Annotated in this window: 55 protein-coding genes and 6 pseudogenes (1 of these 61 running past the window's edge); 15 read left to right on the forward strand and 46 right to left on the reverse strand. The window is 68.8% G+C overall.

Annotated elements, in window-relative coordinates:
* Positions 1-91 precede the first annotated feature (91 nt).
* Positions 92-190, reverse strand: a pseudogene (locus AB0J97_RS00005) (peptide-methionine (S)-S-oxide reductase); the annotation flags it as partial.
* A gap of 312 nt (positions 191-502) precedes the next feature.
* On the opposite strand from AB0J97_RS00005, the gene AB0J97_RS00010 reads away from it, so the two are divergent.
* A complete protein-coding gene (locus tag AB0J97_RS00010; RefSeq protein WP_364082524.1) occupies positions 503-1,675 on the forward strand; it encodes a Fic family protein in 1,173 nt (390 codons plus the stop codon).
* Positions 1,676-1,750: 75 nt separating this feature from the next.
* On the opposite strand, the pseudogene AB0J97_RS00015 reads toward AB0J97_RS00010, so the two are convergent.
* From AB0J97_RS00015 to AB0J97_RS00035, 5 genes and pseudogenes are all read right to left on the reverse strand, one after another.
* A pseudogene (locus AB0J97_RS00015) lies at positions 1,751-1,858 on the reverse strand (peptide-methionine (S)-S-oxide reductase); the annotation flags it as partial.
* Between the two features lie 21 nt (positions 1,859-1,879).
* A complete protein-coding gene (locus AB0J97_RS00020; RefSeq protein WP_364082527.1) occupies positions 1,880-2,398 on the reverse strand; it encodes a type II toxin-antitoxin system RelE/ParE family toxin in 519 nt (172 codons plus the stop codon).
* 3 nt (positions 2,399-2,401) lie between these two features.
* The gene (locus tag AB0J97_RS00025) at positions 2,402-2,710 is read right to left on the reverse strand and encodes a type II toxin-antitoxin system prevent-host-death family antitoxin (RefSeq protein ID WP_364082530.1); all 309 of its coding nucleotides are present in this window, start codon (positions 2,708-2,710) and stop codon (positions 2,402-2,404) included.
* 56 nt (positions 2,711-2,766) lie between these two features.
* Positions 2,767-2,873 (reverse strand): annotated as a pseudogene (locus AB0J97_RS00030) (peptide-methionine (S)-S-oxide reductase); the annotation flags it as partial.
* A gap of 16 nt (positions 2,874-2,889) precedes the next feature.
* Positions 2,890-3,822 (reverse strand): GNAT family N-acetyltransferase, encoded by a 933-nt coding sequence (locus AB0J97_RS00035; RefSeq protein ID WP_364082533.1) that lies wholly within the window; start codon positions 3,820-3,822, stop codon positions 2,890-2,892.
* 107 nt (positions 3,823-3,929) lie between these two features.
* Here AB0J97_RS00035 and AB0J97_RS00040 point away from each other — a divergent pair.
* Both AB0J97_RS00040 and AB0J97_RS00045 read left to right on the forward strand, forming a co-directional pair.
* Positions 3,930-4,597 (forward strand): annotated as a pseudogene (locus tag AB0J97_RS00040) (replication initiator).
* Positions 4,585-5,067 (forward strand): annotated as a pseudogene (locus tag AB0J97_RS00045) (replication initiator). Before AB0J97_RS00040 ends, AB0J97_RS00045 begins: the two co-directional pseudogenes overlap by 13 nt.
* Before the next feature lie 66 nt (positions 5,068-5,133).
* On the opposite strand, the gene AB0J97_RS00050 reads toward AB0J97_RS00045, so the two are convergent.
* On the reverse strand, positions 5,134-5,610 hold the full coding sequence (locus AB0J97_RS00050) for a hypothetical protein (RefSeq protein ID WP_364082535.1): 477 nt from the start codon (positions 5,608-5,610) through the stop codon (positions 5,134-5,136).
* A gap of 7 nt (positions 5,611-5,617) precedes the next feature.
* Positions 5,618-6,859, reverse strand: coding sequence for a helix-turn-helix transcriptional regulator (locus AB0J97_RS00055; RefSeq protein ID WP_364082538.1), 1,242 nt, complete (start codon positions 6,857-6,859; stop codon positions 5,618-5,620).
* 114 nt (positions 6,860-6,973) lie between these two features.
* On the opposite strand from AB0J97_RS00055, the gene AB0J97_RS00060 reads away from it, so the two are divergent.
* On the forward strand, positions 6,974-7,294 hold the full coding sequence (locus AB0J97_RS00060; RefSeq protein WP_364082541.1) for a hypothetical protein: 321 nt from the start codon (positions 6,974-6,976) through the stop codon (positions 7,292-7,294).
* Entirely contained in the window at positions 7,285-7,509 is a 225-nt protein-coding gene (locus tag AB0J97_RS00065) for a hypothetical protein (protein ID WP_364082544.1), read from the forward strand. Before AB0J97_RS00060 ends, AB0J97_RS00065 begins: the two co-directional genes overlap by 10 nt.
* Before the next feature lie 2,227 nt (positions 7,510-9,736).
* Here AB0J97_RS00065 and msrA read toward each other — a convergent pair.
* Positions 9,737-10,399 carry a peptide-methionine (S)-S-oxide reductase MsrA gene (gene msrA / locus AB0J97_RS00070; protein ID WP_364082547.1) on the reverse strand — a complete coding sequence of 221 codons (663 nt, stop codon included), beginning with the start codon at positions 10,397-10,399 and terminating at the stop codon, positions 9,737-9,739.
* Between the two features lie 170 nt (positions 10,400-10,569).
* On the opposite strand from msrA, the gene rarD reads away from it, so the two are divergent.
* Entirely contained in the window at positions 10,570-11,499 is a 930-nt protein-coding gene (rarD, locus tag AB0J97_RS00075) for an EamA family transporter RarD (RefSeq protein WP_357692380.1), read from the forward strand.
* On the opposite strand, the gene AB0J97_RS00080 is transcribed toward rarD, so the two are convergent.
* The 18 genes and pseudogenes from AB0J97_RS00080 to AB0J97_RS00165 form a co-directional block, all read right to left on the reverse strand.
* A complete protein-coding gene (locus AB0J97_RS00080) occupies positions 11,461-12,450 on the reverse strand; it encodes a polyprenyl synthetase family protein (RefSeq protein ID WP_357692382.1) in 990 nt (329 codons plus the stop codon). The genes rarD and AB0J97_RS00080 overlap by 39 nt on opposite strands.
* A 13-nt stretch (positions 12,451-12,463) precedes the next feature.
* Positions 12,464-14,053, reverse strand: coding sequence for an NADH-quinone oxidoreductase subunit NuoN (gene nuoN, locus AB0J97_RS00085; protein ID WP_364082552.1), 1,590 nt, complete (start codon positions 14,051-14,053; stop codon positions 12,464-12,466).
* Positions 14,050-15,609 carry an NADH-quinone oxidoreductase subunit M gene (locus tag AB0J97_RS00090; RefSeq protein ID WP_364082555.1) on the reverse strand — a complete coding sequence of 520 codons (1,560 nt, stop codon included), beginning with the start codon at positions 15,607-15,609 and terminating at the stop codon, positions 14,050-14,052. The genes nuoN and AB0J97_RS00090 overlap by 4 nt, the downstream gene beginning before the upstream one ends.
* The gene (nuoL, locus tag AB0J97_RS00095; RefSeq protein WP_364082558.1) at positions 15,609-17,522 is read right to left on the reverse strand and encodes an NADH-quinone oxidoreductase subunit L; all 1,914 of its coding nucleotides are present in this window, start codon (positions 17,520-17,522) and stop codon (positions 15,609-15,611) included. The genes AB0J97_RS00090 and nuoL overlap by 1 nt, the downstream gene beginning before the upstream one ends.
* 12 nt (positions 17,523-17,534) lie before the next feature.
* A complete protein-coding gene (nuoK, locus tag AB0J97_RS00100; protein ID WP_125643825.1) occupies positions 17,535-17,831 on the reverse strand; it encodes an NADH-quinone oxidoreductase subunit NuoK in 297 nt (98 codons plus the stop codon).
* The gene (locus AB0J97_RS00105; RefSeq protein ID WP_357692390.1) at positions 17,828-18,610 is read right to left on the reverse strand and encodes an NADH-quinone oxidoreductase subunit J; all 783 of its coding nucleotides are present in this window, start codon (positions 18,608-18,610) and stop codon (positions 17,828-17,830) included. The genes nuoK and AB0J97_RS00105 overlap by 4 nt, the downstream gene beginning before the upstream one ends.
* Positions 18,603-19,118: an NADH-quinone oxidoreductase subunit NuoI gene (gene nuoI / locus AB0J97_RS00110; RefSeq protein WP_189646988.1), complete on the reverse strand. Its 516-nt coding sequence runs from the start codon at positions 19,116-19,118 to the stop codon at positions 18,603-18,605. Before nuoI ends, AB0J97_RS00105 begins: the two co-directional genes overlap by 8 nt.
* The gene (nuoH, locus tag AB0J97_RS00115) at positions 19,105-20,409 is read right to left on the reverse strand and encodes an NADH-quinone oxidoreductase subunit NuoH (RefSeq protein ID WP_352322507.1); all 1,305 of its coding nucleotides are present in this window, start codon (positions 20,407-20,409) and stop codon (positions 19,105-19,107) included. The genes nuoI and nuoH overlap by 14 nt, the downstream gene beginning before the upstream one ends.
* Positions 20,406-22,793 (reverse strand): NADH-quinone oxidoreductase subunit G, encoded by a 2,388-nt coding sequence (locus AB0J97_RS00120; protein WP_364082563.1) that lies wholly within the window; start codon positions 22,791-22,793, stop codon positions 20,406-20,408. Before AB0J97_RS00120 ends, nuoH begins: the two co-directional genes overlap by 4 nt.
* The gene (nuoF, locus tag AB0J97_RS00125) at positions 22,790-24,082 is read right to left on the reverse strand and encodes an NADH-quinone oxidoreductase subunit NuoF (RefSeq protein WP_357692395.1); all 1,293 of its coding nucleotides are present in this window, start codon (positions 24,080-24,082) and stop codon (positions 22,790-22,792) included. Before nuoF ends, AB0J97_RS00120 begins: the two co-directional genes overlap by 4 nt.
* On the reverse strand, positions 24,079-24,813 hold the full coding sequence (nuoE, locus tag AB0J97_RS00130) for an NADH-quinone oxidoreductase subunit NuoE (RefSeq protein ID WP_364082567.1): 735 nt from the start codon (positions 24,811-24,813) through the stop codon (positions 24,079-24,081). Before nuoE ends, nuoF begins: the two co-directional genes overlap by 4 nt.
* Positions 24,800-26,125, reverse strand: coding sequence for an NADH-quinone oxidoreductase subunit D (locus tag AB0J97_RS00135; protein ID WP_357966348.1), 1,326 nt, complete (start codon positions 26,123-26,125; stop codon positions 24,800-24,802). Before AB0J97_RS00135 ends, nuoE begins: the two co-directional genes overlap by 14 nt.
* Entirely contained in the window at positions 26,122-26,727 is a 606-nt protein-coding gene (locus tag AB0J97_RS00140) for an NADH-quinone oxidoreductase subunit C (protein WP_357693532.1), read from the reverse strand. Before AB0J97_RS00140 ends, AB0J97_RS00135 begins: the two co-directional genes overlap by 4 nt.
* Positions 26,728-26,825: 98 nt before the next feature.
* A complete protein-coding gene (locus AB0J97_RS00145) occupies positions 26,826-27,377 on the reverse strand; it encodes an NADH-quinone oxidoreductase subunit B family protein (RefSeq protein ID WP_352322512.1) in 552 nt (183 codons plus the stop codon).
* Positions 27,378-27,379: 2 nt separating this feature from the next.
* A complete protein-coding gene (locus tag AB0J97_RS00150; protein WP_364082570.1) occupies positions 27,380-27,775 on the reverse strand; it encodes an NADH-quinone oxidoreductase subunit A in 396 nt (131 codons plus the stop codon).
* 64 nt (positions 27,776-27,839) lie between these two features.
* Positions 27,840-29,093 (reverse strand): geranylgeranyl reductase family protein, encoded by a 1,254-nt coding sequence (locus AB0J97_RS00155; protein WP_357692404.1) that lies wholly within the window; start codon positions 29,091-29,093, stop codon positions 27,840-27,842.
* Between the two features lie 183 nt (positions 29,094-29,276).
* A pseudogene (locus AB0J97_RS00160) lies at positions 29,277-29,396 on the reverse strand (DUF397 domain-containing protein); the annotation flags it as partial.
* A gap of 567 nt (positions 29,397-29,963) precedes the next feature.
* Entirely contained in the window at positions 29,964-30,680 is a 717-nt protein-coding gene (locus AB0J97_RS00165) for a demethylmenaquinone methyltransferase (RefSeq protein ID WP_364082573.1), read from the reverse strand.
* Positions 30,681-30,887: 207 nt separating this feature from the next.
* Between AB0J97_RS00165 and AB0J97_RS00170 the strand changes: the two genes are divergently transcribed.
* Entirely contained in the window at positions 30,888-32,048 is a 1,161-nt protein-coding gene (locus AB0J97_RS00170) for a hypothetical protein (RefSeq protein ID WP_364082576.1), read from the forward strand.
* Here AB0J97_RS00170 and AB0J97_RS00175 read toward each other — a convergent pair.
* The gene (locus AB0J97_RS00175) at positions 32,045-32,263 is read right to left on the reverse strand and encodes a DUF4229 domain-containing protein (RefSeq protein ID WP_357692410.1); all 219 of its coding nucleotides are present in this window, start codon (positions 32,261-32,263) and stop codon (positions 32,045-32,047) included. The two genes, AB0J97_RS00170 and AB0J97_RS00175, sit on opposite strands and share 4 nt — an antisense overlap.
* 257 nt (positions 32,264-32,520) lie before the next feature.
* On the opposite strand from AB0J97_RS00175, the gene AB0J97_RS00180 reads away from it, so the two are divergent.
* On the forward strand, positions 32,521-32,742 hold the full coding sequence (locus tag AB0J97_RS00180) for a BldC family transcriptional regulator (protein ID WP_026214226.1): 222 nt from the start codon (positions 32,521-32,523) through the stop codon (positions 32,740-32,742).
* Between the two features lie 165 nt (positions 32,743-32,907).
* Here the strand turns inward: AB0J97_RS00180 and AB0J97_RS00185 are convergent, their stop codons facing one another.
* Together AB0J97_RS00185 and AB0J97_RS00190 are read right to left on the reverse strand one after the other, a co-directional pair.
* A complete protein-coding gene (locus AB0J97_RS00185; protein ID WP_357692412.1) occupies positions 32,908-33,150 on the reverse strand; it encodes a hypothetical protein in 243 nt (80 codons plus the stop codon).
* A 10-nt stretch (positions 33,151-33,160) separates the two neighbouring features.
* Positions 33,161-34,138: a hypothetical protein gene (locus AB0J97_RS00190; protein WP_364082581.1), complete on the reverse strand. Its 978-nt coding sequence runs from the start codon at positions 34,136-34,138 to the stop codon at positions 33,161-33,163.
* 123 nt (positions 34,139-34,261) lie between these two features.
* Here AB0J97_RS00190 and AB0J97_RS00195 point away from each other — a divergent pair, with 123 nt between their 5' ends.
* Positions 34,262-34,549, forward strand: coding sequence for a PLD nuclease N-terminal domain-containing protein (locus AB0J97_RS00195; RefSeq protein ID WP_364082584.1), 288 nt, complete (start codon positions 34,262-34,264; stop codon positions 34,547-34,549).
* Here AB0J97_RS00195 and ccsA read toward each other — a convergent pair.
* The 5 genes from ccsA to AB0J97_RS00220 all read right to left on the reverse strand — a co-directional run bounded on the left by ccsA (position 34,546) and on the right by AB0J97_RS00220 (position 39,054).
* Entirely contained in the window at positions 34,546-35,505 is a 960-nt protein-coding gene (gene ccsA, locus AB0J97_RS00200; protein ID WP_357692419.1) for a cytochrome c biogenesis protein CcsA, read from the reverse strand. The genes AB0J97_RS00195 and ccsA overlap by 4 nt on opposite strands.
* On the reverse strand, positions 35,495-37,057 hold the full coding sequence (locus tag AB0J97_RS00205; protein WP_364082587.1) for a cytochrome c biogenesis protein ResB: 1,563 nt from the start codon (positions 37,055-37,057) through the stop codon (positions 35,495-35,497). The genes ccsA and AB0J97_RS00205 overlap by 11 nt, the downstream gene beginning before the upstream one ends.
* Entirely contained in the window at positions 37,057-37,779 is a 723-nt protein-coding gene (locus AB0J97_RS00210) for a cytochrome c biogenesis protein CcdA (protein ID WP_364082590.1), read from the reverse strand. The genes AB0J97_RS00205 and AB0J97_RS00210 overlap by 1 nt, the downstream gene beginning before the upstream one ends.
* On the reverse strand, positions 37,772-38,344 hold the full coding sequence (locus AB0J97_RS00215; protein WP_357692425.1) for a TlpA disulfide reductase family protein: 573 nt from the start codon (positions 38,342-38,344) through the stop codon (positions 37,772-37,774). The genes AB0J97_RS00210 and AB0J97_RS00215 overlap by 8 nt, the downstream gene beginning before the upstream one ends.
* 71 nt (positions 38,345-38,415) lie before the next feature.
* Entirely contained in the window at positions 38,416-39,054 is a 639-nt protein-coding gene (locus AB0J97_RS00220) for a histidine phosphatase family protein (RefSeq protein WP_364082593.1), read from the reverse strand.
* Positions 39,055-39,300: 246 nt separating this feature from the next.
* Here AB0J97_RS00220 and AB0J97_RS00225 point away from each other — a divergent pair, with 246 nt between their 5' ends.
* Positions 39,301-40,161: a DMT family transporter gene (locus AB0J97_RS00225; protein WP_364082596.1), complete on the forward strand. Its 861-nt coding sequence runs from the start codon at positions 39,301-39,303 to the stop codon at positions 40,159-40,161.
* A 39-nt stretch (positions 40,162-40,200) separates the two neighbouring features.
* Here AB0J97_RS00225 and AB0J97_RS00230 read toward each other — a convergent pair whose 3' ends face one another.
* Complete coding sequence (locus AB0J97_RS00230) at positions 40,201-41,121, reverse strand: LysR family transcriptional regulator (protein WP_357692431.1); 921 nt, start codon at positions 41,119-41,121, stop codon at positions 40,201-40,203.
* A gap of 183 nt (positions 41,122-41,304) precedes the next feature.
* Here AB0J97_RS00230 and AB0J97_RS00235 point away from each other — a divergent pair, with 183 nt between their 5' ends.
* Complete coding sequence (locus AB0J97_RS00235) at positions 41,305-42,204, forward strand: EamA family transporter (RefSeq protein ID WP_364082599.1); 900 nt, start codon at positions 41,305-41,307, stop codon at positions 42,202-42,204.
* On the opposite strand, the gene hemL is transcribed toward AB0J97_RS00235, so the two are convergent.
* From hemL to AB0J97_RS00270, 7 genes are all read right to left on the reverse strand, one after another.
* Positions 42,146-43,435 carry a glutamate-1-semialdehyde 2,1-aminomutase gene (gene hemL / locus AB0J97_RS00240; RefSeq protein WP_364082602.1) on the reverse strand — a complete coding sequence of 430 codons (1,290 nt, stop codon included), beginning with the start codon at positions 43,433-43,435 and terminating at the stop codon, positions 42,146-42,148. The two genes, AB0J97_RS00235 and hemL, sit on opposite strands and share 59 nt — an antisense overlap.
* A gap of 48 nt (positions 43,436-43,483) precedes the next feature.
* On the reverse strand, positions 43,484-44,113 hold the full coding sequence (locus tag AB0J97_RS00245; RefSeq protein WP_357692437.1) for a bifunctional DNA primase/polymerase: 630 nt from the start codon (positions 44,111-44,113) through the stop codon (positions 43,484-43,486).
* A 130-nt stretch (positions 44,114-44,243) separates the two neighbouring features.
* Complete coding sequence (gene hemB / locus AB0J97_RS00250; RefSeq protein WP_357692439.1) at positions 44,244-45,227, reverse strand: porphobilinogen synthase; 984 nt, start codon at positions 45,225-45,227, stop codon at positions 44,244-44,246.
* Positions 45,224-46,729, reverse strand: coding sequence for a bifunctional uroporphyrinogen-III C-methyltransferase/uroporphyrinogen-III synthase (locus AB0J97_RS00255; RefSeq protein ID WP_357692441.1), 1,506 nt, complete (start codon positions 46,727-46,729; stop codon positions 45,224-45,226). The genes hemB and AB0J97_RS00255 overlap by 4 nt, the downstream gene beginning before the upstream one ends.
* Positions 46,730-46,764: 35 nt before the next feature.
* Complete coding sequence (gene hemC / locus AB0J97_RS00260; protein WP_364082607.1) at positions 46,765-47,670, reverse strand: hydroxymethylbilane synthase; 906 nt, start codon at positions 47,668-47,670, stop codon at positions 46,765-46,767.
* Complete coding sequence (locus AB0J97_RS00265; RefSeq protein WP_364082610.1) at positions 47,667-48,923, reverse strand: glutamyl-tRNA reductase; 1,257 nt, start codon at positions 48,921-48,923, stop codon at positions 47,667-47,669. Before AB0J97_RS00265 ends, hemC begins: the two co-directional genes overlap by 4 nt.
* Positions 48,920-49,597 (reverse strand): redox-sensing transcriptional repressor Rex, encoded by a 678-nt coding sequence (locus tag AB0J97_RS00270; protein ID WP_364082613.1) that lies wholly within the window; start codon positions 49,595-49,597, stop codon positions 48,920-48,922. The genes AB0J97_RS00265 and AB0J97_RS00270 overlap by 4 nt, the downstream gene beginning before the upstream one ends.
* A 114-nt stretch (positions 49,598-49,711) precedes the next feature.
* Between AB0J97_RS00270 and AB0J97_RS00275 the strand changes: the two genes are divergently transcribed.
* Positions 49,712-49,945, forward strand: coding sequence for a glutaredoxin family protein (locus AB0J97_RS00275; protein WP_357692449.1), 234 nt, complete (start codon positions 49,712-49,714; stop codon positions 49,943-49,945).
* Here AB0J97_RS00275 and AB0J97_RS00280 read toward each other — a convergent pair.
* Complete coding sequence (locus AB0J97_RS00280; RefSeq protein WP_357692451.1) at positions 49,942-51,345, reverse strand: antibiotic biosynthesis monooxygenase; 1,404 nt, start codon at positions 51,343-51,345, stop codon at positions 49,942-49,944. The genes AB0J97_RS00275 and AB0J97_RS00280 overlap by 4 nt on opposite strands.
* A 288-nt stretch (positions 51,346-51,633) precedes the next feature.
* On the opposite strand from AB0J97_RS00280, the gene AB0J97_RS00285 reads away from it, so the two are divergent.
* From AB0J97_RS00285 to AB0J97_RS00295, 3 genes are read left to right on the forward strand one after another with little or no spacing between them, the layout of a single operon-like run.
* Entirely contained in the window at positions 51,634-52,209 is a 576-nt protein-coding gene (locus AB0J97_RS00285; protein ID WP_364082617.1) for a sigma-70 family RNA polymerase sigma factor, read from the forward strand.
* A 60-nt stretch (positions 52,210-52,269) separates the two neighbouring features.
* Positions 52,270-52,917, forward strand: coding sequence for a DUF5667 domain-containing protein (locus AB0J97_RS00290; RefSeq protein ID WP_364082620.1), 648 nt, complete (start codon positions 52,270-52,272; stop codon positions 52,915-52,917).
* Between the two features lie 22 nt (positions 52,918-52,939).
* A complete protein-coding gene (locus AB0J97_RS00295; RefSeq protein ID WP_357692457.1) occupies positions 52,940-53,809 on the forward strand; it encodes an HAD-IB family hydrolase in 870 nt (289 codons plus the stop codon).
* 5 nt (positions 53,810-53,814) lie between these two features.
* On the opposite strand, the gene AB0J97_RS00300 is transcribed toward AB0J97_RS00295, so the two are convergent.
* Positions 53,815-54,828: an LCP family protein gene (locus tag AB0J97_RS00300; protein WP_364082623.1), complete on the reverse strand. Its 1,014-nt coding sequence runs from the start codon at positions 54,826-54,828 to the stop codon at positions 53,815-53,817.
* Between the two features lie 2 nt (positions 54,829-54,830).
* Positions 54,831-55,169 carry the 3' portion of an RNA polymerase sigma factor gene (locus AB0J97_RS00305; RefSeq protein ID WP_364082626.1) on the reverse strand. The gene runs 243 nt beyond the window's last position, so only the last 339 of its 582 coding nucleotides appear in the window; its start codon lies beyond the right edge, outside the window; it ends in the stop codon at positions 54,831-54,833.

Genomic DNA, 55,169 nt, shown 5'->3' on the forward strand with positions numbered 1-55,169 from the left:
CATTGTGGACCGCGTCCTCCACGACCTGATGGACGGGCTCAGGTGTCCCCGAACGCGGGCCGCCCTGGCCACACGGCCCGCGCCCGGCAGGTCAAGCTTCGCCGGAGGCCAGACCGACGGGGCCGGTCCCGCCGATCCCGCAGTACCCGTTGGGCACTTTAAAGAGATATTGCTGGTGGTAGCGCTTTGCTTCAGGTCATAGATGTGCTGCTCAGTTGGCCTTCGACCGGCACTCAGCCCACATGTCGACGGCCTCGTGGAGGTCAAGCATGGACTTCGAACGGAGGCAGACGAGCACCACGGCGTTCGCTCTTTCGATGGCACGCGGCTCGCCATGACCAATGCCGAGATCGAGGCGAGGGAACTCGCCGCAACGTTCCACCGCCCTGAGTCAGCCCGACCGACCGCCTCCGTCGTTGTCCGCGAACCACCGCCTGTCTCCAGCCACGTGGCCGCTGACAATGTTTAGTTCAAGTGCTCAAGTAGCGGGTACCATGACTAGATGAAGGCATCATCGCGACATCTCGCGATCTACGTCACCCCGACGTTGACCACAGAGGACCGCGGCGTCCTGGGCGAGATTCACCAGATGCGCAAGCAACTTCGGCATGTCCTGAAAACGCCCAAACGCTGGCAAGGCGGGCTGCGTCGGTCGGCCTTGGCTCGGGCCATCCGCGGGTCCAACAGCATTGAAGGCTATCAAGTCGCCGAGGATGACGCCGTGGCCGCGCTGGACGGCGAAGAGCCGATCGGTGCCGATGAGCGGACCTTCCTGGAGATTCAGGGTTACCGTCAGGCGCTGGGTTATGTTCTCGCGATGGGCGAAGACGATTATTCGACTTTCGACTCCACCGAGATTCGCGCGATGCACTACATGATGCTGCAACATGAGCCGTCGAAGTCCCCCGGCCGTTACCGCAAGGGCCCGGTCTTCGTACACGATGATCGCAAGGATCAAGTGGTCTATGAGGGCCCAGATGCTGGCGATGTTCCAGCGCTCATGGACGCGCTGGTCGAGAGCCTCCATGCGGAACCAGAGATCGATCCCGTGGTGCGCTCAGCCATGGCACATCTGAACCTCGTCATGATCCACCCATTTCGCGACGGCAATGGCCGTATGGCCCGCGCTCTTGCGACTTCTGTACTGACGAGATCAGACATCGGAGAGCCGGAGTTCTCCAGTATCGAAGAGTGGTTGGGGGCGAACACCGAGGATTACTACGCCGCCTTGGCCCTCACCGGCCACGGTTCGTGGCAGCCGCGTGACGATGCCCACCTCTGGATCTCATTCAATCTACGCGCCCACCACATGCAGGCCCAGACTGTGGCTCAGCGAGTACGGGAGGCGGGAACCACCTGGGCCGAACTCGATACTCTCATCGCAGAAAACTCACTGCCCGAGCGCGCACTTGACGCCATGTTCGAGGCTGTTTTGGGCTACCGGATACGGCGCGCCGGCTACCTGAAGCGAACCGGCGTCGAGGATCAGACCGCCACGCGCGACCTGGCAGCCCTTGCCAACGCTGGACTCCTTGTCCCTCATGGCAACGGGAGGGGACGCTTCTACACCGCCGGAGAGTCGCTGCAGCGGATTCAGCAGAACCGTCGGGCAAGACGCACGCCGCTCACTGATCCGTATCCGTGGATGCGCCCGCGTCTTGCCACAGCTCCTTGATGTCCCAGCTCGGGCGACAGAGCGTCCAAACCGGGCATCGACTCGATCCGGTGCCGCTCTCCTCGGCGCGTTACCTCAGGCCTCGCCAGAGGTCAGGCCGACCGGACAAGCCACCCCGGTGCCACCGATGCCGCAGTACCCATTGGGTGCTTTGTGCAAATATTGCTGGTGGTAGCGCTTTGCTTCAGGCGATAGATGCGCGACCTAACGAAGCTTGGACCGGTACTCAGCCCACGTGTCGACCGCCTCTTCAAGGTCAAGAGCGGCAACATCCTCACGCGCCATCCCGACCGTGTAGATCAAGCGGTCTGCGAGCCAGTCCGGAACGGGTTCCCTGGGAGGTGATTTCTCCACCCGAATGTGATCGGCCAGTGCGCCGAGGCGTTCGATCACCTGGCCGAGCTGGATGATCTCGGGACGGCCTGCACCCGCCTCCCGGACCCTCTCCGTCGCCTCCTCGTACACTTCGGCGTCGGCACGTTCACCGACAGCCCACACCTCGCAGATCTCCACCGACTTGTCCTCGGTGATGCGGTAGACGACACGCCAGGTGTTGCGACCGACCACCAGCTTCCGGAAACCGGTCAGTTCCCCGCCAAGGGGATAACCAGCTTCAGGGTTGTCCAGCAGGAGAAGGATCTTCTTGAGCATCTTGGGTACCGCGTCTGGGCCGATCCGCCGAAGGTCGTCGACCGCCGGCGCCGTGAAGGCGACGTCGGACACGATTCACTCATCGTCCGGGATGGCGGACAGCGACTCGCGAGTATGCCCGAAAGCGGCAAGCACCTCATCGAGTGAGACCCGCTCCCCCGTGTCCGTAACTGACCGGGCGAGCACAAGCGCCAGATCACGCAGATCAGCCGCCGCCTCCTCCAGCTCATTGAGCCGGCGGATACTCACCACGGCCGCCACTGGCTGACGCCGACGGGTGACCACCAGATCGGTCCCCTGCTCCGCATCAGCCACCAGGCGGGCAACGCCTCGCTGGGCCGCCTCTGTGACGGTCAGCTCAGTAGGGTCGTGCAGAACGGCCATACATCAACTGTACATCTTTCTGTATAGAACCGCAGCTCCCCTGCCCAAGCATCGCCTCACGCGTCACCGGACGTCAGACCCACTGGACACGCGACTCCGGTCCCGCCGATGCCGCAGTACCCGTTGGGGACTTAAAAAGATATTGCTGGTGGTAGTGCTCCGCTCCCGGCAACAGATCGTTAAGACTGGAGGTCGTTGGAGAGGTTGATCCGGATCTCTGTGTTGCGGTACCCGGCGCGCAGGAACGCGGCCGCCATCGGCGCGTTGCCCACGTCGGTGGTGGCTGTGATGCGCGACTCTCCGTTGGCCGCATGCATGCGGGTGATCTCGGCGAGTACCTCGTCCACGTATCCGCGCCCCCGGAACTCCGGGACCACCCCGAGGTATCCGACGTTCATGCTGTACGGCGTCGCCGAGGGGATCGCCATGCCTGCCACCTCGCCCTCGTACGTGTAGGCGATCCGCCACCACTCCCGCTTGCCCGGCGCGCCGAGATAGAAGTCCATCTCTTCGCGCGCGGTCGCGTCCACGCCTTTGGCCGCCACGTTCGTCCGGGTCTGAAAGTCCAGACTGCCCTGGGCGATTCTCCTGAACACCGCCAGGAACTCCTCATCGGACGCCTCGGCGAACCGCAGCGCCCCCGCCGCTGGAGGCACCCCGTCAGCCGGCGCCCACTCGAACTGCAGCCGCTCGACCTCCCGGCTGAGGCCGGCCGCGTGTGCTGCCGTTCGCCGCCATTCCACGGCCGCCGAGGTGACCGGATCGTCACGCCAGCCGCCGGACGCCTTGATCGCGTACTGCACCGGCTGCGGGAACACTGCCAGTGCGGCCCTGATCAGTTCGGTGGCGACGACGATGCGCTCACCCACTGCGGGATCCACGTCGAGGCAGTCGAGCGCGACCGGATACGCGCTGCCCCTCGGCCCCCACCACAGCGCACGTCCCACGACCCGGTCACCGACCTCGGCGATCCACGTCCACTCCGACCGGTACATGTTCTCGGCCAGTTCTGCGAGGTAACGGTCGGCGGAGATCCAACCGACGGGCTCCGTCACGACCCACGAGGTCACCCGGTCCAGCTCCGCAGGGACGATCGCACGGCAGGAAATCACCGGAAGAGCCTAGTGGACCTTTTGTCCACCCGTGGGCGACTCGGCATGGGGCAGGTCACGCTGATCACGCGGACGCGTGTTTCCGGCTGCACGGTGAGAGGTACACGCTGGACAGCCGGACGGGCGAAGTCCTCGACGTGTACCGGACCGCCGACGAGCCGACCGGCCTCCTGCTCACAGCCTGCGGCAACCGGCGCGCGTCCAGGCGCCCGGCCTGCTCGGCGGTCTACAAGGACGACACGTACCACCTGATCATTACTGGCCTGCGCGGCGGCAAGGGCGTGCCGGAGGAGGTCAGCCAGCATCCCCGCGCGTTCGTCACCTTCACCGCCCCATCGTTCGGTGCGGTCCACGCCCACCGCGAGCAGTCCGGACGGACGCTCCCATGTCGTCCGCGCCGGGGCCGTCCCTGTGGAACGCCCACGCAGGCATGCTCTGGCAGAAGTTCACCAAGACCGTGCCGAGCGTCCTGGCCCGCCTGCTCGGCACCACCCGAACGGAGCTGCGCCGGGCGGTCCGCCTCTTGTACGCCAAGGTCGCCGAGTACCAAGCGCGCGGCCTGGTCCACTTCCATGCCGTCGTCAGACTCGACGGACCGGACGGACCCGCTGACCGCCCTTCGGACCGCATCACGATCGACCTGCTCGACCGGGCCATACGCCGAACCGCCGGTCAGGTCGCGGTCCGAATGGAGGACGGACCCCTTCGCCTGTCCGGTGGGGCGATCAGCTCGACGTACGACCGGTCTACGTCTCAGCCGAGCTGGACGAACTGAGCGATCAGCGAGTCGCCGCGTACGTGGCCAAGTACGCCACCAAGGGAGCCGAGTCCGCAGGGACCGTAGACCGTCCGATCCGGACAGATCGCCAGTCTGGAGATCACCGAGACGCCCGCCGCATGATCTAACCTGTTTCAGCCTCGCCGAGCTCCAGCCCTACCGAACCCTGCTCCTGCGACAATGGGCGCACATGCTGGGCTACCGGGGGACACTTCTCCACCAAGTCCCGCCACTACTCGATCAGACTCGGGAACCTTCGACAGGCCCGCGCCGACTTCCGCGCCGAGCAAGCCCGGCTGATCACGGGCACGCCGCCTCCCGATCCGGAGAAGATTACGACGGTTGGCGAATGGCACTATGCCGGAAGCGGCCACCGCCACGGAGAGGCTTTCTGGGCCGAGGTAGCTCGCCAGCGGATCGCCACCGCTCGCAAAATCGCACGACAGCAACCAGGCGAGAACCGATAGAACCCTGCGCCTCTAGACCTAGAGCCCCATTAGCCGCCTGACCAGGCAGCTAGCGTCTAGAGGCTCCTAATCTCGCCGGGCTCCATCAGGCCAGATCACCCGCACGGGCACCTCCCGCCGCCGTGCCTCGGCCACCACGTCAGCAGTGCCGCCATAGCCTCGGGCCGGCTGCCCGTCCCAGACGGCGAACAACACCTCGGCGTCGTCCAGCATCCGCGCGCTGGCAGTCATGTGCGACTCCGCGGTGGACTCCACAAAGTCCAGCCTGTGAGTTCGGACCGCCCGGCCCAGCAAATCGTCGTACGCAGCCTGGCACTCACCCGGCAACCCATCCCGATACTCCTCGGCAGGGATCACGGCTTCCAGCACGCCGCCGAGGTCGAGTACCGCGCGAGCGAAGATCTGATCAGCCCCGTCCGCCAAACAGGACAACCCGGCGACTTCAGGACCGTACTCCGCGAGCGCCTGGCGTACCGCCCCGTCGATCAGTACGGCGGTCTCCTCCGGCAAGCCCCGATGGCCGGACACAGCGATGCGAACCATGATTCCCCTAGATCAGAGTGGCGTGAAGACGCTCGTCGAACGAGCGCAAAGCGCTGGACGACGGCCCGGCATACGATCGCCGGAAGTTCTTGACCCGGTGCAGGACACGCTCGGAGCCATACGTCGTCGCCACCGTAAGCGCATTGGACGCCAGATACAGCGCCTCGTCATAGCGCCCCGACATGGCCTCAGCCGTCGCCACCTCCGTCATGAGCACACCCCGCTGCTTCGCACCGGGCTGGGCCGACGCAAGCGACTCGTTGAACGCGGCAACGGCTTCAACCGGCCGTTTCAGCCGTACCATCACCAGAGCCCGATACCCCGCCAGCTTGGCGTGATCGAACGGGAACACCCACGGCCAAGGCGGCGCCGCGGCCCGCTCACCAGCCCGTACCGCCGCCTCAGCCACACTCAACGCCTGAAGCGCCGCCGCCTCGTCCCGCGCGGTCGCATGGCCGAGCGCTTCGAGACTCGACAGCCACGCACGAGCGATGGCCGGTGGCCGCTCACCGATCTCCCGTCGCGCCCGCGCCAAGAGATTCAGTCCGATCAGCGGGTCGTCGGCGTCGATCTCGAACGCGGCCAGACTGCCGATCATGTACGCCGCCAGCAGCGCATGGTTGGCCTGTCGTGCACTGTCGACGGCGCGTCGATAGTAGAGCCGCGCCGAACCGGTGTCCTGCATATCGGCATGCACCCAAGCCGCGAAGCCCGCCGCCTCCCTCAGACCGGCCCGGATCTCATCAGCATGGGGAGACCGCGACGCGCGGCCGAGAACGCGGCTCACGAGATCGACCTGCGCCACAGCCGGCCAGGCGAGTTCCCGCGCAGGCGTGACGGACTCCAACCGACGCTGGGCGCCGGTGATGCTGGTCAGCGTGGCAGCCGTCGTCTCATCCACATCGGGACGCTTGGGCAGGGCCACCCCCGCCAGCGCGGTCAACGCCAGCGCCTTGCCGAAATCTCTGCGCTTCGTCGGATCGTCATCCCCTCGGGCTCCGAATCGGAGCAAATGAAGCGGCACCCCGATCTGGATGGATATCTCCCGGACCTGGTCCACAGTGAGCGGCTGACGACCACGCAACACCTTGGACACCCAACTCTGGGAGTAGCCGACCTCCTCAGCGAGCTGGCCCTGCGTCCAACCGTGCGCCCGCCGCACCTCTTCGAGGATGGTTGGTAGATCGCACTCGGCGAGAGCGGCGGCCACAACTGGCCCGGACCAGAACTGCGGCGGTATCTGGGTCACAACGCTAGGTTAAGCCGCCGACCTCGGCTGTACCGATATTCGTGACGGGAATACCAGTACCACCGGCAGCATTAGGCCGTTCACCTGCGGTTCCGAAACGGTAACGCTCGGTGCATGAACGAACTACCGCCTCAACCTCTGGCCACCGCACAACAACTGGCCTTCGCCCTTGCGGAAGAGGGAATCACTGCCGACGTCCATCACGACTACGGCACGCCCATGGTGTCGGTCTGGGTCGGCCTGATCGTTTGGTGCGCGGACGGCACCTATTGGTGGCGCACCGGTTGGAACCCACGCAGACACCGACCGATCTACGCAGGCCACCCCTTCACCCAGCCGGCCCGCGCCGCCCACCGCGTCGCCCTTCGCTACACGCAACTGCGCATGTCGCATCCGCTCTCATGGCTGATCACCGGAGCACAGCCATGCCCCTGACCGTGCACCAAGTGCTCAACAGATTCCCCGGCTGGCAGATCACCGACATGTCCGGAGGCTGGGTCGCCATGCGAGTCAACTTCATGCCCAAGAACAGCGGCCTCTCCAACATACGTTGCGGAGAGACATTGGAGGAACTGGCCGGAAATCTACACGCTGAAATCAGGCAGCAGAAGTCGCGGGCATCGGTAGCAGACAACTCGATGGCAAGCTGACCAGGAGTGAGGATCTCTATCCTCTGGACGGATACATTGCGGCAATCCGACTTTCCGCCTTTCGGGCGTGCCGATTATCGCGATCTCCGACTCGACCGGCAGATTAGCGAGTCGTCAGCAGCGCTTTTCACGTGAGCGATTCGACGTTGCCGCACCTGTTCGACAAGCACCCGACAGATCAAGGACTCAGAGGGTACGCCACAGGCTTACTTGATTGAGTCCCCCCTTAACTCGTGCGGGCGATCGGCGGTGACGAAACTGTAGTCACCACCAAAATCCATGCACATCACATCGCAAGGCGCACTGCCTCCAACCAATAGGCAAGAAGGCTTCACTAAGGCGAGTATGAATCATCACTGAGTGCAAGATTGTGGCGAAGCACGATCTGCCCAACCCGACCACGTTGCGCCGATCGGAGCTTCATCCAATTATCACCCTCAGAAGTAGCCGCGAGCTGCATGCCGCATTCTTCATCCAGCAAATAGTCCCGTATACGCAATATCGTCGGGCCGTTAGGCCATTCCACTTGCAGATTGACGCCTTCCGCGAGATGTCCATCCCAAATGTCGACCCAATTCGGGAGAGGCGTCCCCGATGTACGGAATATATTTAACCGCCTCAAGATTCCGCTACACATCCATGAACTCTTTGATCGGTTGGCCGCAAAATACCGCATTCCCGACCGTTCGGACGCCGTGCGCCTCCTGGGTGACTCGTGCCAGAAATGATAAGCGCCATCCAGAGTGATCCGAAACCTCTCAAGCAGCTCCTTCCAGTCATATGCGCGCATTGCATAGTCGATTACTCGAATATAGACGATTCCATCATCCTCTGGTCGACTCAAGAGGAGTCGGTCCCCTCTCCTGTCGATGTTCACCCGGAGCCCGCACACGCCCATAACATTGTCATCCTCAGGACCTTCCGAGTATGGAAGGATTGCCGGAATCAGTGCTGCCAGCTGAGGTCGTTGCACATCCAGGAGTACTGAGCGTTCAGCTGGATGAACTCTAGAAATGAGCATCATATTTCCCGGTCTTTCCACCTCATCCATTGAGCTGCTCTTATCCTCTAGCAGATAGCCGGCATTATTCAATGCTAGAAGAATGTCCGTCTCAAGCAAGGCTTGCCGACTTGACGCTGGCGGAATTAGTACTGGGCCGTTAAACTTACGAACAGCTTGAAGGGCTGCGCTGTACTTTTCGCCGGTGTACTCTGCTCGCTTGCAAGCAGAGCGCGCGAGATCTCCAGTCATCGCCTAACCTTTACGGCTGCGCAACGGTCGAGGATGTCACGACTCCACCCCTGCAGGAGCTCTATGAGGGCTCGACACTCGTGACTTCTGCTTCGGATCAGCGGAAGAATAACCAGCGTAGGAGCAACCAGAATCACAACCAACACCAGGGGAATGTGCGCTGCCACTATGAACGCGACACGCCCCGCTGTGGAGTTAAGAATGCCCGGAAGAGACAACTGCGGGGCCGGGGAAGCCATTGCACTCCGATCAGGACTACCCGGTCTTAGTCGCAGTCGATGAGTGAACGAAAACTTCCCGAAAAACTCGATTCGGTATTTGTCCGCCTGCCAGAAGATTGACCGGGCTACCTGGCGCAGACTGCCGACCGATGACGCCATCTCGGAAGATACCACACGCGGACCAACGTGACAGCGTCCCGTTCTGATGACCTTGTGCGCCGTCAATCCACCGCGGAGCGGTAGCGGGCCGGGGCGCAGCGTCAAGCCCGGCTACGCATATGCGTGGGCTGGTCACCGTTCCTCGGCAGGTGTTGTCCTGCGGTCACAGCCGGGCTTAATGCGGAGGAGCGGTCTGCTGGGCGTGCCTGGGTCGATGGCGTGCGAAGTGATCAGGTACACCTCGACCACTCCAAGAGGTCAAACGAACGAAATGGTCACCTCGGAAGCGGAGAGCTGCGCCGGAGGCGTGATCTAAGTTGCGGACTGGGCCAGTACCCTGGCCGCTGAGCCGCGCTTTGTGATGAGCGTCTACCGGCTCTTCCGTTGCTGTGGTGGTTGCGCGCGCGGGTGGCGCTGGCCGCGACCGGCTCCCAGGCCGCAGCGCGGCCAGCGACCGCCCGACGCGCGGCGGGCCGCCGCAGGCGGCACGCCCTTGAACCTGTAAGGAAGGTTGTCGCCGAAGACGGCTCTGGCCCATGATCGACGCCAGACGGACCGGGCGACCATAGGCCAGGAACTAGCTATCTCCGCAGGTCTACGCCTCGCCGGAGGTCAGGCCGACCGGACAGGCCACACCGGTCCCGCCGATTCCGCAGTACCCGTTGGGCACTTTGTACAAGTACTGCTGGTGATAATCCTCGGCGTAGTAGAAAGGCTTGGCTTGGGCTAGTTCGGTGGTTATGGGGCCGTAGCCGGCCTGGGTGAGGACCTGCTGGTAGGCCGCCTTGGACGCCTCCGCCGCCTTCTCCTGCTCCGGCGAGTGGTAGTAGATCGCCGACCGGTACTGGGTGCCGGCGTCGTTGCCCTGGCGCATGCCCTGGGTCGGGTCGTGGGCCTCCCAGAAGACCTTCAGGAGCTCCTCGTACGACACCTGGGCCGGGTCGAACACCACCCGGACGGCCTCGGTGTGCCCGGTGAGGCCGCTGCAGACCTCTTCGTACGTCGGGTTGGGGGTGTAGCCGCCCTGGTAGCCGACGGCCGTCGTCACCACGCCGGGCGTCTGCCAGAACTTGCGCTCGGCTCCCCAGAAGCAGCCCAGGCCGAAGTCGGCCACCTCCAGGCCCGAGGGGTACGGCGGGGCGAGCGGAGCGTCCAGGACCGCGTGCCGCGCGGGCACGGGCATCGCCTCCGAGCGGCCCGGCAGGGCGTCCTCGGGACGGACCATCGATGTCTTGTTGCCGCCGAACAGCCAGCCCATCGTGCCACCTCCATCAGGTGTCTCCACCCTACGCAAGCGCCGCGGGCGGCGGCGTGGCGAGGGTGGCGGGATTGCGCCTACACAACGCCCGAACAGTTAAGGATGCCTAAACATTCCCGTATAGTGACACACATTTGTATTTAAGCTGGTAAGGCCCGAAAATGGGTTACATGCCTGACCTTCGGCGCGGTGTACTGTTCGGGATCGCCGCCTACACCATGTGGGGGCTGTTCCCCCTGTACTGGCCGCTGCTCAAACCGTCCGGAGCCGTGGAGATCCTGGCCCATCGGATGGTCTGGTCGCTGGTCGCCGTCGTCGCGGTGCTCGCCGTACGCCGGCACTGGAGCTGGTTCCGCGAGCTGGCCCGGCAACCGCGCAAGCTCGTCCTGCTCGCCATCGGCGCCGTGGTCATCACCGTCAACTGGGGCACCTACATCTACGCGGTCAACACCGGCCACGTGGTCGAGAGCGCCCTCGGGTACTTCATCAACCCGCTGGTCAGCGTGCTGTTCGGGGTGCTGGTGCTGCGCGAGCGGCTGCGTCCGCTGCAGTGGACGGCGGTGGGGTTCGCGGCCCTCGCGGTGGTCGTTCTGACCGTGGACTACGGCCGGCTGCCGTGGATCGCGCTCACGCTCGCGGTCAGCTTCGGCGTGTACGGGCTGGTCAAGAAGCAGGCGAACGTGGCCGCCACCGAGAGCCTGGCCGTCGAGACGCTGGTGCTGCTGCTGCCGGCGCTCGGGTACCTGATCTATCTGGAGTTCGCGGGCGGGGCCACGTTCGGGCAGGAGGGCGCCGGGCACGCGCTGCTGTTGGTGGGGGCCGGGATCATCACGGCGGTGCCGCTGATCTTCTTCGGCGCGGCGGCGATCCGGGTGCCGCTGAGCACCGTCGGGGTGCTGCAGTACATCGCGCCGATCCTGCAGTTCGTGGTGGGGGTGACGATCGCCGGCGAGGTCATGCCGCCCAGCCGGTGGATCGGGTTCTCGATCGTGTGGCTGGCCCTGGCCATCTTCACGTACGACAGCTTCCGGGCGGCACGGACGGCCGCCCGGGTCAGGCGATCAGCCCGAACGCTCGACCACGTAGTCGCAGAGCGCTAGGAACGCCGCCCTGGCCGGGATGTCGGGCAGGGCGGAGAGGTCGACGCGGGCCCGGTCGACCCACGCGACCAGCTCGGCGCGGGCCCGCTCCATGGCCGGGTGGGCCCGCAGCAGGGTGAGCGCCTCCTCCACGTCCTCCTCGGCCACCGGGCCCGACAGCAGCTCGGTCATGCGCGACTGCTCGCCGCTGGTGAGCGCGTAGAGGACCGGCAGGGTCCTGACGCCCTCGCGCAGGTCGGTGCCGGGGGTCTTGCCCGACTGGGCGCCCGAGGAGGCCACGTCGAGCAGGTCGTCGCCGAGCTGCCAGGCCACGCCGACGGCCTCGCAGGCGCGGCTCAGCCGCTCCTCGACGTCGGCGGGGGCGCCGGACAGCAGCGCGCCGAACCGGCCGGAGGCGGCGATCAGGGAGCCGGTCTTGTCGGACAGGACGCTCAGGTAGTGGCCCACCGGGTCCTCGTCCGCGCGCGGGCCGACCGTCTCGCGGATCTGCCCCTGGACGAGCCGGGAGAACGTCTGGGCCTGGATGCGGATCAACTCGGGGCCGAGGTCGGCCAGGAGGTCCGAGGCCTGGGCGAACAGGTAGTCGCCGGTGAGGATCGCCACGGTGTTGTCCCACCGGGCGTTGGCCGAGGGCGAACCCCGGCGCACCGGGGCCTCGTCCATGACGTCGTCGTGGTAGAGCGAGCCCAGGTGGGTCAGCTCGATGACCACCGCGCCGGGCACGACACCCGGCGCGGACGGGTCGCCGAACTGGGCCGCGAGCAGCACCATCAGCGTACGGAACCGCTTGCCGCCCGCCTCGATGAGGTGCTTGGACGCCTCCGTGACGAAGGCGTCCTCGCTCTCCACCGACGAGCGAAGGAGCTTCTCGACCGCGGCCAATCCGGTGGCCACGTCCTGCGCCAACCGTTCGTCCTCAATGGGAAGGTCAACCACGGGCGGCGCAGACATACGAGATCCCCTTTTATCTAATGAACAGAGCCGAAGCGGCGTCGTTGGCGACACCGAGGAGGGACTCCGGGTAGAGCCCCACTCCTACGGTAACCAGCAGGGAAACGGCGATGACGGCCACGGTCCCCATACTGGGCACCGCGATCGCCGGGCCGTCGGCCGCGGGCTCGCTGAAGAACATCAGCACGATGACGCGGACGTAGAAGAACGCGGCGATGGCCGAGGCCACCACGCCCACCACGACCAGACCGGCCATCCAGCCGCCCATGGAGTCGCCGGGCTGCGTGCCGCTGTTGAGGGCGGCCGCGAACACGGCGTACTTGCCGAAGAAGCCGCTGGTCAGCGGGATTCCGGCGAAGGCGAGCAGGAAGAAGGCGAACACCCCGGCGAGCATCGGCGAACGCTTGCCGAGCCCGGCCCAGCGCGACAGGTGGTTCGCCTCGCCGCCGGGATCGCGCACCAGCGTGACCACCGCGAACGCGCCGACCGTGGTGATGCCGTAGACGGCCAGGTAGAACAGGATCGACTTGAGCGACTGGGCGTTCTGCCCGGCCGAGCCGAACGTCGCCATCACGCCGACGAGCAGGAAGCCCGCGTGCGCGATGGAGGAGTAGGCCAGCATGCGCTTGATGTCGGTCTGCGTGATCGCCAGGATCGAGCCGACGATCATCGTCAGGGCCGCGACGGCCCAGATGACCGGCCGCCAGTTCCAGTCGAGGTTGCCCAGACCGACCCAGAACACCCGCAGCAGTGCGCCGACGGCCGCGACGAGCGTGCCGGACGCCATGAGCGCGGTGATGGGGGTCGGGGCGCCCTGGTAGACGTCGGGCTTCCATGCCTGGAAGGGCGCGGCGCCGATCTTGAACAGCAGGCCGACGCCGAGCAGCGCGAGCCCGGCCATGAGCAGCGGGTCGAGCAGCGCGCCCTTGGACAGGGCGGCGTTGATCCCGGGCAGCGAGACGGTGCCCGCGTAGCCGTAGATCATGGCGGTGCCGTACAGGAAGAACGCCGACGAGAACGCGCCGAGCAGGAAGTACTTCATCGACGCCTCCTGCGACAGCAGGCGGCGCCGGCGGGCCAGGCCGCACAGCAGGTACAGCGGGAGCGACATGACCTCAAGGGCCACGAACATCGTCAGCAGGTCGTGCGAGGCGGGGAAGAGCAGCATGCCGCCGACCGCGAACAGCACCAGCGGGTAGACCTCGGTCTGCCCGGCGCCGTTGTCGGCCGCCTCGGCCTCCTCCTCGTCCACGCTGCCCGGCACGGCCGCCGCCGAGGCCACGAAGTGGCCCTCGTCGTTGATCAGCAGCACCGACACGAACGACAGGACGATGATCACGCCCCAGATGAACAGCGCGGGCCCGTCCACCGCGACCGCGCCCATGGCGGCGGCCTGCGTCGGCACGCCGCGCATGACCTGCAGGATGACCAGGGCGAACGCGCCGATCAGGCTGAGCAGCGTGAGCGGGACGTGGATGGACTTGCGCAGGTAGCGCGGCGCGAACGCCTCGACGAGGACGCCGATGCAGGCCGCACCGAAGATGATCAGCAACGGCGCCAGCGTGCCGTACTCGATCGTCGGCGCTTGGATGACGTCGTTCACTGACCTGTCCCCTTCTCAGCGATGGTGGCAGTGGGTACGTGCACGTTGGTCAGCGTCTGCTGGACCGACGGGTTGATCACGTCGAGCAGCGGCTTGGGGAAGAAGCCGAACCCGATGATCAGCGCGACCAGCGGCGCCAGCACCCAGATCTCGCGGGCGTTGAGGTCCTTGAACGCCTTGACCGGCTCGGCGGTCGGGCCGTTCAGCGTCCGCTGGACCATCCACAGGATGTAGACGGCGGCCAGGATGACGGCCACCGCGGAGATGATCGCGGCCACCGTCAGCGCGCCGGAGCCGTGCGCCTCGCTGGAGTACGTGCCGATCATCACCATGAACTCGCTGACGAAGGACGACAGTCCGGGCAGCGAGAGACCGGCCAGACCGGCGACCAGGAAGAAGCCCGCGAGCACCGGGGCGACCTTCTGGACGCCGCCGTAGTCGGCGATGAACGGCGAGCCGCGCCGGGCGATGAGGAACCCGGCCGCCAGGAACAGCGCGCCCGTGGCGAAGCCGTGGTTGACCATGTAGAGGGCCGCGCCGGACTGGGCGACCGACGACATGGCGAACACGCCGAGCACGATGAAGCCGAAGTGCGAGATCGACGTGTAGGCGATGAGCCGCTTCATGTCGGTCTGGCCGATGGCCACGATCGCGCCGTAGATGATGCTGATGACCGCCAGGACGACGATCGGCATCGTGAACGCCTTGGCCGCGTCGGGGAACAGCTCCAGGCAGAAGCGGAGCATGCCGAACGTGCCGACCTTGTCGAGCACGCCCACGAGCAGCACGGCCGCGCCGGCCGGGGCCTGGGCGGCCGCGTCGGGCAGCCAGGTGTGCACCGGCCACAGCGGCGCCTTGATGGCGAAGGCGATGAAGAAGCCGCCGAACAGCCACTTCTGCGTCGTCGGGTCCTTGATGGCGCCGACGAGCGGCTCGAACATGAACGTGCCCTTGTTCGCCAGCACGTACAGGCCGATGACCGCGACCAGCATGAGCAGGCCGCCGAACAGCGAGTACAGCAGGAACTTGACGGCCGCGTAGGACCGCTGGGCGCCGCCGTACGACCCGATCATGAAGTACATCGGGATCAGCATGGCTTCGAAGAACACGTAGAAGAGGAAGACGTCGGTCGCCGCGAAGACGCCGATCATCATCGTCTCAAGGACGAGCAGCAGCGAGAAGTACGTCTTGACCGACCGCTTGGGCGTGATCAGCGTGCCGTCCGAGGTCCTGACGCCGTCGGCGTCGTGCCAGGAGGCCAGCACGACGATCGGCACCAGCACGACCGACAGGGCGATCAGGACCAGCGCGACGCCGTCGACGCCGACCCCGAACTTCACGCCGAAGCTCGGGATCCAGTCGTACTCCGCCTTGAACTGGAAGCGCTCGCCACCGGGCTTGAACCCGGCGGCCATGACGCCCGTCAGCACCATCGTCAGCAGCGAGACCGCCAGCGTGACCTGCTTGGCCAGCTTGTCGCCGCCCTTGGGAAGCAGGGCCACCACGATGGCGCCCACAACGGGCACCGCCATGAGTATCGGGAGCCAGGGTGACATCAGATGTTCCCAACGAGGAGCAGGGCGCCGGTCAGCAGGGCGGCACCGATCAGGATGGACAGCGCGTACGTTCGCGCGAAGCCCGTCTGGAGCCTGCGCAGGCGACCCGAGCTCCCGCCGATGCCTGCCGCCAGACCGTTGACCAGCCCGTCGACGCCGCGGTTGTCGAAGAACACCGCGATGCGGGTCAGCCACTGGCCGGGACGCATGAACAGGGACTCGTTGAGGGCGTCGCCGTACAGGTCACGGCGGGCGAACGTGGTGAGGAAGGAGCCGCGCGGCTGCACCGCCGGCACCGCTGCCCGGCCGTACTTCATCCAGGCGAAGACCACACCGACGGCGACGAGCGCGAGGGTGGCCAGACCGGGCGTGCTGGCGAACTGGAAGGTCGGCGCCTCTGCCTCGCCGCCCACGGCGGGCCGCAGGAAGTTGTAGAGCGTACCGCCCAGCACCAGGTACGCGCCCAGACCGAGCGCGCCGAGCGACAGGATCATCAGCGGAACCGTCATGACGAGCGGCGACTCGTGCGGGTGGGCGTCCTCCGCCCAGCGCTTCTCGCCGAAGAAGGTCATGAAGACCATCCGCGACATGTAGAAGCCCGTGATGCCCGCGCCGAGGACGGCCAGCCAGCCCAGGATCGGCTGGTGGTGGACCGCGGTCTCGATGATGCCGTCCTTGGTGAAGTAGCCGGACAGCAGCGGGAACCCGATGATCGCCAGGTAGCCGATGAAGAACGTGACGAACGTGATCGGCATGAACTTGCGCAGGCCGCCGTACTTCCTCATGTTCACCTCGTCGTTCATGCCGTGCATGACCGATCCGGCGCCGAGGAACATGTCGGCCTTGAAGAAGCCGTGCGTGATGAGGTGGCCGATGGCGAAGGCGTAGCCCGCGGGGCCGAGGCCCGCGCCGAGCATCATGTAGCCGATCTGCGACATCGTCGAGCCGGCCAGGCCCTTCTTGATGTCGTCCTTCGCACAACCGATGATCGCACCGGCGAGCAGCGTGGCCGCGCCGACGATGGAGACGGCGAGAGCCGCGCCCGAGCCCTCGGGGAAGAAGAACGCGCCCGAGCGGACCACCAGGTAGACGCCGGCGGTGACCATGGTCGCCGCGTGGATCAGGGCCGACACGGGCGTCGGGCCCTCCATGGCGTCGAGGAGCCAGGACTGCAGCGGGAGCTGGGCCGACTTGCCGCAGGCGCCGAGGAGCAGCAGCAGGCCGATGGCCAGCATGGTGCCGTCGGACGCGGCGCCGGAGCCGATCTTCGCGCCCAGGTCCTTGAAGGCCAGGGTGCCGAACGACGTCCAGATGATGAACATGCCGACCAGCAGGCCGAAGTCACCGACGCGGTTGACGACGAACGCCTTCTTCGCCGCGACCGCGGCCGACGGCTTGAACTGCCAGAACCCGATCAGCAGGTACGAGGCCAGGCCCACGCCCTCCCAGCCGATGAACAGGCCCACGTAGTTGTCGGCCAGCACCAGCAGGAGCATCGCGGCGACGAACAGGTTCAGGTACGCGAAGAACCTGCGCCGGTGCTCGTCGTGCGACATGTAGCCGATGGAGTAGATGTGGATCAGCGATCCGACACCCGTGATGAGCAGCGCGAAGCTGATCGACAGCGGGTCGATGAGCAGGCCCATGTCGACCATGCCGGGGATGAACTCGTAGAGGTGCACCGCCCGGCGACGCTCCTCCTCCCCGAACCCGATCAGCTCGAAGAAGGCCAGCACCGCCACCACGAACGAGGCCAGCGACATGACCGTGCCGAGCAGATGGCCCCAGCGGTTGGTGAACTTGTTGAACACCAGCAGGATGAACGCCCCCACGAGCGGAAGGGCGATCATCAGCCAGGCGTTCCCGATCACACCGCCGACGTGAGGGGTGATCTGAGCGATTTCAGATTGCATCAGTCACCTCTCTTAGTACTTCAGCAGGTTGACGTCGTCGACGGACGCGGACCTGCGGGTTCGGAAGATCGTCACGATGATGGCCAGGCCGACGACGACCTCGGCCGCGGCCACCACCATCACGAAGAACGCGATGATCTGGCCCTCCAGGTTGCCGTTCTGCCTGGCGAAGGTGACGAACGCGAGGTTGCAGGCGTTGAGCATGAGCTCGACGCACATGAACACCACGATCGCGTTGCGCCTGATCAGCACGCCGAGCGCGCCGATCGCGAACAGCACACCCGACAGGATCAGGTAGTGGGTCGTCACTTGGTCACCTCGTTGGTCGTCTCCTCGGCGTCATCCTCGGCCGTGTGCTGGATGGCCTCGGCGAGCTTCGGGTCCTCGGGGAGGTGGCCGTGCTCGACGTCGTAGCGGGCGATGTAGCGGTTGACCGACGACGGCGCGACCGAACCGTCGGGCAGCAGCGCCGGCATGTCGATGGCGTTGCTCCTGGCGTACGTGCCGGGGCCGGGCAGGGCCGAGGGGTTGTCGCTCAGGAACCTGGCGCGCGAGAGGTCCTTCTGCGTGACCTTCTCGGTGAGCTTCTCCCGGTGCGCCAGGACCATCGCCCCCAGGGCGGCGGTGATCAGCAGGGCCGAGGTGACCTCGAACGCGAAGACGTACTTGGTGAACAGCAGCAGCGCGATCGAGCGGACGTAGCCGCCCTGCGCCGTGGCCTGCGCGAGGCCCGCCTCACCGGAGAAGATCGCGTTGCCCACCGCCAGGATGATCAGGACGGCGAAGCCGAGGGCCGCGAGGGCGCCCCAGAAGCGCTGACCCTTCAGCGTCTCCACGAAGGAGTCGGAGGAGTCGACGCCCACCAGCATGAGCACGAACAGGAACAGCATCATGATGGCGCCGGTGTAGACGATGATCTGCACCGCGGCGAGGAAGGGCGCGTCCTGGACGGCGTAGAGCACCGCGAGGCAGAGCATCACGGTGCCCAGCATCAGCGCTGAGTAGACGGCCTTCCTGTTGAAGACCATGCCGAGCGCCGCGCCGACGGATACGACGGCGAGAACCCAGAATGTGATGGTCTCACCCATTGGTTCGTCCCAGCCGGTAGTAGTCCTCTTCGGTCTCACCGAGCCGCATGGGGTGGGGCGGCTGCTCCATGCCCTGCGTCAGGGGCGCGAGGAGCATCTCCTTGGTGAAGATGAGGCTCTCGCGGCTGCTGTCGGCGAGCTCGTACTCGTTGGTCATGGTGAGCGCGCGGGTCGGGCAGGCCTCGATGCACAGGCCGCACAGGATGCACCGCAGATAGTTGATCTGGTACGTGCGCCCGTAACGCTCACCCGGCGAGAAGCGCTCCTCGTCGGTGTTGTCCGCGCCCTCGACGTAGATCGCGTCCGCCGGACACGCCCACGCGCACAGCTCGCACCCGACGCACTTCTCCAGCCCGTCCGGCCAGCGGTTGAGCTGGTGACGACCATGGAAGCGAGGAGCCGTCGGCTTCTTGACCTCCGGGTAGTTGGTCGTGACGGGCTTCTTGAACATCGTGTGGAAGGTGACCCCGAAGCCCTTGACGGGGTTCAGCCAATCAGTTAGTCCCACTGGGAATCTCCTTGTGCTGCACCCCGTGGTAGTGCGGCAGATCGAGCGGCGGCACAGGGAAGCCGCCGGCCGTCGGCTCGTCGGACAGTTGCTCGAACTCGGCCTCCACCTCGGCCTTGCGCGCCTCCTTGCGCCGCTGGTTGACGGTGTCGAACCGCATCCAGATGGCCAGCGCGCCGACCACGATGACCGCGCCGATCACGATGCCGACCGTCTTGTTGCCCTCGTTGACGACCACGTTGCGAGCCGCGGCGACGAGCAGGATCCAGGCCAGGTTCACCGGGATCAGCACCTTCCAGCCCAGGGACATGAGCTGGTCGTAGCGCACGCGCGGCAGCGAGGCACGCACCCACACGATGAAGCTGAAGGTCAGCACGAACTTGATGAAGAACCACAGCACCGGCCACCAGCCCGTGTTGGCGCCGTCCCACAGGGAGATCGGCCACGGGGCCCGCCAGCCGCCCAGGAACAGGGTGACCGCAATGCCCGAGGCGGTGAAGGTGTGCAGGTACTCGCCCATCATGATGAGGGCGAACTTCAGGGACGAGGAGTACTCGGTCTGGAAGCCGCCGACCAGCTCGCCCTCGCCCTCGGGCAGGTCGAACGGGATACGGGCGGCCTCGCCGAACATGCAGATCACGTAGATCACGAACGACGGGATCAGCAGGAAGACGAACCAGCCCTGCTCGCCCTGCGCCTTGACGATCTCGGAGGTGGACAGCGTCCCGGCGAACAGGAAGATGGCCACGAACGACAGGCCCATCGCGATCTCGTACGAGACCACCTGCGCCGCCGACCGCAGACCGCCCAGCAGCGCGTACGGCGAGCGCGACGACCAACCGGCCAGCACCACGCCGTAGACCGAGATGGCACCCATGGCCAGCATGAACAGCACCGCCACCGGCAGGTCGACGAGCTGCAGCGGCGTCTGCACGCCGAACAGGTTGACCATCGGCGCGAACGGCACGATCGAGAAGGCCAGGAACGCCGGCACGACCATGATCACGGGGGCCAGCAGGTAGAGCACCTTGTCCACGGTCCGCGGGAAGATGTCCTCCTTCAGACCCATCTTGATGCCGTCGGCCACCGACTGGAGCAGACCGAACTTGCCGGCCCGGTTGGGGCCGTAGCGGTGCTGCATCCGCGAGATCAGCTTGCGCTCGTACCAGACGCCGAACAGGATGCCCAGCATCAGGAAGGCGAACAGCATCACGGCCTTGATGATGGTGATCCACAGCGGGTCCTTGCCGAAGTCGGCGAGGGTGGGATCGGCCGCGAGAACGTGGGTCATGATGCGCTCCCGATGGTGACGATGTCGCCGGCCAGCGCGCGCAGGTCGCGCGTGACCGAGCAGCCGCCGGAGTTCGCCGGCACCCAGACCACCCGGTCGGGCAGGTCGGCGACGCGGACCGGCAGCGTGACCGCGTTGGGGCCGGGGCCGCCGACGACGAGCTTGTCGCCGTCGACGACGCCGATCTCGGCCGCCGTGGCCGCCGACACCAGCGCCTCGGTGGCGCGGGCGGTGCCGGCCAGGTACGGCTCGCCGTCCTGGAGCCTGCCCTCGTCGAGCAGCAGGTGCCAGGTCGCCAGCAGCGCCTCACCGGCCGCCGGGGCGGCCTGGGCGCGGGTGGCGGTGCTCGGCGCGGCGACGCGGGCCCCGCGCCAGGCGCCGAGGCTGCCCAGCTCGCGGCGGACGGCCTTGGCGTCCGGCAGGCCGAGGTGCACGTCCATGCGGTCGGCGAGGTTGCCGATGACGGCCAGGTCGCTCTGGATACCGGGCACGCGCAGCGGCGCCTCGAACGAGCGGCCCCTGCCCTCCCAGTTGACGAACGTGCCGCCCTTCTCCTGCACGGCCGCGACCGGCAGCACCACGTCGGCGCGGTCGGTGACGGCGCTGGCCCGGATCTCCAGGCTGACGATGAACGGCGTGTTCTCCAGCGCCTCCAGCGCGGCGGCGGGGTCGGCCAGGTCGTGCGGGTCGACGCCGGCCACGACCAGCGCGTCGATCTCACCGGTACGGGCGGCGGCGATGATGCCGTCGGTGTCACGGCCGGGGACGGCGGGCAGCGAGCCCACGTTCCAGACCCTGGCGACCTCGGCCCTGGCGCCCTCGTCGTCCACCGGACGGCCGATCGGCAGCAGGTTCGGCAGCGCGCCGGCTTCGAGCGCGCCGCGCTCACCGGCCCTGCGCGGCACCCAGGCCACCCGGACGCCGGAGCCGGCGCCGAGGCGGACCAGGGCGGACAGCGCGCCCGGCACGGTGGCCAGCCGCTCGCCGGCGAGCACGATCGTGCCCTCGGCCAGCGTGCCGACCAGCTCGCCGATCGCGTCGGCCTCGGCCCCTGGGGCGGTGGCGATGAGCGTGCCGCCCATCTTGGCCAGCCCGGCGGAGGCGAACGGCGCGATGGCGGTGACCTTCAGGCCCTTCTTCTGCCACGCCTTGCGCAGGCGCAGGAAGACGATCGGCGACTCCTCTTCGGGCTCGAACCCGACGAGCAGCACGGCCGGGGCCTTCTCAAGGTCGGTGTAGCTGATCTCGATGCCCTTGCCGGCGACCGCGTGCGCCAGGAACTGCGCCTCCTCGGCGGAGTGCGGGCGGGCGCGGAAGTCGATGTCGTTGCTGCCCAGGGCGACCCGGGCGAACTTGCTGTAGGCGTAGGCGTCCTCGACCGTGACCCGGCCGCCGACCAGCACGCCGGCCCTGCCGCGGGCGGCGGCCAGACCCTCGGCGGCGACCGCCAGCGCCTCCGGCCACGAGGCGGGCACGAGCACGCCTTCCTCGTTGCGCACCAGAGGCGTCTTGAGCCGGTCGGGCTGGGTGGCGTAGGAGAAGGCCCAGCGGCCCTTGTCGCAGTTCCACTCCTCGTTCACCTGCGGGTCGTTGCCCGCCAGGCGGCGGGTGACGCGGCCGCGCCGGTGGTCGGTGCGCTGGGAGCAGCCCGACGCGCAGTGCTCGCACGCGCTCGGCGTGGACACCAGGTCGAACGGACGCGCCCGGAACCGGTAGGCCGCGCCGGTGAGCGCGCCGACCGGGCAGATCTGCACCGTGTTGCCGGAGAAGTAGGAGTTGAACGGCTTGCCGTCGGCGACCCGCACCTGCTCCTTGGCGCCGCGCTCGAAGAACTCGATGAGCGGGTCGCCGGCGATCTGGTCGGAGAAGCGGATGCACCGGGCGCACTGGACGCAGCGCTCACGGTCGAGCAGCACCTGCGTGGACAGCGGCAGCGGCTTGGGGAACGTGCGCTTCTGCTCCTGGAACCGCGACTCGCCCTGGCCGTTCGACATGGCCTGGTTCTGCAGGGGGCACTCGCCGCCCTTGTCGCAGACCGGGCAGTCGAGCGGGTGGTTCATCAGCAGCAGCTCCATGGCCCCGCGCTGTGCCTTCTCGGCGACCGGCGAGGTGAGCTGGGTCTGCACGACCATGCCCTCGGCGACCTCGATCGCACAGGACGGCTGCGGCTTGGGGAAGCCGCGGCCGTTGCCCGCGTCGGGGATGTCCACGAGACACTGGCGGCAGTTGGCCGCCGGGTCGAGCAGCGGGTGGTCGCAGAACCGGGGGATCTGGATGCCCAGCAGCTCGGCGGCCCTGATGATCAGGGTGCCCTTGGGGACACTGACCTGGAACCCGTCGATGGTGAGGGTCACCAGGGTGATTTCTGTTTCTACGACGGTCACTGCTCACCCCAGAGAGTGGACTTCTTCGGGTCGAACGGGCAGCCGCCGATCTCGAAGTGCTTGAGGTACTCCTCGCGGAAGTACTTCACCGAGGAGTGGATCGGGCTGGTCGCGCCGTCGCCGAGGGCGCAGAACGAGCGGCCGAGGATGTTGTCCGCGATGTCGGTGATCGTGGCCAGGTCCTCCTCGGTGCCCTGGCCCTTGTCCAGGCGCTTGAGCACCTGCTTGAGCCAGTACGTGCCCTCGCGGCACGGCGTGCACTTGCCGCAGGACTCGTGGGCGTAGAACTCGGTCCAGCGCAGCACCGTGCGGACCACGCAGGTGGTCTCGTCGAAGATCTGCAGCGCGCGGGTGCCGAGCATCGAGCCCTTGGCGCCGACGGCCTCGAAGTCGAGCGGCACGTCGAGGTGCTCGTCGGTGAAGATCGGCGTGGAGGAGCCGCCCGGGGTCCAGAACTTGAGCTGGTGCCCTTCGCGGATGCCGCCGGCCATGTCGAGCAGCTCGCGCAGCGTGATGCCGAGCGGGGCCTCGTACTGGCCGGGCCTGGTGACGTGGCCGCTGAGGGAGAAGATGCCGAAGCCCTTGGACTTCTCGGTGCCCATCGAGGCGAACCAGTCGGCGCCGTTGCTGATGATCGAGGGAACACTGGCGATCGACTCGACGTTGTTCACGACAGTCGGTGAGGCGTACAGGCCCGCCACGGCCGGGAACGGGGGCTTGAGTCGCGGTTGACCTCTGAAGCCCTCCAGCGAGTCGAGCAGCGCCGTCTCCTCGCCGCAGATGTACGCGCCGGCGCCGCTGTGCACGACGAGTTCCAGGTTGTACCCGGAGCCGAGGATGTCCTCGCCCAGGAAGCCCTTCTCGTACGCCTCGCGCACGGCCGCGTGCAGCCGGCGGATGACGTGCAGCACCTCGCCGCGCACGTAGATGAAGGCGTAGTTGGCCCTGATCGCGAACGCGGTGATGATGACGCCCTCGACCAGCGAGTGCGGGTTGGCCATCATCAGCGGGATGTCCTTGCAGGTGCCCGGCTCCGACTCGTCGGCGTTGACGACGAGGTAGTGGGGCTTGCCGTCACCCTGCGGGATGAATCCCCACTTCATGCCGGTGGGGAAGCCGGCGCCGCCGCGGCCGCGCAGGCCGGAGTCCTTGACCGCCTGGATGACGGCGTCGGGGTCCATGCCCAGCGCCTTCTTGGCCGCCTTGTAGTCACCGCCGTAGCCGTCGAGGGTGAAGGAGTCGGCCTGGTCCCAGTTGGCCGTCAGGACCGGGGTCAGTGTGGTGCTCATGCCTCGGGGGCCTTCCATCCGTTGGCCTTGGCCACCTTCAGGCCCTCCAGCGAGGGGCCGGCGGCCGACGGGCCGTCGCCCGCCTGGTCGTCGGGCAGGCCCGCGAGCACGCGCGAGGCCTCCTTGAAGGTGCAGAGCTTCTTCGGTCCGCGGGTCGGCCGCACGTCCTTGCCGTCACGCAGGTCGTCGACGAGCTGCTTGGCCGAGGCGGGCGTCTGGTTGTCGAAGAACTCCCAGTTGACCATCATGACCGGGGCGAAGTCGCAGGCCGCGTTGCACTCGAGGCGCTCCAGCGAGATCTTGCCGTCGCCGGTGGTCTCCTCGTGGCCGACGCCGACGTGCTCGGACAGCTCGTCCCAGATCTGGTCGCCGCCCATGACGGCGCACAGCGCGTTGATGCAGACGCCCACGTGGTAGTCGCCGGCGGGCTTGCGCTTGTACATCGTGTAGAAGGTCGCCACGCCGGTGACCTCGGCCTTGCTCAGGCCGAGCATCTCGGCGCAGAACTCCTTGCCGTCGTCGGAGACGTAGCCGTCGGCCGACTGCACGAGGTGGAGCAGCGGGAGAAGCGCGGACCGCGTCTTGGGGTAGCGGCCGATGATCTCCTTGGCGTCCTGTTCCAGACGCTCCCGGACTTCCGGTGAATAAGTCATGAACGTGCCTCCGGCCCGCTCATGACTTGCGTGCTGTGTCTGATTGTGTGCTCGACAAGCTCGCTCACCTGTCCACACCTCCCATGACGGGGTCGATAGAAGCCACCGCGGCGATCACGTCGGCGACCTGGCCGCCCTCCGCCATGGCGGGGAAGCCCTGCAGGTTGCAGAAGGAAGGCTCACGGAAGTGCACGCGGTACGGGCGGGTGCCGCCGTCGCTGACGACGTGCGCCCCGAGCTCGCCCTTGGGCGACTCGATGCTCGCGTACGCCTGGCCGGCCGGGACCCGGAAGCCCTCGGTCACCAGCTTGAAGTGGTGGATCAGGGCCTCCATCGAGCTGCCCATGATGTGCGCGATGTGATCGGGCGAGTTGCCGAAGCCGTCGGGGCCGAGCGCGAGCTGCGCGGGCCAGCCGATCTTCTTGTCCTCGATCATCACCGGGTCGCCCTTGAGCGGGCCGGCGATGCGGTCGAGAGCCTGCTCGACGATCTTGAGCGACTCCTCCATCTCCCGCATGCGCACCAGGTAGCGCGAGTAGACGTCGCAGCCGCGCTCGGTGGCGACCTCGAACTCGTACGTCTCGTAGCCGGAGTAGGGCTGCGACTTGCGCAGGTCCCAGGGCAGTCCGGCGGCGCGCAGGATGGGGCCGGTGATGCCGAGCGCCATGCAGCCGGTCAGGTCGAGGTAGCCGACGTCCTTGGTGCGGCGCACGTAGACGGGGTTCTCGTCGAGCAGCTTGCGGATGTCCTTGATCCGCTTGGGCATCTCCTTGAGGAACTCGCCCACCTTGTCGACCGCGCCCGCGGGCAGGTCGACGCTCACGCCGCCCGGCCTGACGTAGGCGTGGTTCATGCGCAGACCCGTGATGTACTCGAACAGGTCCATGATCATTTCGCGGTCGCGGTAGCCGAACAGGAACGGCGTGGTCGCGCCCAGCTCCATGCCGAACGTGCCCATCGCGACCAGGTGCGAGGCGATGCGGTTGAGCTCCATCATCATCACGCGGATGGCCTGCGCCCGCTCGGGCACGCGGTCGGTGATGCCGAGCAGCTTCTCCACACCGAGGCAGTACGCGGTCTCGTTGAAGATCGGCGAGAGGTAGTCCATGCGGGTCACGAACGTGGTCCCCTGGGTCCACGTCCGGTACTCCATGTTCTTCTCGATGCCGGTGTGCAGGTAGCCGATGACGCTGCGCGCCTCGGTGACCGTCTCACCGTCGAGAGTCAGGACCAGGCGGAGCACGCCGTGCGTGGACGGGTGCTGCGGGCCCATGTTGACGACCAGGCGCTCTTCCTCGGTGTCGCGCGCTCCGCCGACGACCTCGTCCCAGTCTCCGCCGGTGACCGAGTAGACCTTGCCCTCTGTCGCCTCGTCATAAGCGGTGCTCATGAGTAAGACCTCCTCTGGTCCGGCGAGGGGATGGTGGCGCCCCGGTACTCGACCGGGATGCCGCCGAGCGGGTAGTCCTTGCGCTGCGGGTGACCGTCCCAGTCGTCCGGCATCATGATCCGGGTGAGCGACGGGTGACCGTCGAAGACGATGCCGAAAAAGTCGTACGTCTCCCGCTCATGCCAGTCATGACCAGGGTAAACGCCCACGGTGGATGGAATGTGCGGGTCGCTGTCCGGTGCGCTCACCTCCAGGCGCACGCGCCTGTTGTGGGTGATCGAGCACAGGTGGTAGACGGCGCGCAGCTCCTCGCCCTTCAGGTGCGGGTAGTGCACCCCGGACACGCCGAGCGACAGCTCGAACCGCAGGGCCGGGTCGTCGCGCAGCTTCTGGCAGACCTCCACCACGCGCTCGCGGCGCACGTGCAGCGTCAGCTCGCCGCGGTCGACCACGACGCGCTCGATGGCGTCGTCGAGGGCGAGGGCGTCGACGAGCTCGTCGAAGTAGCCGCCGTACGGGCGGGGCGTGGAGATCTGCGGCGCCCGGCGGACGACGAGGCCGCCGTAGCCGGAGGTGTCGCCGGAGTCGTGCGCGCCGAACATGCCGTGCCGGGCGACGGGCGCCTCGGGGACGGCCGGGACCGAGGCGGCCTCGGGGGCCTCCCCGCTCTCCGGGCTCCCGGGAAGGTGGTCGGGCGAGGTCACTTTCCGGCCCCCTGGTCGATCAGCGGCAGCGTGCGCAGCGCCCGCAGTTCGAGGTCCTCGATCTGCTTGGCGCGGTGAGCGCCGAACTTCATGTTCTGGATCTTGTCGTGCAGCTTCACGATCGCGTCGATCAGCATCTCCGGCCGCGGCGGGCAGCCGGGCAGGTAGATGTCGACCGGCACGACGTGGTCGACGCCCTGCACGATGGCGTAGTTGTTGAACATGCCGCCGCTGGAGGCGCACACGCCCATGGCGATGACCCACTTGGGCTCGGCCATCTGGTCGTAGATCTGCCGCAGGACGGGCGCCATCTTCTGCGACACGCGCCCGGCGACGATCATGAGGTCGGCCTGGCGGGGAGACGCCGAAGCGCGCTCCATGCCGAAGCGCGCCAGGTCGTAGTGGGGGCCACCGGTGGCCATCAGCTCGATGGCGCAACATGCGAGGCCGAACGTGGCCGGCCACACGGAGCTCTTACGCGCCCATCCGGCGGCCGCTTCGACCGTGCTGAGGATGAACCCGCTGGGGAGTTTCTCTTCAAGTCCCATTTTCAGTCCCAGTCCAGACCCTTGCGGCGCCACACGTACGCGTAGGCGACGAGCACGGTGACGATGAACAGCAGCATCTCGACCAGCGCGAACAGTCCGAGGCCCGACGAGATGACGTCGCCCGCGTCGTTCTTCAGCGGTGCGAAGGAGACCGCCCACGGGTAGAGGAAGATGATCTCGATGTCGAACACGATGAAGAGCATCGCGGTGATCATGTATTTGAGCGGGAACCGTCCGCCACCGACCGGCTGGGGCGTCGGCTCGATGCCGCATTCATAGGCGTCAAGCTTCGCGCGGTTCCAGCGCTTGGGTCCGGTGAAGGGAGCGATGGCGACCGAGAAGATCGCGAAGCCCCCCGCGAGAACGGCGAGCACCAGGATGGGCACGTAAAGGTCCATCGCTACGCCTCCTCTGGAGTCGCCGCGCGCGCGGGCGCGCAGCTTGATGTGTCTGTCGTGGGAATCATGCTGGTGGGGCGACCTTCGAGAGTGCGTTGATGATCATGTCGGACGCATCGCCTCGCCGGTCGGTGAGATTACCAAGGAGTTTGAGCGCGAAGCGCATCAGCCTCGGGTGAGGCAGGCCGTGCCTGGTCCCGAAGCGCATCACACCCGGTTTCCCAATCGCCTCGACGAACAACCTCCCTAGAGTGAAGTAGCCGCCGTAGGCGTCCTTCATCACCTGGGGGTAGGTCCTCAGGATCCGCTCGCGCTGTGCGGGAGTGGTGTCCTTGAGGGCCTTCGCGATGATCTCGGCGGCGATCTCGCCGGTCTCCATGGCGTAGGCGATGCCCTCGCCGTTGAACGGGTTGATTGACCCGCCGGAGTCACCCACGAGGATAAGACCCCGCGTGTAGTGCGGCTGCCTGTTGAAGGCCATCGGGAGAGCGGCGCCGCGGATGGGGGCCGTCATGTTCTCCTCGGTGAAGCCCCAGTCGGCCGGCATGGCCTTGCACCAGCGCTTCAACAGGTCGCGGTAGTCGATGTTGCCGAACTGGGCGCTGGTGTTGAGCAGCCCGAGCCCGACGTTGGCGGTGCCGTCGCCGACGCCGAACACCCAGCCGTAGCCGGGCAGCAGCGTGTCGCCGTCCCACAGCTCCAGCCAGGTCTCCAGGTAGTCGTCGTCGTGGCGGGGGCTCTCGAAGTAGGTGCGGACGGCCACGCCCATGGGCCGGTCCTCCCGCTTGTGCAGGCCCATGCCGATCGCCAGGCGGGTGCTGTTGCCGTCGGCCGCCACGACCACCCGGCTGCGGTACGTCGCGCCGTCCTTGGTGCGCACGCCGACGATGTGCCCGCTGCGGTCGTCGAGCACCGGCCCGGTCACGGTGACGCCCTCCATGAGGCGCACGCCGTTCTTGACCGCGTTGGCCGCGACGATCTGGTCGAAGTCCTTGCGGGTGCGGACGAGCCCGAAGTCGGGGAAGCGCTCCAACTGCGGCCAGTCGAGCTCGAAGCGGTGGCCGCCGCCGACGACGCGCAGGCCCTTGTTCCTGATCCAGCCGGGCGCGTCGATGTCGACGCCCATGTTGAGCAACTGCTTGACGGCACGCGGCGTCAGGCCGTCGCCGCAGACCTTCTCGCGGGGGAACCTGGTCTTCTCCAGGAGGAGCACGTCGAGACCGGCCTGAGCGAGGTAAAAGGCGGTTGCGGAACCGGCGGGACCGGCGCCGACGACGATGACGTCGGCGTCAGCCTGTATGGCTGGTGGCACGGTCACTGGACTGTCCTGTCCTACACGCTCGAAGGCCTCGGGGTCTTGCGCCTTCGTTCCTTTGTGAACCCCTTCACAAACTTGTCGGCCCGCAGTCTACTGCTTTTCCTGTACATAGTGGCAGTCGGGGTACGCATCCCGGACACAAGAAGACCCTCCGTCATCAACGAAGGGCCTCGCACGAGAGCGTCAGACTTCGAACCCGGCGTTGTGCACTCCGCCGAGGAACGCCCGCCACTCACCGGGCGTGAAGGACAGAACCGGACCGGAGGGGTCTTTCGCGTCACGCAACAGCACCTCACCGGTTGTGCTCCGGGTAAACTCGACGCACTCGCCGGCGGCCGCGCTGAGACTGCTCCTGCGCCATCCGTCCGGTGAGACAGTGAGGCCTCATCGGACGGACTACCTCCTGAGTCTCATTGGTCTGGACCAATGACGGTAGCCAACAGAAGATCGGCCGGGCCCGCAAGACACGCCGCGATAACCATGTCGTTACAATTGTTCTGCCAACGACGCGGTGAATTCGGAGCCCTTCGCGCCCGTCGTTGCGGGCCACGGCGAGCAGCAGGTCGCCGCGCTCCGCCGGCGCCGTAGTGCCGCAGCAGCCTGGCGACGCCCTTCTCGGACGGCGCCACCTGCCCGTTCTCCATCGGCGAGCTCCCGGCGGCGGAGTGCCGGATTGATTTCTCCGATCACCCGGGCTCCTTCCGGGAATTCGAGGAGATATGCCCAGAATGAGCAATCCCGGAAAGAGCCCCCGTCGTCATCCCGGCGGGAATTGCACGAGGTCTCCCTCAGAGCAACCCGCAAAGGCGAAAGCGGGCAGAAAGGCGCAAGCCGAATCCCTGAACTCCGGCCAGGCAGGACCGGGCCCGGTCAGGCGGGCTTGAAGGCCCTGTGCACGGCGACGATGCCCATCGAAAGGTTGCGCCAGGCGACCCGCTCCCAGCCGGCGTCACTGATCGTCCGGGCCAGCGTCCGCTGGTCGGGCCAGTCCCTGATGGACTCGGCGAGGTAGTCGTAGGAGTCGTCGTTGGAGCCGAACACCCCGGCCACCTTGGGCAGGAACTTCATCAGGTACTCGCGGTAGACCAGGTCGAACGGCGCGAACGTCACGTGCGAGAACTCCAGGATCACCAGCCGCCCGCCCGGCCTGGTCACCCGGAGCATCTCGCGCAGCGCCTGCGAGGTGTCGTGCACGTTGCGCAGCGCCACCGAGATCGTCACCGCGTCGAAGACGCCGTCCGCGAACGGCAGCCGCATCGCGTCACCGGCCACGAAGGGGATGCCGGGCCCGCTCAACGAATTGCCGCCGTGCCGCCGCACGCCCGTGCGCAACATGCCGAGGGAGAAGTCGGAGGCCACCGCGCGGGCGCCGAGGCTGGTGAAGCTGTCGGTGGAGGTGCCGGTGCCCGCCCCCAGGTCGAGCACGACCTCGCCGGGCCCCGCGTCGACGGCGGCGGCCACGGCCTTGCGCCAGAGCCTGACCTGCCACAGCGAGGCAACGTCGTTGACCAGGTCGTAGCGCCGGGCGGTGCGATCGAACATCGCCGCGACCTCGTCCGGCTGCTTGTCCAACTGAGCGCGCGTCATGCGGACAAGAGTACTCACGCGGCCGGCGGGGTTTTCGCCGGGCGTTACGGCCTTTGACCAGCTACCGCCGGGTGGACGGGCGGACGCGCGGCGAGCCCGGCCCTTACGGCAATTCACGCAAAGTAACGGCACCACTACCGAACGTCTGCTAGTTGTTGGTGAATGCTTGCCCGTGTCGCCCTTGCGGCGATCATCGCTTCGGCCCCCGTGGCGCATCCCCGCGTGGTCTCGGCCGACCCGGTCGACAACACCCCCCACGTCCTCGACGGCATCGTCAACGCCATCGCGCTGGTCGGCGGCACCGTCGTCGTCGGCGGCTCGTTCAGCGAGGTCGGCGACGCCGCCCGCACGTACACACTGCGCCGGGCCAACCTGTTCGCCTACGACCTGGCGACCGGCCGCATCCTGCGCGACTTCGCGCCGTCCGTCGCCGGCCCGGTCTACGGCCTGGCCGCCGGCGACCACGGCACGGTCTACGTGGGCGGCGCCTTCCCCGGCGTCAACAACACCGGCGCCCGCGCGCTGGCCCGGATCAGCCTCGCCGACGGGCAACTCGTCAGCGGCTTCTCCCCCCGCATCGAGGGCGGCATGGTCACCACCCTCGTCAGGAACGGGTCCAAGCTCTACGTCGGCGGCGACTTCGTCCGGCCGCGCGTCGCCCTGGCCGGGCTCGACGCCGCGACGGGCGTGGCCGACCCCGGCTTCGTCATCACGCCGGGCGAGCCGCTGACGCCCAGGGTGAAGGTCCAGGCCCTGGCTCTGTCGGGGAGCAGGCTGGCGGTCGACGGCTCGTTCACCATGCTCGGCGGGAAGTCGCGCCCGCAGCTCGGGCTGGTCGACGTCAGCGGGCCCGTGGCCAGGGTCGCCGACTGGCGCACCGAGATCTACGCGCAGCGCTGCGCCGAGCCGTTCCCCTCCTACGTGCGCGGCCTGGACTTCTCCCCCGACGGCCGCTATTTCGTGGTCGTCACGACCGGGGGCCCGAGGGGTCGCATGTGCGACACGGCCGCCCGGTTCGAGACCTACGCGACGGGTTCGGACATCAGGCCGACCTGGACCAACGCCACCGGCGGCGACTCTCTCTACGCGGTCGCGGTGACCGGCTCAGCGGTCTATGTCGGCGGCCACCAGCGCTGGCTGAACAACCCGCAGGGCCGCGACTCGGCCGGCCCGGGCGCGGTCCCCCGCGAGGGCATCGGCGCCATTCATCCGTCCACCGGAAAGGCGCTCGCCTGGAATCCCGGCCGGGAGCGCGGCATCGGCGTGAAGGCATTTCTGGCGCACAAGACAGGGCTACTAGTCGGTAGTGACACAACGCGACTCGGACGGGAGTACCATGCCCGGATTGGCATGTTCCCCCTGCCCTAGTCGCCCTGCGGCTTCGGGCGATCGATCTTGTTGCTGAGGCGTTGGCTGACGGCGTCACGCTGCCTCGACAGCAACACGTAGCTGGCTACGCCGCTGATCACGAAAGCGGCTGCGAGCAGGATCAGCGGGTTTTGCAGGCCGACGAGGTAGAGAACACCCAGGGTCACGACAAACAGGCCGATCCGCGACGCGGTGTAAACGAGAACGGGATGCACAGGTTCGAGGTTACTCGTCCCTGGGTAGCGGTCGCTCTTCGCATCGGACGCGAGCGCTGCTACTGTTCCCAGTAAGGGTGTTTCGTAAAGAAACACCCACGAGAGCCCCAAAGAGGCTCTATCATATAACAATCGGGCAGTCAGCTGATAACAACCCGTGATCTTTGTCGAAAACCACGGATAAATCAGGCTTCGCTCGACACACTGGTTACCTGTCCGCCCGCTGGCAGGAAGCGGGATGCGAGGGGGAGAGATTGGTGGAGAGTAGCAGCGAGCGTCTGCTGACCCCAGGAGAGGTTGCCGCCCTCTTCCGGGTAGACCCAAAGACGGTTACGCGCTGGGCTGCGGCAGGCCGCATCAGCAGTATCCGCACCCCCGGAGGGCACCGGCGCTTCCGCGAGTCGGAAGTGCACGCCCTTCTTAGAGGCGAGGACGTTCTCACGGCCGACAGGCCAGCAGGTGAGTCCCCGCGCGTCTGACGTTCCGTCTAGTCGGTGATCCTGAGATCCGCCAGGATCACCGCTGGCGGGACCTCAATCCGCCTCACGTCGTGAGGCCGTGAACGAGCGTGCTTCCGGGCCACACCTCCCGAGGGCAAGCACGGGGCGGCGCCAACCGCCGACCGTGGCTGGCGCCTGTCCTCCTCAGGCGTCCTCCTGGCTGGCCTTGAACGCCAGGAACTCGCGTTCGAGGTCGTCGTTCTCCTCCTCCCAGCGACGCCTGCGCTCGGCCGCCTCCTCCTCGGTCAGCGACTCGGGCAGCCACTTGTCGTATTCGGGATCGCCGGGCTGCACGTCCACGTACGCGTTGCCGATCAGACGCCCGTCTTCGCTGGTCAGGCTCTGCGGCACGCGCAAGGTCCCGTCCGCGAGCCGGATCACGTACATGGCTGATCACCTAGATTCCGTAGCGCCGGTTGAAGAAGAGCATGACGTCGAGCGCCATCCGTGTGTCGCCGCCGAGCATGTCCACCAGGGCCGGGCGCTGGCGGGCGGCGATGGCCGCGAAGGCGTCGGCGAAGAACTCCTTGCGGCCCAGGCCGTTGCCCTGGCGGTGGAAGGTCGAGGCCAGCTTGGGGAAGGCGTTCTGGTAGAGCTTGAGGAACTCCGGCGAGTCCGACACCCATTCGCCGTGGAGCGAGTCCAGGTCGTCGATGGCGTGCCCGACCTCGTGCATCATCACGTCCGGCGTGGGTGAGGGCCGGTCGCCCACCACGATCTTGCGGTCGCCGTACGCGCCGGCGCAGATGTCCCAGGTGGCCCGGCCCGCCGGGAGCGGCGCGCCGCGTAAGTAGCCCATGTCGTCGAGGTCGGGGACGCCGCCCGCGCCGACGTAGATGCCTTCCAGGCCGGTCGCCAGCAGCTCCTTCAGCCGTTCGGGCAGCCGGGCCAGGCTCTCCACCGCGCGTACTGCGTCCTTGGACGGCGGGCCGTGCCGGGCGTCCCATTGGCGGTGGAGGATCTTCTCCAGCTTGCCGCAGTGGCGCAGGCCGTCGCCGATGGAAGGGGCCTCGGGCCTGTTGGGCTGGGCCCTGGGGGGTGTGTCGTCGAGCTCGAAGTCGTACCAGGTGTAGCGGGGGCGTTCGGCGACGGCCGCGGGCAGGCGTTCCCCGCGCTCGCGCAGCGAGAGGCCGTCCCAGGTCACCTCGCGCCGCTGGGGGGCGCCGGGGCGGGCGAACCGTTCCGGCTGCTGCTCCTTACGCCGCTCCGCGCCGTTGAGCCGCTCTCTCGGGACCTCGGGGCGGCTGTCCCTCCGCCGGGACCAGAAGGAACGGTCCGCGTCCGGAGGAGCCTCGTCGCGCCGCGAGAACAGGTACGACCCGCGTCGCCACCAACGGCCGCGCCGATGTCGGCCCTTGTCGTGAGAAAAGGCCATCGCACCCCTTCACGCCGCGTCCATGCCGAACCGGGTTCCACGGTACGACGCTGATCTTCCCGAGTCATCCGAAACGGGACATCGTCCGACACGATCACGTCGCGGATGGCTTACAGTTCGGGCATGGCAGGTGTTCTGATCGGCCTGGCGTTGCTGGCCTTCTGGCTCTTCTCACTCTTCGACGTCATCACCGCACCCGAGGAAGAGGTCAGGAACGTACCAAAGGCGCTCTGGGTCCTCATCGTCGTGCTGATCCCGCTTCTCGGCGGCGTGATCTGGATGCTGCGCGGGCGGCCGAAGGCCGAGCGCGACCCGTGGCCGGTGTCGCCGGGCCCGGGCGCGCCGAAGGGCCCGGACGACGACCCCGACTTCCTGAGAGATCTCGACCGGCGGATGCGCGGCGAGGACTAACCGCTGACGTCGGCGTAGCTGTGCAGGCCGGAGATGAAGATGTTGACGCCGACCAGGTTGAACATCAGGCACCCGAACGCCAGCAGCTGCACGATCATGGCGGCCCTGCCCCGCCAGCCGGCGGTCACCCTGGCGTGCAGGTAGGCCGCGTACGCCACCCAGGTGATGAAGGACCAGACCTCCTTGGGGTCCCAGCCCCAGTAGCGGCCCCAGGCGCGGTCGGCCCAGAGCGCGCCGGCGATGACGGCGAACGTCCACAGCGGGAAGGCCAGCACGATCGCGCGGTGGGCCACCCGCTCCAGGTCGTCGCGGCTGGGCAGGCGGGACAGCCCGTCGCCGCGCACCAGGAACAGCACACCCGACACGCCGGCCAGCGTGAACAGCCCGCTGGCCAGGATCGCCGCGCTGACGTGGATCGCGATCCAGTACGAGTTCAGCGCCGGCACCACGGGCCCGGCCGCCGTGTAGAGCACCTTGACCGCGAACCCGAGCCCGAGCGTCGCGGCGATCATCACGAACGCGCCCAGGAACCGCACGTTCTGACGCACCTGGGTGAACAGGAACGCGGTCACGGCGGCGAGGCAGATGGCCACCACGAACTCGTACATGTTGCCCCACGGCCACCGGCCGACCGCCAGGCCGCGGGTGATGATGGCCCCGAGGTTGGCCGCCCAGCCGATCCAGGCCAGCACGAGGGCGATGCGCCCGGCCTTGGCCCCGCCTCCCATGACGGGCACGGGGTCGGCGACGGCCTCCTCCGCCTCGGGCGCGGAGTCGCCGTCCGAGGGGGCGCCGACCGTGACGGGCTGCCGGGCGGCCCGTTTCACGGCGGCCTTGCCCAGCACGGCCCTGCCGAAGGCCAGCTCCATCGCGAAGCCCACCATGGCGAAGATGTAGAGCAGGACGGTGGCGACGACGAAATTGTCGCTCAGCTCGGCCAATTGCTCAGCGGACATGCTGTTCTCCTGCTGATAGAGCCTTGACGATCTCGGCGAACTCCTCGGCGAAGCCCGCCGCGGAGCCCTCGGTGCGGGTCAGGCCGCCCACGTCGACCCGCCCTTCCTTGATCCGCACCCAGACACGGCGGCGACGGATCATCAACGACAGCGCGATGGCGACGACCGCGACCGCCGCGGCGATCAGCGCGGGCACGCGCCCCGGGTCGTAGGCGGTCTGGAGCGTGATCCACTCCTTGACGCCGGTGAACTCCAGCTTCCCGGCCCCGCCGGGCAGCGTGGTCGACTCCCCCACCGACAGCGGCTTGGTCGCGAACGATCCCCGCACCACCGGGACGACCTTGCCGTCGAGCTCGTCCGGCAGGATCTTGTAGACCGACTGGGGCTTGCCCGACCGCATGCCGAGGTCGCCCACGTAACCGCCCAGGAGCTGCACCTGCGGCTGGAGCTCGCCGGGGAAGGCCGAGGCGTAGTTGCCGTCGGTCAGCGGCACGCTGGTGGGCAGGAAGCGCAGCAGGAACCCCAGCTGGGACGGCTGCGCGTCGGGCGCCTTGACCACGCACGACGAGGTCAGCGTGGCCTTCTGGTCGATCAGGCAGGCCACGGGCCCTTCGTAGGCGACCTGGCCCTTGCCGTCGGTGACCTTGAAGACGGGCGCGTAGCCGTGGCCGATCAGGTACGTCTGCGTCCCGTCGACCTCTAGCGGGTCGTTGACCTTGAGCTCGTAGTCGCGGACGGGCGCGCCGGGCTCGTCGTGCACCTTCAGGTAGGCGGAGTAGTCGAGCTCCTGGCCCTTCTTGTCGCCCTCGACCTGGTAGGTGGCCTTGAAGTCGGACAGCTCGAAGGAGAACGGCTGGAGCGACTCGGCCGAGACCCGGCTGCCGGGGATGAACCTGTCGTAGGCGGCCACGGTGTTGGCGAAGCCGTCGCCCTCGACGACCAGGACGTTGCCGCGGTAGCCGTACAGGGAGCCGAAGCCGACCGCGAGCAGGATGCCGATCAGCGCGACGTGGAAGAACAGGTTGCCGGTCTCGCGCAGGTAGCCCTTCTCCGCGGCCACCCAGCCGTCGCCGGTGACGACGCGGAAACGCAGCTTGCGCAGCCGTCCGGCGGCCTCCTCGACGGTCAGGTCGCCCTCGAAGGAGTCGGCGTGCGGCAGCCGGGACAGGTTCTTGGGGGCCGCGGGCGGCTTGCGGCGCAGCTCGCGCAGATAGGTCGCGGTGCGCGGGATGATGCAGCCGACGAGCGAGGTGAACAGCAGCAGGTAGACGGCGGCGAACCAGACCGAGGTGAACACGTCGAAGAGCTGGAACCGGTCGTACCACTCGGCCAGGGTGGGGTTCTGCTGGTAGAGCAGCGCCACCTTGTCGGGCTCGACGCTGCGCTGGGGCACCAGCGAGCCGGGGATCGAGCCCAGCGCGAACAGGAAGAGCAGGATCAGCGCGGTCTTCATCGAGGTGAGGGTGCGCCAGCACCATCGGAGCCAGCCGACGGGCCCCAGCCTGGCCTGCCGCGGCTCGCGCTCCTCACGCACCAGCTCGTCGACGCTCATCAGATCACCGGCTCGAACGCGCCGATGAGCCCCTGCATGGCCGCGATCATCGCTCCCCAGAGTCCGGTGACGAGCAGCAGCCCGACGGCCACCATCATGACCCCGCCGATCCTGGTGATCAGCTGGGTGTGCCGGCGCACGGCCCGGAACGTGCGCAACGCCTTGCTGTAGGCCAGGGCCGCGGCCACGAAGGGCAGCCCGAGACCGAGCGCGTAGGCGACGGCCAGCAGGGCGCCGCGCGAGGCGCTGCCCTCGTTGAGCCCCAGCGTGAGCACGACGGCCAGCGTGGGGCCGATGCACGGCGTCCAGCCGAGGCCGAACACCACGCCGAGCAGCGGCGCGCCGGCCAGGCCCGCGGCCGGCAGCTTGTGGATGCGCACGTCGCGCATCAGGCCGGGCAGCACGCCCAGGAACGCCAGCCCGAGCAGGATCGTCAGGACGCCCAGCACCCGCGTGATGATCTGGGCGTTGCCCAGCATGATCGAGCCGAGCCCGCCGAACAGCGCGCCGCTGAGCACGAACACCAGCGCGAACCCGGCCACGAACAACACCGTGCCGAGCACCAGCCGCCCCCGCTTGGGGTCGGCGCTCATGCCCGTCACGTACGACAGATAGCCCGGCACCAGCGGCAGCACGCACGGCGACAGGAACGACACCACCCCGGCCAGCAGCGCGATCGGCAGCGCGAGCAGCAGCGAGCCCGAGGCGACGACGTCACTCATCGCGCACCTTGGTGAGCGTGTTCATCAGGTCGGTGTACTTGACCGCCCCGAGCGCCCTGGCCGCGACCCGCCCCTGCTTGTCGATGACCAGCGTGGACGGGATCGCCGCGGGCGGCACGGTGCCCTGGAAGGACAGCGCGACCTTGCCGGGCTGGTCGAAGATGTGGGAGTAGCCGGTCTGCTCGGTGCGTTCGAAGGCGATGGCGTCGGCCTGGCGGTCCTTGAAGTCGACGCCGATGAACTGCACGTCGCCCTTGGTCTTGGCGGCGGCCTCCTTGAGCACCGGCGCCTCGGCCCGGCACGGGCCGCACCACGAGGCCCAGAAGTTGATCACCACGACCTTGCCCTTGTGGGCGGCCAGCGAGGCCGTGCCGCCGTCGAGCGTGGGGCCCTCGACCGGCGGGGCCGCCTTGCGGTCGGAGACGTCGAAGACCTGGATCTTGCCGTCGCCCGCGACGAACCGGGTGTCGCCCACCTGGGGCTGCCCGCTCTGGTTGGCCGCGCAGCCCGTGGTGAGCGCGGCCAGCGCGGCCAGGAGAACGAGGGAGATGGACGTCGCGCGCACGGAGGATGATCTCCTTGTACTACAACCGGTAGAGCTTGCAACTCTACCGGCGGGGACTCATGGCCCGGACATCAGGCCCCTGGTATCGACGGCCCCGCGCTCAGCGATCCGGCCGGCTCGCTGTAGCCGACGCTGACCAGGCGGTCGCCCTCGAAGGTGAAGGTGGTGAGGCTGGCCAGCGCGCACTGCCTGCGGCGCGGGTCGTGCCAGAGCCGGCGGCCCTCGGCGGCCATCCTGATCGTCCAGATCGGGAGCTGGTGGCTGACCAGGACGGCCTCGTGCCCGCGCGCGGCGGCTCTGGCGTCGTCGACCGCCGCCTTCATCCGCGCCACGATCGCCGGGTACGCCTCGCCCCACGACGGGCGCAGGGGGTTCCAGAAATAGCGGTAGTTGCGCGGGTTGCGGAGGATGGCCAGCCCCTGGCCGACCGGACGGCCCTGCAGCATGTTCGCCGCTTCGAGCAGGCGGTCGTCCTTGGTCACGTCGAGGCCGAGCTTGTCGGCGAGCGGAGCCGCGGTCTCCAGCGCGCGTTCGAGCGGCGAGCTGTGGACGGCGACGATGTCGCGACCGCCGACGGCCTTGGCGACCGTCTCGGCCATGAGCCTGCCGGTGTCGGACAGGTGGTAGCCGGGCAGCCTGCCGTACAGGATGCCGCCGGGATTGTGCACCTCACCGTGGCGCAAAAGGTGGACGACGGTGGTTTCAGCCATGGTGTGCCACAGCCTATCCGTTTCGATGCCGGTCATAGTCAGGGGCTGCCTGGTCCGGCATTTCGCGCGGCGGTAGGGTCGGGGACGACTGCGCCTAGGGTTCCGCGTCCGGCCTGCCCTCCCCCGCCACCACAACCAGGGCCGGAAGACAGGTCCGAGCGGCGCCACGGCCCCCGGGGGGTCGTACAGCTGACGGGACAAAAGCCTGGAGGCTCCTCTCCGTCACCCCTGGAAGGAGTCGCCCGCATGAGCCCTTGGGCGCTGGTCCTCATTCTCGTCGCCGCCGTCGCGCACGCCACCTGGAACCTGCTGAGCAAGAAGGCGGCCCAGGCCGACGGGATCGTCTTCCTCTGGCTGATCGGGGTCGTGGCCACGGTGGTGTGGAGCCCGCTGTTCGCCGGGTTCCTGCTGGTCACGGGCGCCCGGCTGTCGTGGGGCGACCTCGCGGTGATCTGCGGCAGCACGGCCCTGCACCTGGGGTACTTCGTGCTGCTCCAGCGTGGCTACGGCGCGGGCGACCTGTCGCTCGTCTACCCCGTCGCCCGCGGCACCGGGCCGATGCTGGCCAGCCTGGTGGCCGTGCTGTTCCTGGGCGAGCATCCGGCGCCGGCCGGCGTGGCCGGGATCGTGCTCGTCGGGGTCGGCGTGTTCATGATGAGCGGCGGCGCGGCCGGGCGCGGCGACCTGCGGGGGGTGGTGTCCGGGCTGGTCGTGGGGCTGTTCATCGCGGGGTACACGGTGTGGGACTCGCAGGTGGTCAGCGCGTTCGCGGTGGCGCCGATCATGCTCAACTACCTCGGGGAGGTCGGGCGGGCGCTGGCGCTCACGCCGTTCGTCGCCGGGGCCAGGCGGCGGCTGGTCGTGAGCGTGTGGCGGGAGCACCGGTCGCGGATCGTGGGGGCGGCGTTCCTGATCTTCCTGTCGTACCTGCTGATCCTGGTCGCGTTCACGATGGCGCCGGTGAGCGTGGTCGCGCCGGCGCGCGAGGTGAGCGTGCTGATCGCGGTGGTGCTCGGCGGGCGGTTGCTGGCCGAGGGCGACCTGCGGCGGCGGCTGCTGGCGGCGGGCGTGATCCTCGGCGGCGTGGTGGCGATCGCGCTCAGTTGAGCGCGGGCGCGGAGGCGGGGGCAGGCGCGTGGCGGGTGCTCAGCTGACCGCCCAGGCGTTCTCCTGCTCGCGGCTGACGGCGACCAGCGCCTCGACCGTGGCCCTGATCGCGGGACGGCGGGCCGCGTCGGTGCGCCACACCGCGTAGATGCGGCGCGACTGCCGCGGCATGAGCGGGACCAGCCGCACGCCGTCGGGCACGCAGTCGCGGCCCAGCCGCGGCACGATCGCGCAGCCCAGCCCGGCGGCGACCAGGGCGAGCTGGGTCGGGTACTCGTCGGCCATGCAGGCGATCTCCGGCTCCAGCGAGGCGTTGCGCAGCGTGAAGACCAGCCAGTCGTGGCAGACCGTGCCGGGCGAGGAGCTGATCCACTGCTCGCCGTGCAGCTCGGCCAGCCCCACCTCCCTGCGCCCGGCCAGCGGGTGACCGGCGGGGATGGCGACGTCGGCCACGTCGTCGAGCAGCGTGGCCCTGGACAGGCCCTCGGGCATGGCGATGGGCCGGTTGAGCCAGTCCTGCATCACGCCCAGGTCCAGCTCGCCCCTGGCCACCTCGCGCAGCACCCGCTCGGGCTCGCGCTCGTAGAGGTGCACGTGCAGGTCGGGGTGGTTCTTCTTGAGCCGGACGACCGCGCCGGGCATCAGCCCGCGGGTCGCGGTGGCGAAGGCGGCGATGCTGAGCCGGCCGACGACCTCGCCGCGCAGGGCCTCGAAGTCCGCCTCGGCGGTCTCGACCAGGGCGAGGATGCGTTCGGCGTGCTCGGCGAGCAGGCCCGCGGCGTCGGTCAGCCGGACGCCGCGCCCGTTGCGCTCCATGAGCCGGGCGCCCGTCTCCCGCTCCAGCTTGGCGATCTGCTGGCTGACGGCCGAGGGCGTGACCATGAGCGCGTCGGCCGCCGCGCCGACCGAACCGTAGACGTGCACGGCGTGAAGAGCCTTGAGCCGGTTCAGGTCCAACATGTAAGCCAGACTAAAGGGTTTAGCGTAGAAAGTCTCGCTTGTGGTTGTATCTGAAGCAGATGAAAATATATGCATGCGAATCATTAAGAGCAGGAAGCCCGAGACCCGTTCCACCTCGTACCTCAAGGTGCTCGCCGAGCAGGCCCGCGAGCAGCGCAACCGGCACCAGAAGACCCGCTCTGCGTGAGCCCCCGCCACCTCGCCCTCGCCGTCGGCCTCGCGGCCGTCTGGGGCTTCAACTTCGTCGTCATGCAGGTCGGCCTGAAGTACTTCCCCCCGCTGCTGTACGCGGGCATCAGGTTCACCCTGGCGGCGTTCCCCGCCCTGCTGCTCGTGGGGCGGCCCGGAGTTCCGTGGCGCGGGGTCGCCGGGGTGGCGGCCACGCTCGGAGTGGGTCAGTTCGGCCTGTTGCTGGTGGGCATGCGAGCGGGCATGCCGGCCGGGCTGACCTCTCTCGTCCTGCAGATGCAGGCGCTCTTCACCGTGCTGTTCGCGGTGACGCTGCTCGGTGAGCGGCCCACCGCCCGCCGCGTCCTCGGTCTGGCGGTCGCCTTCGGCGGCCTGGCCCTGGTCGCGTTCGACTTCGGGGTGTCCGGCCCGCTGGGCGCCTTCGCCCTGTGCGTGGCCGCCGCCGCGGCCTGGGGCCTCGGCAACGTGGTGCAGCGCAGGGCCGCGCCGCCGGACTCGCTGCGGTTCATGGTCTGGGTGAGCGCCTTCTCGGCGCCGCCCCTGCTGCTGCTGTCGCTGCTGGTCGAGGGGCCGCCCGTGCTGGCCGCCCCCGCCGAGGGATGGTTGTCGCTGGCCTACGTGGCCTTCGTCTCGACGCTCGGCGGGTTCGGCGTGTGGGGCTGGCTGCTGCGCCGGTACGACGCCTCGACCGTGGCGCCGTACACGCTGCTCGTGCCGGTGTTCGGCATGTCGTCGGCCGCGCTGGTGGCCGGCGAGCCGCTCTCCTGGATCGAGCTCCTGGCCGCGGCCCTCATCGTCGCCGGCGTGCTCTACGCCGGCACCAGGCCGCGCCGGGTCACAGAACCGCCGCGGCCGCCTTCGCCGCTGCCGGCAGGGCGTCGGCGATCCGGTTGAGCGCCTCGTCGTCGTGGGACGCCGACAGGAACCACGCCTCGTACGCCGACGGCGGCAGATAGACACCCTGGTCGAGCATCGCGTGGAAGAACGCGGTGAAGGCCGCGGTGTTCTGGGCCTTCGCCTGGTCGAAGTTGCTCACCTCGGCCTCGGCGAAGAAGATCGAGAACAGGCTGCCGGCCCGCTGCAACCGGTGGGGCACGCCCGCCTTCGCCAGCGCCTCGGCCGCCGCGTCGCCCACCGCGAGCGCCGCCGCGTCGATGCGCGCGTAGGCGTCGGCGTCGAGGGCGCGCAGGGTGGCCAGGCCGGCCGCGCAGGCCAGCGGATTGCCCGACAGCGTGCCCGCCTGGTAGACCGGGCCCTCCGGAGCCAGGAAGGCCATCACGTCGGCCCGGCCGCCGAACGCCGCCGCGGGCAGGCCGCCGCCCATGACCTTGCCGAACGTCATGAGGTCGGCGTCGACGGGGTCGAGGCCGTACCAGCCGGCGGACGAGACGCGGAAGCCGGTGAGCACCTCGTCGACGATGAGCAGCGCGCCGTTGGCCGTGCACAGCTCGCGCAGCCGGGCGTTGAAGCCGTCGCGCGGCGGGACGACGCCCATGTTCGCCGGGCACGCCTCGGTGATCACGCAGGCCACCTCGGCCGCCGCGAACGCCTCCTCCACCGCCTGGATGTCGTTGTACGGCAGCACGATCGTGTCGGCCGCCGACGCCCCGGTGACCCCCGGCGTGTCCGGCAGCCCGAACGTCACCACCCCTGACCCCGCCGAGGCCAGCAGCGCGTCGACGTGCCCGTGGTAGCAGCCGGCGAACTTGATCACCTTGGACCGCCCGGTGAAGCCGCGCGCCAGGCGCACCGCGCTCATCGTCGCCTCGGTGCCGGAGCTGACCAGGCGCACCTTCTCGACCGGCGCCATCCTGGAGACGATCTCCTCGGCCAGCTCGACCTCGCCGGGCGTGGCGGTGCCGTAGGAGAAGCCGTGGGCGACCGCGCCGGAGACGGCCTCGACGACCGCGGGATGCCGGTGGCCGAGGATCATCGGACCCCAGGAGCAGACCAGGTCGACGTAGCGGTTGCCGTCGACGTCGGTGATGTAGGGCCCCTGGCCGGAGGCCATGAAACGCGGCGTGCCGCCCACCGCGCCGAACGCGCGCACGGGCGAGTTGACGCCGCCGGGCACCACTTCCCTGGCGCGGGCGAACAGGTCCTCGGAGTTCTGTGTACGGCTCACCCGACCCAGGTTAGCCCCGCGTACCGGTGCCCTCGCCGCAGGGCGTGGTCAGTCGGCCAGCCATTCCAGGATGCGCAGCGGGTCGGGCAGCGGGCGGCCGTCCGGCGGCCGGAGCCAGGAGACCGGCTGGCCCGTGGGCAGGGTCGAGGGCGGCGCGAGCACGTAGCTGTCGCGGCAGTGCCAGCGCAGGCCCGGCGTGTCGTCGATGGTGGCCGGGTCGCAGTCGAGCTGGCAGGACCACCACTCGTCCTCGTCCTCGGGATTGCCGCGGGTGGCCACATAAAACAAGACCCGGTCGCCTTGAGCGGCGACCGGGCCTGGGTGGGCATCGGCGGCGTCGATCCTGGTGAGGGCTGACAGGCCGGAGGCGAGCGGTACGTCGAACACGTCGAACACGCGCCCTGTGGGCAGGATCACGTTGGCCTCGGGCTCGCTCTCCCACCAGCGGGTCAGCAGCGTCGTGTCCGTCGTGGCCTGCATGTGCCAGGCGGGCGAGAGCGGATGGGCGCCCGGGTCGGGACAGCCGACGCGGTCGCACGAGCACGCGCGGGGGCCGTGACGCAGCGGAAAGGCCCCCGGCACGACGGGCCAGCCCAGGGACGCGTACTCCAGCACAGTATCGATGCGCGTCGGCCGCGACCGCTTTCTGGTACGCCGAGCCAGTGGTACCCCCACCATGGTGTCTCCCGTCGAAGTCCAGCGCCTGAGGAGGTCCCGGCTCCGGGCCGTTCGCGCACCGCGGGACACACCAGCACTTGTTATCGCACTCTAACGCACAGGCCTCAGGAGTTGACGGGAAACCCCATGGTTAGAGCCCTCGTGCCACTTCCGTCGCCCAGTACGTGAGGATCAGGTCGGCGCCGGCGCGCTTGATGGCGACCAGCGACTCCATGATCATCCGCTCGCGGTCGACCCAGCCGTTGGCCGCGGCCGCCTCGACCATCGCGTACTCGCCGCTCACCTGGTACGCCGCCACCGGCACGTCGACCGCGTCGCGCACCCGGGTGATGACGTCGAGGTAGGCCAGCGCAGGCTTGACCATGACGGCGTCGGCGCCCTCCGCCAGGTCGAGCCTGACCTCGCGCAGTGCCTCCTCCAGCGGACCGGCCGGGTCCTGCTGGTGGGTGCTGCGGTCGCCGAACTGCGGCGCGCACTCGGCCGCCTCGCGGAACGGGCCGAAGAAGGCGGAGGCGTACTTGACGGAGTAGGCCAGGATCGGGACGTCCGCGTAGCCGGCCCCGTCGAGCGCGGTCCGGATGGCGCCGACCTGGCCGTCCATCATGCCGCTCGGCGCCACCATCTGGGAGCCGGCGGCGGCCTGGGCCACCGCGATCGAGGCGTAGCGCTCAAGCGTGGCGTCGTTGTCGACGTCGCCGGACGGGGTGAGGATGCCGCAGTGGCCGTGGTCGGTGAACTCGTCGAGGCAGGTGTCGGCCATGACCACGAGGGCGTCGCCGACCTCGGCGTTCACCTCGCGCAGGGCGACCTGGAGGATGCCGTCGGGGTCGTCGGCCGCCGAGCCGGTCGCGTCCTTGACCGCCGGGATGCCGAACAGGATCAGGCCGCCCACGCCCGCCTCGGCCGCCTCGTGCGCGGCCTTGCGCAGCGAGTCGCGGGTGTGCTGGAACACACCCGGCATCGACGCCACCGGCTGCGGCTCGTCGATGCCCTCCTTGACGAACATCGGCAGGATCAGGTCGGCGGCGTGCAGCCGGGTGCCCGACACCAGCCGGCGCAGCGCCGGATTGCGGCGCAGGCGCCGGGGACGTGCGACGGGGAACTGGGCGCTCACTTGGCTCTCCTCCTGGCGCCACGGCGGTTCTGGGAGGGCTTGCGCGGGCTGTCACCCGCGGCCACGGCCGCCTGGCGCTGCTTGGCACCGAACTCGGCCAGCGCTGCGGCCAAGGCGGATGCGGATGGCTTGTCGGACATGACGTCGACCCGGAGCCCGAACTCCTCGGCCGTCTTGGCCGTCTGCGGCCCGATCACCGCGATCACGGTGACGTTGTGCGGCTTGCCCGCGATGCCGACCAGGTTGCGCACGGTGGAGGACGAGGTGAACAGCACGGCGTCGAACCCGCCGCCCTTGATCGCCTCGCGGATGGGCGCGGGCGGCGGCGCGGCGCGGACCGTCCGGTACGCCGTCACGTCGTCGCACTCCCAGCCCAGCTCGGTGAGCCCGGCCACCAGCGTGTCGGTCGAGATGTCGGCCCGCGGCAGCAGCACCCGGTTGATCGGGTCGAGCATCGAGTCGTAGGGAGGCCACTCGGCCACGAGCCCTTCGGAGGACTGCTCCCCCGAGGGCAGCAGGTCGGGCTTGACGCCGAACTCGACCAGGGCCTGGGAGGTGGCCTCGCCCACGGCGGCCACCTTGAGCCCGGCGAAGGCCCGCGCGTCGAGCCCGTACTCCTCGAACTTCTCGCGCACCGCCTTGACGGCGTTGGCGCTGGTGAAGGCCACCCACTCGTAGCGGCCGGTGACCAGGCCCTTGATGGCGCGGTCCATCTGCTGCGGCGTGCGCGGCGGCTCGACCGAGATGGTCGGCACCTCCTCGGGCACCGCGCCGTAGGCCATGAGCTGCTCGGACAGACTGCGCGACTGCTCCTTGGTACGCGGCACCAGCACCCGCCACCCGAACAGCGGCTTGGTCTCGAACCACGACAGCCTGTCGCGCTGCCCCACGGCCTCGCCGACCACGATCAGCGCGGGCTCGGTGAACCCGGCGTGCTTGAGGTCGGCCTGCAGCCGTCCGAGCGAGGACACGACGGTGTACTGCTCGGTGGTGGTGCCGCCGCTGCTGACCGCGACGGGCGTGGTGTCGGGCTTGCCGCCGGCGATCAGCGCCTTGCCGATGGCGACGGCCTCGGTGATGCCGTTGTAGATCACCAGCGTGCCGCGGGTGGCGGCGTGGGACGACCAGTCCTGCTCCTGAGCAGCGTCGACGACGCGGAACTCGGGCACGGCCGTGGCCGCCGGGATGCCGGCGTAGGTGAGCACCGCGGTCGCGGGCGGCACGCCGGGCACGATCTCGAAGTCCACCTCCGCCGCCACGCAGGCCGCGACCTCGTCGTCGATCGAGGAGAACAACATGGGGTCGCCCGCGCACAGGCGCACCACGAGCTGCCCGGCCTTGGCCCGCTGGACGTAGTCGCCCTCGGCGACCTCGACGCCCTCGCGGCAGTACTTGAGCAGCGGGCCGAACTGCTCGTCGTCGAGCACGACGGCGTCCGCCTTGCCCAGGAGTTCGGCGGCGCGGAGCGTCAGCAGGTTGGGGTCACCGGGACCCGCCCCCACGAAGGCGACGAAACCGGAGGTTGGACTATCGGAGCTCAATGGGATTGCTCCCCCATCAATCTGTCGGCCCCTTCGGCGATCATCTCGGCCGCCAGGAGGCGGCCCAGCTGTGCAGCCTCCGAAGGAGAGCCGGCGGCGGACTTGCGGACCGCTTCGCGGCCGTCGATGGAGACGACCGTGGCGGTCAGGTTCAGAGTGTGCCCGTCATCGGCCGCGAAAGCACCCACGGGAGCGGCGCAGCCGGCCTCCAGTGCGGACAACACGGCGCGTTCGGCGGTCACCGCGCTGCGCGTGCGCGGGTCGTCGAGCACGGCCAGGGTCTCGACCAGGTCGGCGCGGCCGGCCAGGCACTCGACGGCGAGCGCGCCCTGGCCGGGGGCGGGCAGCAGCTCCTCGACCTCGAAGATCTGCGCGATCTCGCCGCCGCGGCCGAGCCTGGTCAGCCCGGCGCTGGCCAGCACGACGGCGTCGAGCTCGCCCGCGGCGATCTTGCCGATGCGCGTGTCGGCGTTGCCGCGGATCGGGACGTACTCAAGGTCGGGGCGCAGCGCGCTCAGCATGGCGACCCGGCGCGGCGAGCCCGTGCCGACCCGGGCCCCGGCGGGCAGGTCGGCGAACTTGTGCGAGCCGACCAGCGCGTCGCGGTGGTCGTGGCGCTCGGGGAGCGCGGCCAGCGTGAAGCGCGGGTCCTGCTTGGTCGGCAGGTCCTTGAGCGAGTGGACGGCGAAGTCGATCTCGCCCTCGACCAGCTTGTCGCGCAGCGCGCTGACGAACACGCCGGTGCCGCCGAGCTGCGCCAGGTGGGCCTTGGTCACGTCGCCGAAGGTCGTCACGCCCACCAGCTCGACCGGACGCCCGGTGCGCTCGGTGAGGGCGTCGGCCACCATCTGGGACTGCGTGGTCGCCAGCACACTGCGGCGGGTGCCCAACCGCAGGTTCACAGCTCCACCTCCCTCACGGCCGCGGGCATCTTCGGGTCGAGATCGAACAACTCACGCAGGGCTTCCGCATAATGATCGCCCCCTGGACCGGCGGCGAGCTGCTTGACACGCACAGTCGGCTCGTGAAGCAGTTTGTCAACGACCCTCTGCACGGTCATGGCGACTTCGTCCCTGGCCTTGTCGTCGAGATCGGGCATACGCATCATCAGGCGGCCGAGCTCGGACTCGACCACGCCCGCCGCCTTGCTGCGCAGCGCCACCACGGTCGGGGTGACGCGGGCGGCGCGGGCGGCGTCGAGGTAGGTGTTGAGCTCCTCTGCCACGAGGGCGCGCACGGACTCGACGGCGTCGCCGCCGTGCGAGCCGATGCCGGACTCCTGGATGGTCTCCAGGTCGACCAGTGTGATGCCGGGCACCTCGCGCACGGCCGGGTCGATGTCGTGCGGCAGCGCCAGGTCCAGCAGGAACGCGCCCCTGGTCAGCATATCCGGGGTTATGACGTGCCGCCCCGCGCCGGTGCAGGTGATGACGACGTCGGCGCCCGCCAGCTCCTCGCGCACGGCGGCGAACCCGACGGCCCGGCCGCCGACCGAGTCGGCCAGCCGCGCGCCCCGCTCGTACGTGCGGTTGGCCACGACGATGTCGGTGACGCCGGCGCGCTGCAGCGTGACGGCGGCCAGCGAGCTCATCGAGCCGGCGCCCACCACCAGCGCCCGCCGCCCGGCCAGGTCGCCCGCGAGCGCGAGGCCCGCCGAGACCAGCGAGGGGCCCGCCTGGTCGATGCCGGTGTCGGCGTGGGCGCGCTTGCCGACGCGCAGCGCCTGCTGGGTCAGCTCGTTGAGGGTCGCGCCGACCGTGCCGTGCTTCTGGGCGAGCTTGAGCGCCTGGCGGACCTGGCCCAGGATCTGGCCCTCGCCGACGGCCATGGAGTCGAGGCCGCACGCCATCGAGAACAGGTGCTCGACGGCCCGCTCCTCGTAGTGCACGTAGAGATGCGGGGTCAGCTCGTCGGCCGGCACACCCGAGTGCACGGCCAGCAGCCCGCTGATCGAGGTGACCGCGGCGTGGAAGCGGTCGACCGTGACGTAGATCTCGACCCTGTTGCAGGTCGAGATCACCATGGCCTCCGCGACGCTGGCGTCCTGCTGCACGTCGTGCAGCAGCTTGACCAGCGCGTCACCGGTCACCGAGACGCGTTCGAGAAGAGCCACCGGAGAGGTCCGGTGGCTTAGTCCGATCGCCAGAACACTCATTGACCGTCCACCGCCATGAGTGGCCCCCCAGCTTTGCGTTGCTCGTGGAACGCGAGAATCTGCAGTTCGATTGACAGGTCGACCTTCCGGACGTCGACGGTGTCCGGAACGGTGAGGACGACTGGGGCGAAGTTCAGGATGCTGGTCACGCCCACGGCGACAACGCGATCGCACACTTCCTGCGCCGCTGCCGCCGGTGTCGCCAGTACCACGATCGAGACTCCACGCCGCCTGATGACGGCTTCCAGTTCGTCGATGTGCTCCACATTCAACCCCGCGATGGTGTCGCCCACGACTTCGGGGTCGGCGTCGAAGAGCGCGGCCACGCGGAAGCCCCTGGAGACGAAACCGCCGTAGTTCGCCAGGGCGCGGCCGAGGTTGCCGACCCCGACGATCGCCACCGCCCAGTCCTGGGTGAGGCCGAGTTCGCGGGAGATCTGGTAGACGAGGTACTCCACCTCATAGCCTACGCCGCGGGTGCCGTACGAGCCGAGGTGCGAGAGGTCCTTGCGGAGCTTGGCCGAGTTCACGCCCGCGGCCACGGCCAGGTCCTCCGAGCTCACGGTCGCGACGCCGCGCTCCGCCATCCCGTGCAGCGCCCGCAGGTACAACGGAAGCCTGGCGACCGTCGCCTCGGGGATGCCGCGGTCACGGGACTGGGACGGGCTCTTCACGTGCCGGAGCTCCAGGGAACGGGCGGTGGGGACCGCGTGAACGGATTAGAACCGTCTTTCAGGTTAATCCCTTTGTGAACCGATGCACAAAGTAGGGGCGCTACCGTTGGGGACATGCATCGCATCACCTTGCTCGGCAAGCCCGGCTGCCACCTCTGTGACGACGCCCGCGCGGTCATCGCCAGGGTGGCCGGAGAGCTGGGTGTGCCGTGGGAGGAGGTCAGCATCGACTCCTCCGAGGAGCTGAGGGAGAAGTACTGGGAGATGATCCCGGTGACGTTGATCGACGGCGTGCAGCACGACTTCTGGCGGGTCGACGAGACCCGCCTGCGCGCCGCCCTGGCCTAGAACATCACGGTGGGCAGCGGCACCACCTTCGCGGCGTTGACGTTGAGCTCGATGACGTTGGTGGCCAGGACCATCGCCTGACGCTCGTTGAGGAAGCGCTCGACGTGCGGCTGGCGCTGGTGGTCGCGGTAGGCGACCTCGTCCCGGTAGAGCTCGTAGACGATGCGCTGCAGGGGGGCCGACTTGACCGCGTGGCAGGCGTAGACGAGCGTGTCGGGCTCGCTGCGGCGCACGGCCTCGACGGTGGCCTCCGCCAGGCGGTCGAACGCGGCACCGGCGCCGTCCATGATCGTGAAGACGGTGAGCAGGCCGTAGATGCTGGGCGCGGGACGGCCCCCGCCCTGCTGCGGCTGCGGCTGCGGCTGCGGCTGCGACGGGCTGAACAGCTCGGCGCCCGGGTAGGCCACGCCGGTGCCGGGCATCGAGTAGTCGGGCCGCTGGGGCGGGGGCTCCATGCGCGGGGAGGTGTCCATGCGCGGGGGCGGGGAGCCGTTCATGATGTAGCCGGTCGCCGGGCCGGTGTCGGGGGCGGCCCCCATGCGGGCGGCGTAGTCGACCTGCTGGTCGCCCGCCCGGTACTCGGCCACCAGGTCGCCCAGGCCGGGTGAGCGGCGCGGGGGCGCCACGGGAGGCGGCTCGGCGGCCGGCACGGGCTCCGGCGCGGCCCTGCGTCCCGGCCGGTGCTCCCGGTCGTCGTGCGGCGCCTCAAGCTCGTCCTCGTCGTCGTCCTCGTACGGCGCCAGCGGGCGCAGCACGGTGTACCAGATCGCCGCCGAGCCCACCGCGAGCAGCGCCGTGGTGAACAGCGGCGGGACCGCGAACCGCATGGCGCCCACCAGCGCGATGCTCGACGGCGCGATGACCAGGACCGCGTGCAGGTTGTCGGTGTCGTACTCGTCGCCGCCGCGCCACTTGAGCGCGGCCACCACCACGCACGCCAGCAGGACGAGCACGTCGATCGCGTGCACGCCGATGAGCAGCTTGTCCGGGATGAGCCCCCACAGGGCCGAGCCGGACGGCAGCTTCTTGCCCAGGTCGGTGGACCTGAGCGGGTCGAAGGTCAGGATCGCGACGGAGACGACGGTGAGCGCGATGCCGAACAGCCACGCGAGGAATCTCGGCGGCACCTTGTCGGCCATCAGCTGGATCAGTCCCACGGCCAGCCAGAGCGGCGCCAGCAGCGAACCCGTCACCTGGTAGATCCGGAACGTGACCGGCCCGAAGCCCAGGACGGAGCCGATGGCGACCACGGCCAGCGACAGACACAGGGCTCCAGCTGCAACGGTCCAGGCGATCAACCAGCCCTCGGGCTCGTCGCGCAACCGGCGGATCAGGGCTCCGGTCGCGACGGCGGCGAGGAGCGCACCGGCAAGGGCTATGACAGCAACAAGGATCTCCATGGTGACTCCAATGCTGCCGGACGATGCCTCCCGGCCGGTAGCCGAAGAGGAAACAGGCGCTCCATGAGGGGCTTCGCCGCAGGCTGTGGGGTATGCGCCTATACGGTATAGGGCGATTACTCGTAGCCATGCCAGCGGGCACGGATTGTGGAATTTCGAGTTGATTTCTAGAGTATTCGAGCACGCCGCACCCCTTACCCCTAGGGATATCGGATGCCTGATTCGTGGCCGTTCGCCGGGCTGCTTGCTCCGCCGGTCGCTGGACCTGCCCGGACGGGCGAGCTTGGCGTGCGCGAAGAAGTGCGCGAAGAAGTGCCCGACGACATCCGCACGCTGGTGCTGCACGCCAAGAACGGATGCACGGACTCCTTTGGCACGCTCTACGACCGCTACGTGGACCTGGTCTACCGCTACATCTACTTCCGCGTCGGCGCCCACCAGCTCGCCGAGGACCTCACCAGCGAGACCTTCCTGCGCGCGCTGCGCAGGATCGGCGACTTCACCTGGCAGGGCCGCGACTTCGGCGCCTGGCTCGTCACCATCGCCAGGAACCTGGTCGCCGACCACTTCAAGTCCGGCCGCTACCGACTGGAGATCCCGACGGGGGAGCTGATCGACGTACCGCTCGAAGGCTCGCACATCCCGGAGAACGCGGTGGTCACCGCCATCATCAACGACCGGGTGCTGCGCGCCGTCCGCGATCTCAATCCCGACCAGCAGGAATGCGTGGTGCTGCGCTTCCTGCACGGCCTCTCGCTCGCGGAAACCGCGTTGATCATGGGGAAGAAGAGTGGAGCGATCAAAGCGCTGCAGTTTCGAGCCATTCGAACGCTCGCCAGGGCACTCAAGCACGACCTGGCGTAACCTCCCCCACCCGCACCTCGTTAGGCCAGTTGTCACGGCTGGATCCCTCAGGGAGCTGTCATGAGTAGGGCGCGCAGGCGGCGGGAGCTCGTCATCGAGCGTCTCACGGAGCTGCGGGGCCCGTCCGTGGGCGGCGGGCCGGAGCCGGCCTTCCGCGAGCGGCTGCGCGAGGACCTGGTCTCCGGCCGCCTGCTGCTGTCGGCCCCCGACGAGGAGCGCGCCCCGGCCCCGGCCGGCCCGCCCGTTCGGCGCCGCCGCCCGCTGCTGTCCCAGCTCGCCACGTTCGGCCTGGCGGGGGTCATGGTGATCGCCGCCTTCACCACGTACCAGGCGGTCCCTGGCGACACGCTGTACCCGCTCAAGAGGGCCGCGGAGAGCACCTTCGTGCACCTGAGCACCGACGACGCGGAACGCGGCGCGCGCGAGCTGGCCTCGGCCGAGACCCGTGCCAAGGAGGTCGCCAGCCTGCTCGGCTCGTCCACCGACAGCCCGCTGGTGGGCGAGACGCTCAAGGACATGGAGGACTCCACCCGCTCCGGCATCAGCCGGCTGACGCGTACGCAGCCCCGCTCGTCCAAGATCAAGAAGTTCGCGCAGAAGCAGCGGGACGTGGTCGAGCCGATGCTGGACCAGCTCAACGAGGCACAGAAGGGACAGGCCGCGGGCTACCTCGACTACATCGAGGGGCTCGTGGCACCGGCTAGGTAAGCTGAACCGCATGTGGCGGCTAATGCGACGACGACACGAGGTTGGGGCCGAGGCCGCCGGCGAGGCCGCGGCGCGGGCGGCGGTCACCGTCGCGCCGGCCGAGCCGGTCGAGCCCGACCTGGAGGCGGCGGCCTTCTTCGACGTCGACAACACCATGATGCGCGGCGCCTCCATCTACCACTTCGCCCGCGGCCTTGCCACGCGCGGCATGTTCACCACCTCCGACCTGCTGAAGTTCGCCGTGGGCCAGGCCGTGTTCCGGCTGCGGGGCAACGAGAACCCCGAGCACATCGCGGTCGCCCGGGAGACCGCGCTCGCCTTCGTCGCGGGCGCCAAGGTCGACGACGTCGTCCATCTCGGCGAGGAGATCTACGACGAGGTCATGGCCGACCGCATCTGGGGCGGCACGCGCGCGCTCGCGCAGAGCCACCTCGACGCCGGCCAGCGGGTGTGGCTCGTCACGGCCACGCCCGTCGAGCTGGCCCGGGTCATCGCCCAGCGGCTCGGCCTCACCGGCGCGCTCGGCACGGTCGCCGAGACGGCCGGTGGCATCTACACCGGCCATCTGGTGGGCGACCTGCTCCACGGCCCGGCCAAGGCGGAGGCGGTGCGCGCGCTGGCCCGCCGCGAGGGGCTCGACCTGACCCGCTGCACCGCCTACAGCGACTCGGCCAACGACCTGCCGATGTTGTCGCTGGTCGGCAGCGCGGTGGCGATCAACCCCGACAGCGAGCTGCGCGAGCACGCCAGGAAGCACGACTGGCCGGTCAAGGACTTCCGCACCGGCCGCAAGGCCACCATGACGGCCCTGCCGATCGCTGCCGGGGTCGGCGCGATCGCGGGCGGCGTCGCGGCGGGCATCGCCCTGCGCAGGCACTACCGCTCCCACTGACCCGCCTATTGCAGGCGCTTGAACAGCTGCGCGGCCTCGGGCTGCCGCCATTCGAGCCGGTTCGGATCGTCCTTGGCCGGCTTCCACGGCACGGTGACGAACGACATCCGTGTGGCGGACGTGCTCGTGGCCAGCTCGACCATGGATTCGAGGCTCATGTCCGTCTTGATCGACTTGCTCACCTGTCCGAGGAAGGCGTTCAGCCGGTTCGGGTCGGAGGCCGCGCTCTTCGCCTTCTTCAGCAGCGCCAGCATCAGGATCTGCTGCCGCTTGATCCGCTGGACGTCCGAGCCGTCGCCGTAGCGGCGCAGGCGGGCGTAGCCGAGGGCGCTCTCGCCGTCGAGCTGGACCCTGCCCGCGGGCAGCTTCAGCTTCGACGCCTTGTCGTCCACGGGCGTCCTGAGCGTGATCTCCACGCCGCCGAGCGCGTCCACCATGCCCTTGAAACCGGTGAAGTCGACCTCGACCGTGTGGTCGATGCGGACGTCGGTCAGCTTCTCCAGCGTCTTCCTCAGGCAGCTCGCTCCCCCGGAGTTGTACGCCGAGTTGATCATGTCCCGTCTCGCCGGCTGCGACCCGCACGCCGGGATGCGCACGAGCGAGTCGCGCGGCAGGCTGACCCCGACGGCCGCGCCGCGGTCGGCGGGCACGTGCACGAGCAGGATGGTGTCGGAGCGCCCGCCGCCCTTGTCGGGGGTCCTGGCCATGGCGGGGCCGTACTTGGCGTTGCCCGGCCCGTCGCGCGTGTCCGAGCCGATCACCAGGATGTTGCGGGCGCCGCTCATGTCGGCCGCCCCCGGGCCCATCGCCGGCGCAGCCACGGTGTTGCCGTTGACCAGCAGGGTCGGCACCGCGACGGCCGCGGCCGTGCCCACGGCGACGAGCCCGGCCATCCAGAAGGGCGTCCACCTGCGGCGCGGGCGGTCCCGCAGCAGGCGTTCGCGCTGGCGGACGAGCGTCGCGGGCGGCTCGTGCTCCAGAGCCCCGCCGAGGTCGCGGAGCATCCTCAGATCGTCCATGGTCACTCCTCCTCCAGCATGGGGTTGGTGTCGCCGAGCGCGGCCCGCACCTTCCGCCTGCCCCTGTTGAGGCGGGAGCGCACGGTTCCGATCGGGATGCCGAGCGCCTGAGCGGCCTCCTCGTACGTGAGGTCCCCCCAGGCGATCAGCAGCAGGACGTCCCGGTCCTTGGCGGGAAGCGCGGCCAGGGCGCCCGCCAGACGGGGTCCGGCGGCCTGCGCGGTGACCCCCGCGGCGACGCGGTCGGCGGGCGACTCCACGTCTTGGTCGACGGGGGCACGCAGGAACGCCCGGTAACGCGCCGCCTCCTTGCGGTGGTGGCGGGAGATGAGCTTGGTGAG

It is taken from the genome of Nonomuraea sp. NPDC049607 (assembly GCF_040675375.1).
In the GTDB taxonomy this organism is placed as follows: Bacteria; Actinomycetota; Actinomycetes; order Streptosporangiales; family Streptosporangiaceae; genus Nonomuraea.

What these genes read in the sequence shown, in the direction of transcription:
- AB0J97_RS00010 (WP_364082524.1), top strand. Translation starts at nt 503, where the DNA reads ATGAAGGCATCATCGCGACATCTCGCGATCTACGTCACCCCGACGTTG.
- AB0J97_RS00025 (WP_364082530.1), bottom strand. Translation starts at nt 2,710, where the DNA reads ATGGCCGTTCTGCACGACCCTACTGAGCTGACCGTCACAGAGGCGGCC.
- AB0J97_RS00050 (WP_364082535.1), bottom strand. Translation starts at nt 5,610, where the DNA reads ATGGTTCGCATCGCTGTGTCCGGCCATCGGGGCTTGCCGGAGGAGACC.
- AB0J97_RS00060 (WP_364082541.1), top strand. Translation starts at nt 6,974, where the DNA reads ATGAACGAACTACCGCCTCAACCTCTGGCCACCGCACAACAACTGGCC.
- AB0J97_RS00065 (WP_364082544.1), top strand. Translation starts at nt 7,285, where the DNA reads ATGCCCCTGACCGTGCACCAAGTGCTCAACAGATTCCCCGGCTGGCAG.
- msrA (WP_364082547.1), bottom strand. Translation starts at nt 10,399, where the DNA reads ATGGGCTGGCTGTTCGGCGGCAACAAGACATCGATGGTCCGTCCCGAG.
- rarD (WP_357692380.1), top strand. Translation starts at nt 10,570, where the DNA reads ATGCCTGACCTTCGGCGCGGTGTACTGTTCGGGATCGCCGCCTACACC.
- AB0J97_RS00080 (WP_357692382.1), bottom strand. Translation starts at nt 12,450, where the DNA reads ATGTCTGCGCCGCCCGTGGTTGACCTTCCCATTGAGGACGAACGGTTG.
- AB0J97_RS00090 (WP_364082555.1), bottom strand. Translation starts at nt 15,609, where the DNA reads ATGTCACCCTGGCTCCCGATACTCATGGCGGTGCCCGTTGTGGGCGCC.
- nuoL (WP_364082558.1), bottom strand. Translation starts at nt 17,522, where the DNA reads ATGCAATCTGAAATCGCTCAGATCACCCCTCACGTCGGCGGTGTGATC.
- AB0J97_RS00105 (WP_357692390.1), bottom strand. Translation starts at nt 18,610, where the DNA reads ATGGGTGAGACCATCACATTCTGGGTTCTCGCCGTCGTATCCGTCGGC.
- nuoH (WP_352322507.1), bottom strand. Translation starts at nt 20,409, where the DNA reads ATGACCCACGTTCTCGCGGCCGATCCCACCCTCGCCGACTTCGGCAAG.
- nuoF (WP_357692395.1), bottom strand. Translation starts at nt 24,082, where the DNA reads ATGAGCACCACACTGACCCCGGTCCTGACGGCCAACTGGGACCAGGCC.
- AB0J97_RS00135 (WP_357966348.1), bottom strand. Translation starts at nt 26,125, where the DNA reads ATGAGCACCGCTTATGACGAGGCGACAGAGGGCAAGGTCTACTCGGTC.
- AB0J97_RS00140 (WP_357693532.1), bottom strand. Translation starts at nt 26,727, where the DNA reads ATGTTCGGCGCGCACGACTCCGGCGACACCTCCGGCTACGGCGGCCTC.
- AB0J97_RS00145 (WP_352322512.1), bottom strand. Translation starts at nt 27,377, where the DNA reads ATGGGACTTGAAGAGAAACTCCCCAGCGGGTTCATCCTCAGCACGGTC.
- AB0J97_RS00150 (WP_364082570.1), bottom strand. Translation starts at nt 27,775, where the DNA reads ATGGACCTTTACGTGCCCATCCTGGTGCTCGCCGTTCTCGCGGGGGGC.
- AB0J97_RS00165 (WP_364082573.1), bottom strand. Translation starts at nt 30,680, where the DNA reads ATGACGCGCGCTCAGTTGGACAAGCAGCCGGACGAGGTCGCGGCGATG.
- AB0J97_RS00185 (WP_357692412.1), bottom strand. Translation starts at nt 33,150, where the DNA reads ATGTACGTGATCCGGCTCGCGGACGGGACCTTGCGCGTGCCGCAGAGC.
- AB0J97_RS00190 (WP_364082581.1), bottom strand. Translation starts at nt 34,138, where the DNA reads ATGGCCTTTTCTCACGACAAGGGCCGACATCGGCGCGGCCGTTGGTGG.
- AB0J97_RS00195 (WP_364082584.1), top strand. Translation starts at nt 34,262, where the DNA reads ATGGCAGGTGTTCTGATCGGCCTGGCGTTGCTGGCCTTCTGGCTCTTC.
- ccsA (WP_357692419.1), bottom strand. Translation starts at nt 35,505, where the DNA reads ATGTCCGCTGAGCAATTGGCCGAGCTGAGCGACAATTTCGTCGTCGCC.
- AB0J97_RS00205 (WP_364082587.1), bottom strand. Translation starts at nt 37,057, where the DNA reads ATGAGCGTCGACGAGCTGGTGCGTGAGGAGCGCGAGCCGCGGCAGGCC.
- AB0J97_RS00210 (WP_364082590.1), bottom strand. Translation starts at nt 37,779, where the DNA reads ATGAGTGACGTCGTCGCCTCGGGCTCGCTGCTGCTCGCGCTGCCGATC.
- AB0J97_RS00220 (WP_364082593.1), bottom strand. Translation starts at nt 39,054, where the DNA reads ATGGCTGAAACCACCGTCGTCCACCTTTTGCGCCACGGTGAGGTGCAC.
- AB0J97_RS00225 (WP_364082596.1), top strand. Translation starts at nt 39,301, where the DNA reads ATGAGCCCTTGGGCGCTGGTCCTCATTCTCGTCGCCGCCGTCGCGCAC.
- AB0J97_RS00230 (WP_357692431.1), bottom strand. Translation starts at nt 41,121, where the DNA reads ATGTTGGACCTGAACCGGCTCAAGGCTCTTCACGCCGTGCACGTCTAC.
- AB0J97_RS00245 (WP_357692437.1), bottom strand. Translation starts at nt 44,113, where the DNA reads ATGGTGGGGGTACCACTGGCTCGGCGTACCAGAAAGCGGTCGCGGCCG.
- AB0J97_RS00265 (WP_364082610.1), bottom strand. Translation starts at nt 48,923, where the DNA reads ATGAGTGTTCTGGCGATCGGACTAAGCCACCGGACCTCTCCGGTGGCT.
- AB0J97_RS00275 (WP_357692449.1), top strand. Translation starts at nt 49,712, where the DNA reads ATGCATCGCATCACCTTGCTCGGCAAGCCCGGCTGCCACCTCTGTGAC.
- AB0J97_RS00280 (WP_357692451.1), bottom strand. Translation starts at nt 51,345, where the DNA reads ATGGAGATCCTTGTTGCTGTCATAGCCCTTGCCGGTGCGCTCCTCGCC.
- AB0J97_RS00290 (WP_364082620.1), top strand. Translation starts at nt 52,270, where the DNA reads ATGAGTAGGGCGCGCAGGCGGCGGGAGCTCGTCATCGAGCGTCTCACG.
- AB0J97_RS00295 (WP_357692457.1), top strand. Translation starts at nt 52,940, where the DNA reads ATGCGACGACGACACGAGGTTGGGGCCGAGGCCGCCGGCGAGGCCGCG.
- AB0J97_RS00300 (WP_364082623.1), bottom strand. Translation starts at nt 54,828, where the DNA reads ATGGACGATCTGAGGATGCTCCGCGACCTCGGCGGGGCTCTGGAGCAC.